The sequence below is a fragment of the Streptomyces sp. AMJ-169 genome (assembly GCF_055597585.1).
Genome location: NZ_JBVLTJ010000026.1, coordinates 1 through 56,526, shown reverse-complemented (window position 1 = coordinate 56,526; position 56,526 = coordinate 1). Strand labels below are relative to the sequence as shown.

General features: G+C 69.9%; 55 protein-coding genes and 1 pseudogene (1 of these 56 only partly in view). 30 read left to right on the top strand and 26 right to left on the bottom strand.

The features are described from left to right. On the bottom strand, window positions 1-628 hold the 5' end (the start) of the coding sequence (locus tag ACYUD3_RS37430) for a helix-turn-helix domain-containing protein (protein WP_470980627.1). 950 nt of this gene lie to the left of the window's left edge; only the first 628 of its 1,578 coding nucleotides appear in the window; the start codon lies at window positions 626-628; the stop codon falls past the left edge of the window. 240 nt (window positions 629-868) lie between these two features. On the opposite strand from ACYUD3_RS37430, the gene ACYUD3_RS37425 reads away from it, so the two are divergent. Genes ACYUD3_RS37425 through ACYUD3_RS37405 form a run of 5 tightly spaced genes read left to right on the top strand, consistent with a single transcriptional unit; the run spans window position 869 to window position 5,077 of the window. Further along, window positions 869-1,318: an ATP-binding protein gene (locus tag ACYUD3_RS37425; RefSeq protein ID WP_470980624.1), complete on the top strand. Its 450-nt coding sequence runs from the start codon at window positions 869-871 to the stop codon at window positions 1,316-1,318. After that, on the top strand, window positions 1,315-1,773 hold the full coding sequence (locus ACYUD3_RS37420) for a hypothetical protein (RefSeq protein WP_470980622.1): 459 nt from the start codon (window positions 1,315-1,317) through the stop codon (window positions 1,771-1,773). The genes ACYUD3_RS37425 and ACYUD3_RS37420 overlap by 4 nt, the downstream gene beginning before the upstream one ends. A gap of 30 nt (window positions 1,774-1,803) precedes the next feature. Continuing rightward, on the top strand, window positions 1,804-3,018 hold the full coding sequence (locus ACYUD3_RS37415) for a phosphotransferase (protein WP_470980619.1): 1,215 nt from the start codon (window positions 1,804-1,806) through the stop codon (window positions 3,016-3,018). Beyond that, a complete protein-coding gene (locus tag ACYUD3_RS37410; RefSeq protein ID WP_470980616.1) occupies window positions 3,015-3,950 on the top strand; it encodes a lactate/malate family dehydrogenase in 936 nt (311 codons plus the stop codon). The genes ACYUD3_RS37415 and ACYUD3_RS37410 overlap by 4 nt, the downstream gene beginning before the upstream one ends. Next, entirely contained in the window at window positions 3,947-5,077 is a 1,131-nt protein-coding gene (locus ACYUD3_RS37405; RefSeq protein ID WP_470980613.1) for a hypothetical protein, read from the top strand. The genes ACYUD3_RS37410 and ACYUD3_RS37405 overlap by 4 nt, the downstream gene beginning before the upstream one ends. A 140-nt stretch (window positions 5,078-5,217) precedes the next feature. On the opposite strand, the gene ACYUD3_RS37400 is transcribed toward ACYUD3_RS37405, so the two are convergent. The 3 genes from ACYUD3_RS37400 to ACYUD3_RS37390 all read right to left on the bottom strand — a co-directional run bounded on the left by ACYUD3_RS37400 (window position 5,218) and on the right by ACYUD3_RS37390 (window position 8,969). Continuing rightward, a complete protein-coding gene (locus ACYUD3_RS37400; protein ID WP_470980611.1) occupies window positions 5,218-6,693 on the bottom strand; it encodes a hypothetical protein in 1,476 nt (491 codons plus the stop codon). Next, window positions 6,690-8,609 (bottom strand): DEAD/DEAH box helicase family protein, encoded by a 1,920-nt coding sequence (locus ACYUD3_RS37395; RefSeq protein ID WP_470980608.1) that lies wholly within the window; start codon window positions 8,607-8,609, stop codon window positions 6,690-6,692. Before ACYUD3_RS37395 ends, ACYUD3_RS37400 begins: the two co-directional genes overlap by 4 nt. Before the next feature lie 192 nt (window positions 8,610-8,801). Next, the gene (locus ACYUD3_RS37390; RefSeq protein ID WP_470980605.1) at window positions 8,802-8,969 is read right to left on the bottom strand and encodes a hypothetical protein; all 168 of its coding nucleotides are present in this window, start codon (window positions 8,967-8,969) and stop codon (window positions 8,802-8,804) included. Between the two features lie 231 nt (window positions 8,970-9,200). Here ACYUD3_RS37390 and ACYUD3_RS37385 point away from each other — a divergent pair, with 231 nt between their 5' ends. Next, a complete protein-coding gene (locus ACYUD3_RS37385) occupies window positions 9,201-9,851 on the top strand; it encodes a YdcF family protein (RefSeq protein WP_470980602.1) in 651 nt (216 codons plus the stop codon). Window positions 9,852-9,921: 70 nt separating this feature from the next. On the opposite strand, the gene ACYUD3_RS37380 is transcribed toward ACYUD3_RS37385, so the two are convergent. Beyond that, on the bottom strand, window positions 9,922-10,257 hold the full coding sequence (locus ACYUD3_RS37380) for a hypothetical protein (RefSeq protein WP_470980599.1): 336 nt from the start codon (window positions 10,255-10,257) through the stop codon (window positions 9,922-9,924). Window positions 10,258-10,274: 17 nt separating this feature from the next. Next, on the bottom strand, window positions 10,275-11,072 hold the full coding sequence (locus tag ACYUD3_RS37375; protein WP_470980596.1) for a GntR family transcriptional regulator: 798 nt from the start codon (window positions 11,070-11,072) through the stop codon (window positions 10,275-10,277). A 254-nt stretch (window positions 11,073-11,326) separates the two neighbouring features. Between ACYUD3_RS37375 and ACYUD3_RS37370 the strand changes: the two genes are divergently transcribed. From ACYUD3_RS37370 to ACYUD3_RS37290, 17 genes and pseudogenes are all read left to right on the top strand, one after another. After that, window positions 11,327-11,704 (top strand): WhiB family transcriptional regulator, encoded by a 378-nt coding sequence (locus ACYUD3_RS37370; RefSeq protein WP_470980593.1) that lies wholly within the window; start codon window positions 11,327-11,329, stop codon window positions 11,702-11,704. Then, window positions 11,701-12,240, top strand: a complete 540-nt coding sequence (locus ACYUD3_RS37365) for a hypothetical protein (RefSeq protein WP_470980591.1) — start codon at window positions 11,701-11,703, stop codon at window positions 12,238-12,240. The genes ACYUD3_RS37370 and ACYUD3_RS37365 overlap by 4 nt, the downstream gene beginning before the upstream one ends. Continuing rightward, entirely contained in the window at window positions 12,240-12,470 is a 231-nt protein-coding gene (locus ACYUD3_RS37360) for a hypothetical protein (protein WP_470980588.1), read from the top strand. The genes ACYUD3_RS37365 and ACYUD3_RS37360 overlap by 1 nt, the downstream gene beginning before the upstream one ends. Then, the gene (locus tag ACYUD3_RS37355; protein ID WP_470980585.1) at window positions 12,467-12,646 is read left to right on the top strand and encodes a hypothetical protein; all 180 of its coding nucleotides are present in this window, start codon (window positions 12,467-12,469) and stop codon (window positions 12,644-12,646) included. Before ACYUD3_RS37360 ends, ACYUD3_RS37355 begins: the two co-directional genes overlap by 4 nt. Next, the gene (locus tag ACYUD3_RS37350) at window positions 12,643-14,214 is read left to right on the top strand and encodes a hypothetical protein (protein ID WP_470980582.1); all 1,572 of its coding nucleotides are present in this window, start codon (window positions 12,643-12,645) and stop codon (window positions 14,212-14,214) included. The genes ACYUD3_RS37355 and ACYUD3_RS37350 overlap by 4 nt, the downstream gene beginning before the upstream one ends. After that, entirely contained in the window at window positions 14,214-14,408 is a 195-nt protein-coding gene (locus ACYUD3_RS37345) for a hypothetical protein (protein WP_470980580.1), read from the top strand. The genes ACYUD3_RS37350 and ACYUD3_RS37345 overlap by 1 nt, the downstream gene beginning before the upstream one ends. Next, a complete protein-coding gene (locus tag ACYUD3_RS37340; RefSeq protein WP_470980578.1) occupies window positions 14,396-15,592 on the top strand; it encodes a hypothetical protein in 1,197 nt (398 codons plus the stop codon). Before ACYUD3_RS37345 ends, ACYUD3_RS37340 begins: the two co-directional genes overlap by 13 nt. A gap of 93 nt (window positions 15,593-15,685) precedes the next feature. Next, the gene (locus tag ACYUD3_RS37335; RefSeq protein ID WP_470980575.1) at window positions 15,686-17,989 is read left to right on the top strand and encodes a hypothetical protein; all 2,304 of its coding nucleotides are present in this window, start codon (window positions 15,686-15,688) and stop codon (window positions 17,987-17,989) included. 312 nt (window positions 17,990-18,301) lie between these two features. Next, window positions 18,302-18,649 (top strand): hypothetical protein, encoded by a 348-nt coding sequence (locus ACYUD3_RS37330; RefSeq protein ID WP_470980573.1) that lies wholly within the window; start codon window positions 18,302-18,304, stop codon window positions 18,647-18,649. A gap of 18 nt (window positions 18,650-18,667) precedes the next feature. Further along, window positions 18,668-18,886, top strand: coding sequence for a hypothetical protein (locus tag ACYUD3_RS37325; RefSeq protein ID WP_470980570.1), 219 nt, complete (start codon window positions 18,668-18,670; stop codon window positions 18,884-18,886). A gap of 103 nt (window positions 18,887-18,989) precedes the next feature. Then, window positions 18,990-20,123 carry a hypothetical protein gene (locus tag ACYUD3_RS37320; protein ID WP_470980567.1) on the top strand — a complete coding sequence of 378 codons (1,134 nt, stop codon included), beginning with the start codon at window positions 18,990-18,992 and terminating at the stop codon, window positions 20,121-20,123. 67 nt (window positions 20,124-20,190) lie between these two features. Further along, window positions 20,191-21,660, top strand: coding sequence for a site-specific integrase (locus tag ACYUD3_RS37315; protein ID WP_470980564.1), 1,470 nt, complete (start codon window positions 20,191-20,193; stop codon window positions 21,658-21,660). A gap of 59 nt (window positions 21,661-21,719) precedes the next feature. Continuing rightward, a complete protein-coding gene (locus ACYUD3_RS37310) occupies window positions 21,720-23,585 on the top strand; it encodes a hypothetical protein (protein ID WP_470980561.1) in 1,866 nt (621 codons plus the stop codon). Further along, window positions 23,582-25,684: a hypothetical protein gene (locus tag ACYUD3_RS37305; protein WP_470980558.1), complete on the top strand. Its 2,103-nt coding sequence runs from the start codon at window positions 23,582-23,584 to the stop codon at window positions 25,682-25,684. Before ACYUD3_RS37310 ends, ACYUD3_RS37305 begins: the two co-directional genes overlap by 4 nt. Continuing rightward, window positions 25,681-26,082, top strand: coding sequence for a hypothetical protein (locus tag ACYUD3_RS37300; protein ID WP_470980556.1), 402 nt, complete (start codon window positions 25,681-25,683; stop codon window positions 26,080-26,082). Before ACYUD3_RS37305 ends, ACYUD3_RS37300 begins: the two co-directional genes overlap by 4 nt. 238 nt (window positions 26,083-26,320) lie before the next feature. Beyond that, window positions 26,321-27,151 carry a DUF4231 domain-containing protein gene (locus ACYUD3_RS37295; protein ID WP_470980553.1) on the top strand — a complete coding sequence of 277 codons (831 nt, stop codon included), beginning with the start codon at window positions 26,321-26,323 and terminating at the stop codon, window positions 27,149-27,151. A gap of 153 nt (window positions 27,152-27,304) precedes the next feature. Beyond that, a pseudogene (locus ACYUD3_RS37290) lies at window positions 27,305-28,483 on the top strand (DUF2637 domain-containing protein); the annotation flags it as partial. A 104-nt stretch (window positions 28,484-28,587) separates the two neighbouring features. Here the strand turns inward: ACYUD3_RS37290 and lysS are convergent. The 4 genes from lysS to ACYUD3_RS37270 all read right to left on the bottom strand — a co-directional run bounded on the left by lysS (window position 28,588) and on the right by ACYUD3_RS37270 (window position 32,420). Next, window positions 28,588-30,351 carry a lysine--tRNA ligase gene (gene lysS / locus ACYUD3_RS37285; RefSeq protein ID WP_470980550.1) on the bottom strand — a complete coding sequence of 588 codons (1,764 nt, stop codon included), beginning with the start codon at window positions 30,349-30,351 and terminating at the stop codon, window positions 28,588-28,590. Window positions 30,352-30,500: 149 nt separating this feature from the next. Further along, window positions 30,501-31,076: a hypothetical protein gene (locus tag ACYUD3_RS37280; RefSeq protein WP_470980548.1), complete on the bottom strand. Its 576-nt coding sequence runs from the start codon at window positions 31,074-31,076 to the stop codon at window positions 30,501-30,503. Further along, the gene (locus tag ACYUD3_RS37275; protein ID WP_470980545.1) at window positions 31,073-31,792 is read right to left on the bottom strand and encodes a GNAT family N-acetyltransferase; all 720 of its coding nucleotides are present in this window, start codon (window positions 31,790-31,792) and stop codon (window positions 31,073-31,075) included. The genes ACYUD3_RS37280 and ACYUD3_RS37275 overlap by 4 nt, the downstream gene beginning before the upstream one ends. Before the next feature lie 118 nt (window positions 31,793-31,910). Next, window positions 31,911-32,420, bottom strand: coding sequence for a hypothetical protein (locus ACYUD3_RS37270; RefSeq protein WP_470980542.1), 510 nt, complete (start codon window positions 32,418-32,420; stop codon window positions 31,911-31,913). A gap of 152 nt (window positions 32,421-32,572) precedes the next feature. On the opposite strand from ACYUD3_RS37270, the gene argS reads away from it, so the two are divergent. From argS to ACYUD3_RS37250, 4 genes are all read left to right on the top strand, one after another. Continuing rightward, on the top strand, window positions 32,573-34,342 hold the full coding sequence (gene argS, locus ACYUD3_RS37265; protein ID WP_470980539.1) for an arginine--tRNA ligase: 1,770 nt from the start codon (window positions 32,573-32,575) through the stop codon (window positions 34,340-34,342). Window positions 34,343-34,445: 103 nt separating this feature from the next. Further along, window positions 34,446-36,260, top strand: a complete 1,815-nt coding sequence (locus ACYUD3_RS37260; protein WP_470980536.1) for an acyl-CoA dehydrogenase family protein — start codon at window positions 34,446-34,448, stop codon at window positions 36,258-36,260. Window positions 36,261-36,297: 37 nt separating this feature from the next. Beyond that, window positions 36,298-37,083, top strand: a complete 786-nt coding sequence (locus ACYUD3_RS37255; RefSeq protein ID WP_470980533.1) for a DUF4253 domain-containing protein — start codon at window positions 36,298-36,300, stop codon at window positions 37,081-37,083. A 92-nt stretch (window positions 37,084-37,175) separates the two neighbouring features. Further along, entirely contained in the window at window positions 37,176-37,448 is a 273-nt protein-coding gene (locus ACYUD3_RS37250; RefSeq protein ID WP_470980530.1) for a hypothetical protein, read from the top strand. Here the strand turns inward: ACYUD3_RS37250 and ACYUD3_RS37245 are convergent. From ACYUD3_RS37245 to ACYUD3_RS37215, 7 genes are all read right to left on the bottom strand, one after another. Further along, window positions 37,414-38,319, bottom strand: a complete 906-nt coding sequence (locus ACYUD3_RS37245) for an SAM-dependent methyltransferase (protein WP_470980527.1) — start codon at window positions 38,317-38,319, stop codon at window positions 37,414-37,416. The genes ACYUD3_RS37250 and ACYUD3_RS37245 overlap by 35 nt on opposite strands. A gap of 111 nt (window positions 38,320-38,430) precedes the next feature. Beyond that, the gene (hemB, locus tag ACYUD3_RS37240) at window positions 38,431-39,438 is read right to left on the bottom strand and encodes a porphobilinogen synthase (RefSeq protein WP_470980525.1); all 1,008 of its coding nucleotides are present in this window, start codon (window positions 39,436-39,438) and stop codon (window positions 38,431-38,433) included. A gap of 87 nt (window positions 39,439-39,525) precedes the next feature. Next, entirely contained in the window at window positions 39,526-41,211 is a 1,686-nt protein-coding gene (locus tag ACYUD3_RS37235; protein WP_470980522.1) for a bifunctional uroporphyrinogen-III C-methyltransferase/uroporphyrinogen-III synthase, read from the bottom strand. Then, window positions 41,208-42,161 (bottom strand): hydroxymethylbilane synthase, encoded by a 954-nt coding sequence (hemC, locus tag ACYUD3_RS37230; protein ID WP_470980519.1) that lies wholly within the window; start codon window positions 42,159-42,161, stop codon window positions 41,208-41,210. The genes ACYUD3_RS37235 and hemC overlap by 4 nt, the downstream gene beginning before the upstream one ends. Continuing rightward, window positions 42,158-43,831 (bottom strand): glutamyl-tRNA reductase, encoded by a 1,674-nt coding sequence (locus tag ACYUD3_RS37225; RefSeq protein ID WP_470980516.1) that lies wholly within the window; start codon window positions 43,829-43,831, stop codon window positions 42,158-42,160. The genes hemC and ACYUD3_RS37225 overlap by 4 nt, the downstream gene beginning before the upstream one ends. Then, window positions 43,828-44,589 carry a redox-sensing transcriptional repressor Rex gene (locus ACYUD3_RS37220; protein ID WP_470980513.1) on the bottom strand — a complete coding sequence of 254 codons (762 nt, stop codon included), beginning with the start codon at window positions 44,587-44,589 and terminating at the stop codon, window positions 43,828-43,830. Before ACYUD3_RS37220 ends, ACYUD3_RS37225 begins: the two co-directional genes overlap by 4 nt. A 235-nt stretch (window positions 44,590-44,824) precedes the next feature. Beyond that, complete coding sequence (locus ACYUD3_RS37215) at window positions 44,825-45,118, bottom strand: glutaredoxin family protein (RefSeq protein WP_470980510.1); 294 nt, start codon at window positions 45,116-45,118, stop codon at window positions 44,825-44,827. Window positions 45,119-45,202: 84 nt separating this feature from the next. Between ACYUD3_RS37215 and ACYUD3_RS37210 the strand changes: the two genes are divergently transcribed. From ACYUD3_RS37210 to ACYUD3_RS37200, 3 genes are all read left to right on the top strand, one after another. Next, window positions 45,203-46,156: an HAD family hydrolase gene (locus tag ACYUD3_RS37210; protein WP_470980507.1), complete on the top strand. Its 954-nt coding sequence runs from the start codon at window positions 45,203-45,205 to the stop codon at window positions 46,154-46,156. A gap of 309 nt (window positions 46,157-46,465) precedes the next feature. Beyond that, window positions 46,466-47,257 (top strand): ECF subfamily RNA polymerase sigma factor, BldN family, encoded by a 792-nt coding sequence (locus ACYUD3_RS37205; RefSeq protein ID WP_470980504.1) that lies wholly within the window; start codon window positions 46,466-46,468, stop codon window positions 47,255-47,257. 171 nt (window positions 47,258-47,428) lie between these two features. Then, window positions 47,429-48,619: a DUF5667 domain-containing protein gene (locus ACYUD3_RS37200; RefSeq protein WP_470980501.1), complete on the top strand. Its 1,191-nt coding sequence runs from the start codon at window positions 47,429-47,431 to the stop codon at window positions 48,617-48,619. 84 nt (window positions 48,620-48,703) lie between these two features. Here ACYUD3_RS37200 and ACYUD3_RS37195 read toward each other — a convergent pair whose 3' ends face one another. The 9 genes from ACYUD3_RS37195 to ACYUD3_RS37155 form a co-directional block, all read right to left on the bottom strand. Continuing rightward, entirely contained in the window at window positions 48,704-49,747 is a 1,044-nt protein-coding gene (locus ACYUD3_RS37195) for a lysophospholipid acyltransferase family protein (protein WP_470980498.1), read from the bottom strand. A 14-nt stretch (window positions 49,748-49,761) separates the two neighbouring features. Then, window positions 49,762-50,811, bottom strand: coding sequence for an NAD-dependent epimerase/dehydratase family protein (locus tag ACYUD3_RS37190; protein WP_470980495.1), 1,050 nt, complete (start codon window positions 50,809-50,811; stop codon window positions 49,762-49,764). Window positions 50,812-51,031: 220 nt separating this feature from the next. Further along, window positions 51,032-51,130 (bottom strand): 30S ribosomal protein bS22, encoded by a 99-nt coding sequence (locus ACYUD3_RS37185; RefSeq protein ID WP_003948845.1) that lies wholly within the window; start codon window positions 51,128-51,130, stop codon window positions 51,032-51,034. 157 nt (window positions 51,131-51,287) lie between these two features. Further along, window positions 51,288-51,497, bottom strand: a complete 210-nt coding sequence (locus tag ACYUD3_RS37180) for a helix-turn-helix domain-containing protein (protein ID WP_067299677.1) — start codon at window positions 51,495-51,497, stop codon at window positions 51,288-51,290. A 130-nt stretch (window positions 51,498-51,627) separates the two neighbouring features. Beyond that, window positions 51,628-52,458 (bottom strand): phosphatase, encoded by an 831-nt coding sequence (locus ACYUD3_RS37175; protein ID WP_470980491.1) that lies wholly within the window; start codon window positions 52,456-52,458, stop codon window positions 51,628-51,630. Between the two features lie 187 nt (window positions 52,459-52,645). After that, complete coding sequence (locus ACYUD3_RS37170; RefSeq protein ID WP_470980488.1) at window positions 52,646-53,809, bottom strand: acetoin utilization protein AcuC; 1,164 nt, start codon at window positions 53,807-53,809, stop codon at window positions 52,646-52,648. Further along, a complete protein-coding gene (locus ACYUD3_RS37165; RefSeq protein WP_470980485.1) occupies window positions 53,760-54,968 on the bottom strand; it encodes an MFS transporter in 1,209 nt (402 codons plus the stop codon). Before ACYUD3_RS37165 ends, ACYUD3_RS37170 begins: the two co-directional genes overlap by 50 nt. After that, window positions 54,965-55,708: a VC0807 family protein gene (locus ACYUD3_RS37160; RefSeq protein WP_470980482.1), complete on the bottom strand. Its 744-nt coding sequence runs from the start codon at window positions 55,706-55,708 to the stop codon at window positions 54,965-54,967. Before ACYUD3_RS37160 ends, ACYUD3_RS37165 begins: the two co-directional genes overlap by 4 nt. 84 nt (window positions 55,709-55,792) lie before the next feature. Continuing rightward, complete coding sequence (locus ACYUD3_RS37155; protein WP_470980479.1) at window positions 55,793-56,437, bottom strand: HAD family hydrolase; 645 nt, start codon at window positions 56,435-56,437, stop codon at window positions 55,793-55,795. Window positions 56,438-56,526: the final 89 nt, after the last annotated feature.

The window sequence follows — 56,526 nt, the reverse complement described above, 5'->3', positions numbered from 1 at the left end:
CGCGGTCGCGTTCGTCGGCGTCGGCGATGTCCAGCAGCGGGGCCGCGGCGGCCACGGTGAGCGCGGTGCTGATCTTCAGGAGCAGTTCGCGGCGGTCGAGCCCGGGGGTGGCCTGCTGTACCCACATGATCAGTGCCTGTGCCAGTTCCTCGAAGCGTACGTCGTGCAGCCGGTGGATCAGGGCGCCGGCCAGCTGCGGGGTGAGTAGGAGCGGTTCGGCGGCAAGGCCGTCCAGGAGGTCGGCTGCGGGGGCGGGGCTTGCTGGGGCCGGGGGTGGCGGGTGGCCGTGGTTGGGGAGGTCGGCGAGCAGGTCGGCCACGGAGCATTCGTAGAGCTGGGCGAGCCGGTCCAGGGTGTCGAGCGAAGGGGCGTGTCCGGTGCTGGCGGGCCAGAGTTCCCAGGTGGAGATGTTCTTGAAGGTCCTGGGGTCGTCCGGCCACCGCTGGTTCCACAGCTCGGCGACCTGGCGCTGGCTCAGGCCGCGGGCCAGCCGGGGCGCCACGCGGGCGTTGACCCGGTGGCGGTGCCGGACGGCGGCGTGCACCTCGGGCCAGGTCTTGCCTGCCGCCCGCAATTCGGTGGCGAACTGCACCTGTTCCTGCCTGCGGCTCCGGGGTCTTGCTGCCACCCAGCCCTCCTCTCGGCGTGTGTGGATCGCACCTTGTCCTGCACGGTAACGCGGCGCGGGGCGCGTCAACACGCGTGTGTTCTTTCCCGGTTGAACCGGGAGATCGCGGCCTCATGTTGGCGGCCGGACGGGATGGCCCTGAGTGCTGCGGCGGCGCGACAGTTGGGACTCCGCTTCACTAGCGAACTTGGTTCGCGGTGTCGCCCGTTCCTGCCACGTGCCTCGGGGTGATGCAGTGTCATGCGTCTGACTACCCATACCGATCCGGGCCTGACACAGGCCGATTCCTCCTCCGTCACCGTCCGGGTCCTGGAGATAAGCATCGCCGCGGACAAGGCGCTGGTCGCCGGGGTGCGGCACTCGGTGCGGGCGACGCTGGCGTCCTGGGGCGCGGGCGCCATCGCCGACGACATGGCGGTGGTGGCGTCCGAGCTGGCGTCCAACGCGCTCAAGCACGCCGGCGGCGAGGCCAGCGTGCGGCTGCGCCTGGTAGAGGGCCAGGCGCTGCTGGAGGTCGACGACGGCTCCCTGCGGCGGCCGGTAGCGCGCCGGGTCGGCGCGGCGGCCGAGGAGGGCCGCGGCCTGTTCCTGGTGCAGGCCCTGGCCGCCGAGTGGGGCTGGAGATATCGCGAGGGAGGCGGCAAGACGGTGTGGGCGTCGTTTCCGGCACCCGCAGGGTGTGCGGCATGACGGCGTCTGCCTGCGGCGACGGGCCGCTGGCCGCCGCCGATGCGCGGCCGGGGTTCTGGTGTGAGTGCCAGCTGACGTCCGCGGAGTCGGACAGCGCGGTGCTGGTCGGTTCCTTCGACGCCTATGCCGCTGGCGATGCGGTGCGCTGGATCCGCATCGCCGTGCGCATGTTGGTCTCCGTGGACGACGCTGCCGAGACCGAACCAGTCCACGAGTGGCTGCTGTTCGGTTCGAATCTCACCGCCGCCGCGCTGGAGCGCGGCGAGCCGTTCGCCATCGTGCTGCGGCACGAACGGTTACGACTGGTGTGGAGTGCGCGGCCCGTCGGCTTCCTGCCACTGGCCCACCGCACCGGCCGTGCGCTGCCGCCGTGCGCGCTGGAGTGGTCCCAGCCCGCCGCGCTGCGGGCGGCCCTGACGGCTTCGCGGAACACCCATCTGCCCGCACGCCGCTGATGCGGCCTGCCGAGTGCGAAGGAGTCATTCATGAGCACAGCCGCAGCACATACCTCCCCGGAGCCAGTGCCGTACGTGGCCGAGGTCTTCGCTTTCGCCCAGGACGAGATCCGCTCGGCCGCCGCCGAACTGTGGCCCGGCGCCCGCGTGGAGCTGTCCGCCCACATTCCGAGCGTCACCGGATACGTGCACCGCATCCGGGTCGGCGGCCGGGAGCTGTACGCCAAGCATTCCTTGCTGGGGATGTCGCTGGTGTCGATCCTGCGCGGGGTCGCTGGTGACTGGGCCGAGGTGCAGCGCGCCCAGGCCGTGTACATCCACCAGCCGGACGCGCTGCTGGAGCGGGAGGCCGCGCAGTTGCGGCTGCTGGCCGGGCTGGGGCGGCCCCGCGTGTGTGAGGTCGCGGGCCTTGCGCGCGGGGTCCTGTTCACTGTGCCGGTGCCCGGCCCGACGCTGGCAGCTGTGCTGTTACGGGACCCGGCGAGCACGAGTGAGCTGTTCGAGCGTGTCTTTGCCGATCTGCACCGGCTGCACCGCTCCCGCACCGCCCAGCGGCTGGCCCCGGCCGGGGCAATCTCCGAGCGGAGCGTGACGGCGACGTTCCAGCGGAAGTTCAACGGCATCAGCGGCCAGACCTACCTCAGCCGCCTGGGTGCCGAGCGGTGCGCCGAGGTCGACCGGGCCGAGGTGACCGCGCTGCTGCGGACGGTGGTCGCCCGGTTGCACCGCATGCGGCCGACCGCGCTCGCTCCGGGGCAGGCCGTGCTGACGTACGGCGATCTCAAGCCCGAGCATCTGGTGTTTCCCGACGGGCCCGAGGGGCGGCCGACTCTCATCGATCCGGGCCTGTTGCGAGCCAGGGCCTCGGTGGACGCCGCGAAGCTGACCAGCCGCACGGTGCTCCTCCTCGCCTCTGCCCGCCCCGCTGCCGAGGCCGTCGAGCAGATCGTGGAGGGGTTGGAGGCATTCGCCGAGCAGCAGATGCGGCCGATGGCGCCCAAAGCGGCCCGCTCCTGGCTGTGTGAGCTGCTGATCGTGTGGCTGATGGACACCGTCAACATCCTCACCACCTTCCTGTCGGCCCCGGCGACGCTGCCGCTGCCGCCGCGCGGGCGCCCGCTGGTGGAGCGGGCCGTGGTGGTGTGCACCCTGGCCGACCACATCAGCACTGCCCTGGGCGCCGGGATGGACGTGCACCGCGTGTGGGACGCCGCGCTGGGCGAGATCAAGGCGGTGGCCGGATGAACCGGACACCGGCCGTGGACACGGTGGGCATCGTCGGGGCGGGAGCGGTCGGCCAGGCCGTGGCCACCGCACTGTGCACGGCCGGCTTCGGCCGCCACCTGCTGATCGCCAGCCGCACCCCGGAACAGGCCGCCGCCCTGGCGGCGGACATCGACGACATGCGGCAGGCCACCGCCTCCCCCATGCACCCCCGCGCGGTTCGAATGGCCGACCTGGCCGACTGCCAGGCAGTGGTCATCGCCGTGCGTGCCTCCTTCACCAACACCCGAAGCGCCGACATCCGCATGGGTGGCGCGGCCTCGAACGCGCCCGCCATCGGCCGACTGGCCTCCGCGCTGCACGGCTATCCGGGCACGGTGCTGGTGGTGACCAACCCGGTCGACGTGATGTCCCGGCTGTTCGCCGAACTCTCCGACTGCGAGAGGGTGTTCGGCATCGGCTCGAACCTGGACAGCGCCCGCTACCGGGCCGCCCTCGCCCGCCAATTGCACGTTCCGCCCGCCGCAGTTGCTGGGCACGTGATCGCTGAGCACGGGGACGCCGCCGTGGTGTGCGCGTCGGCCACCACGGTCAACGGTCAGCGGGTCCCTCTCCCGCTGCAGCAGCTCCGGGACGAGCTCACCACGCGGGCCGGGCGGATCAGCGCGGGCATCGGCCGCACCCGTTCCGGGCCCGCCGGCGCCGTGCTCTCCGCCCTGCGCAAGACGCTCGCGGTGGACGACGGCATCGAGGAACTGTCCGCCCCGTATGGGAGCGGCTGGCTGGGAATTCCTTTGCGCTTCACCCGGGGCGAGCCCGTAGCGTGCCTGCCCTCCCTCGACGCGGCCGAGCAGCGGCAGTTCACTGCGGCCGACACCAAGCTCCGCACCGCCTATCAGGCCGTGCGGTCCCTGCCCGAACTGGGATCTCCCGACAGCGAAAGGGCTTCATGAACACCCTCACCGCGACCCGGCTTCATGCCGCGGACGTCAACATCACGATGGTCAGCAACACCCGAGCGGTCACCGACTACGCGCGCCGCTACTTCGGTTCGTGGTGGAACGCCTTCGAGGTACCGCCCGCCAGTGTGTGCGCCGCCCCGGTGGTCTTCGCCGATGTCGACGAAGACCAGTACGCCTCGCTCCAGTCCTTGGTGGAGACATGCCCGCACGAAAAGACCACCTACGCCAAGGCGGCCACACTCGTGGCCCGCGACGCCGAGGGCACGATCACCGCGGTCAGCCCCAGCCAGCAGCTGGCCTACCAGCACGAGCCTGCCACCGGCCGCCTGTCCGTGATCGGCACCGGGAGCGAACCCGTGGCGCTGGCCGCCGCACGGATCGCCCGGGATGCCCTGCGCGGCCTGCTGCTGCGGGACGGCTGGACACTGCTGCACGCCTCCGCCGTGACCCACAACTGCCGCACCGTGCTGACCTTCGGCGAAAAGGGCGCGGGCAAGACCACCACCGCACTCGCCCTGGCGAACCTGGGCTGGCAACTGCTGGCCAACGACCGGATCTTCGTCCGGCCGGACGAGGGCGGGCAGCTGCGTGTCCTGCCCTGGCCGTCGGCCGCCGCGATCGGCCTCGGGCTGCTGGACGCGCTGGGCTGGCACGACGTCGCCCGCAAGCGCCTTGAAGCCGGAGAGACCCTCCACCCCACCCAGCACCCGGACGTCACCGACGCGGTCCTGGCCGGGCGGCGCGAACCGCTGTGGGAGCCCGGCGGCAAGCGTGAACGCAAGGTGCAGGTCTACCCCGACCAGTTCGCCGACTGGTTCGGCCTCAAGCTGGCCACCGGCGGCCTCGCCCAGGCCGTGCTCTTCCCTCAGATCCGGCGGGACGCCGCCCCGGCCGTCGAAGGCTGCCGCCGCACCCTCGGGGACGCCGACTTCATGCACGGCGCGACCGAGGACCGCTACCCCGACATCCTCGATCTCGCCCCGGCCGGCGGCAGCGGCAGCAGCGACGCCCGCCAGAGCGTCGCCCACCACCTGGAGAAGCTGCCCCAGCACACCGTGGTCCTCGGCCACGGCCTGGCGGCCAACGCCGCCTTCCTCCACCAGTTGCTCAGCGACTGATCCCAGGCCCTGCCGGACGCCGACCGTAGGCGCCCGGCAGGGCGACGGTACGGTGGGGATGTACACAACCCCTTCTCCTCATCTGGCACGCGGCCAGGTTGAGACTGCTCTGCGGACTGGTACGGAGTGTTCGGGATGGCTCAGCTTCTCGGATGAGCCCGTTCCTCATTGACGATCATGGTGGCCAGCTCGTTCACCTGCTTCTGAAGTTCAATCAGCTTTTCGCGCAGATCGTCGTCAGCAACGGCTGCGAGATCGTTCGGATCGATCGCCTTGATGCTCTTAGCCGTGGTACTCAGAGCCTTCGAGAACTTGGTGCGCTGCTCGCGGAGTTGAACTTCTGGGTCGGCTTCGACCGCGAGTGTCGTGAAGGATTGAATGGTCCCGTACGCCTCGGCGACGGCTTCCGGGGTCGCATCGGGTCCGTTGACTACCTCAAGGAGTTTGGTGATTTCCTGCCTGGCGTCTTGGGGCAGCGCGAGGGTTTGACCGGCTGGCGTACGCACCTTGCCTTCTCCCGCAACATGACGAACATACTCGGCACGTTCAGCTTTCCGAGACTCAACCGCGGTTTCCTTGCGGAACACTGGGTCGTCGGCAATCGTGCGGGCGAGAACAGTGCGCAACTCACTGTCGTTTCGTGCGCGTTCCAGAAGCGCCGTGCGGGCGGCTTCCGCAGTGCTCTCGTCCGCAAGGATCGCAGCCTTCATGGCGCCTGGGCTCTTCGCCGCGTAGATCACCTTCCGGACGCTGATGCCCGCCTCGTGAGCCCCGGCCACCAGGGCGTCGGCACGCTCCGGGCTGACATCACCAGGGGCGAAGCACTCCGTCCAGGTCTTCGCAGTCGGGAGCGGTACATCCATACCAGGCTTGAGCTGGTCGAACGAGGGCAAAGCATGCTTCTCGACGCCCCTCTCCCACGCGCGGTGGTACCGCATGACACGACGGGTACTCCATCCGGTCCGGCGAGCGAACTCCGAGACGGAGACCTTCCGCCCCGGACCGCCTTCATTCGGATCGTGGTGATCGCTCTCATCGTGCCCGCCAGCCTTGCTCGGTTGTACGTTCCGTGCGACTTTGAGCGCCCACACCCATCCGCTGGACTTGCCGACCAAGCGGAGCTCAAAGGCATCGCGGTTGACGGGGTCGTTGAGATCGGCGTCAGGCTCTGCAACCGCTTCCGCTTCTTGGAGAGCTTCCGGGTCGTCGGAGGGATCACGCCACACCAGCTCCTGCTGGCTCTCTCCCGTGACTTCCTGTGCTTCCGGCTCGATCCAGACGTTCTCTTGCGATTCAGGGTGCTCGAAGTCCGATTCGGGACGCCCGATCAGGTCCGCGACGAGGCGCAGAGTCTCGGCATCGTCGGCGACCAGGCGCATCAGTTCATCGATGCTGTATCCCAGCCCTCTGGTCGGCTTTGCCGTGACGAACGACTCGAAAGACTTGTGTGTCACGTGCTCACCCCGGGGGGTGGTGAAGTTTCGCCAGGATCCTTCTTCGACTACCTGTCGCACCAGGCCGGGGACGGATTCCATGCCGTTCAGCGTGGACCGCATCGAGGAGCTGAGCGCGTTGACCAACACTGCGTTTCCGGTCGCGCTGTGAGGCTCGTTCACTTCGCTTGCTCCACCCTGATCGCGGCCTCAACCGTCACCAAGCGCTTCTGGAGTTGCTCAAGGGTGGCAGTCGTGACGTTGTTCTGGAGACTCTGGTTCAGCTCTCCGTTGATGTGCTGGTAGGGGCGATTGGTGAGCGCGGCCAGCCGACCCACCTTTCGATGGATCAGCTTGCGGAGCGTCTTTTTCTGGTCTCCGAGCGGCTCGCTGTCGTCGACGACTCGCTGAGGCGGCATCGATTGCGAATTGAACGCACCGGCAGAGCTGAGCAGGCTCGCCACCCACTCGCTTGTGACGGAGGCAGGCGCTGGGCCAGACATCTCCATGGTGCGCTGAGCATATGCCAGCTGTTCAGGGGTAAATTTCGAGCCGCTGGCAATGGTCGCGTGGTGTGTCGCGTCAGAGGATCCGACGATCTCGTATGCAGGGAACAGAGTGCCGGAGTCGCTTTCTCCGTCGCTGCTCTGGCCTTCCCGGATCTTCTTCTCTTGCTCAGCGAGTGCGGCGTCAACGGTCTTTTCGATGTCTTGCGCGTGGGCGAGGAGGATTCCGATGGAGGGGATGAATACCCGTGCTGTGGTGGGGTCGTCCTCACCACGCATGCGTACGAACCGCCCCACAACCTGGGTGAAGAACATCTTGGTTCTCACCCGGGAGGCGTAGACACCGACACCCAAACGCGGAATGTCGACACCCTCGGCTATCATCTGCACCGCCACGATCCAAGGAGCGGTCCCCTTCGAGAAATCCTTTATGATCTGCGAGGCATTCGGCTCGTCGGAGATAGCGACAGGAATGGGCACACCTGCGATGCGTCCGAGGATCTTCGCGTAGGCATTGGCTGCGAACTGATCGCTGGCCACTACCAGGCCGCCCGCGTCCAGGGTGTCGATGCGCATCTGCAGAAGGGCCCTGTGAGCCTCCTGGAGTACGGAGGGAATCCACTCCTCGTTGGGGTCAAGAGCCGCCTTCAGTGCCGGAGGCACTTCGTCCTTGTCGGCTTCGCTCAGGTCGACGGACGTCACAGCCAGCTGTCCCGAACGGCGCCACTTCGACTTCCCGTCCCAGGCAGGGAAAACGGCTGGCCGGACAACTCCCCCGTCAATGAGGGCCGTACCGTAGTCGTAGTTGAAGCCGGCGACGGCGCGGCGCTCTTCGTCGTAGGTGACGAACGGGATCGGCTTGCCGTCGGTGCGGAACGGCGTGCCCGAAAGGAGAAGGCGTCGAGCCGCCGGTTCGAAGGACTCCTTCAATGCCTCGCCCCACCGCAGGTCTTCGCCGTCGCCAGCATGATGGATCTCGTCGAAGATGACGAGAGTGCGCTTGCTACCAGTGAGTCTCTGCCACAGCAGCGGCGAGGAGGCAACACCCTGGTAGGTCGCCACGACACCGTCGAAGTCAGCGCCGACCGCACCGTTCCTGTTCTCGAAGACATGATCAAGCTTGATGCCCCTGCGGGCCCCCGCCTCCGCCCATTGGCGACGCAGGTGCTTGGTGGGGACGATGACCACGATCCTCGTGACGACGCTGCGGTCGATCAAGTCCTGAGCGATTGTGAGAGCAAGGGTGGTCTTTCCGGCCCCGGGGGTGGCAACAACGAGAAAGTTGCCGTTGTCACCGCCGTTTCGGGAGTGGTAGCGCTCGCGCGCATCGCGCTGCCAGTCACGAAGATCGGAGGAGTTCGTCATGGAGTTGGATCCCTTCTGCAAGTTGCATTGAGGGCAGAGCGCCTGCCCGTTCAGCACATCGGTTGGACCACCCTTGGACCACGGCGCCATATGGTCGCCGTGCCACCCAGGCTCAAGCTCTACTCCGCAGTTGACGCAGCATCCGCCGGCTGCAAGGAACAGTGCGACACGCTCCGCGCTGTTGAACGAGCGGCGGCGATCACGGGACTGGTCGGAGACTCCTGCCATGAGCGGCAGAGTATCGGTGGGCACTGACAATGAAGCGGTCCTTCACCGCCCTCGGACCTCCTGGGCAGCCTCGTGTGCGCGGCGGAGTTGGTCCGTGAGGTTCGTTGCAGTGGTGGCGGCCTCACCGATAACGCGGGCCACGCCAGTGGCATCGTCCCGGTCGCGGGACATCCGGTCCACCGCGGCGGAGGTCTACAGCAGGATCTGGGGCAGGTACTCAGCGAGTTCGCGGAGGTCGCGCAGGACGCGGGCCGCGCTGCGGGGGCTGTCGTACTTGGCCTTGCCGCTTTCAAGGTGCTGGGCGATCTCGCACAGGGTCTTCGCGGCGTCCCGTGACAGGGGGCTAGGGTCGTACGGCACCGGCTGATTCCTCCCGCTCACGGTGGCAGAGTCTTCAGTGTGCCGTCGCTGACCTGCCCATACAGCCGGATCGGCAAAGTTGCCGGGCAGGAGGCGGACGCGGCGCCCCACGTATCCTCCCCTTGGTACGGGCCTGCCGCCGATCACGAGGCTGCGGAACGATGCACCGTGCGCCGGGCACAGAGCGACCAGGGAGTGGCGGCCGTGGCAGACGGCGGAGGAGAGCAGCGCGTGATCACCGCCCAGGAGTGGCGGGATGCGGAGCTGATCTGGGACTACCACCAGATGCATCATGAACTGCGGCCGTGCTCGGCAGGGATCGGCCTGGGCAGTCACGATCTGGGGGTCGCCTCGCACACTGTGCACCTGTACCGGCAGGACCTGTTCCCGGTAATGGTGTTCACGGGCGGCAACAGCCCTACGACGAAGGCGCGCTTCCCGCGGGGTGAGGCCGTGCACTACCGCGAGCACGCACTCGGGCACGGCGTGCCCGAAGAGGCGGTGCTGGTGGAGCCGAAGGCAGCGAACACCGGGCACAATGCCGTCTGTTCCCGCCAGGTGTTGGCCGAGGCTGGGATCGTGCCGGAGTCCGTACTGGTGGTGTGCAAGCCGTACGAGGAGCGCCGCTCGTACGCGACGTTCAAGAAGGTGTGGCCCGAGGTGGACGTGGTGTGCGCCTCGGAGCCGGTGGGCCTCGCGGAGTACGCCGAGGGCATCGGGAACGCGAAGCTGGTCATCGACATGCTAGTGGGCGCTCTGCAGCGGGTGATGGTGTATCCCAAGCAAGGCTTCACGATCCCCCAGGACGTCCCGGAGGGCGTGGCCGCGGCATTCAAACGGCTGGCCGACGGCGGCTTCGACAGTCGCCTCTTGCCTCGCTGACCTGCCCAGACAAGCCGGTGCCCTATGAAGACGCGCTTCAGGGGACACTGGCGGTTGCGGTGGGCGGCTGTCAGCCAGCCAGGCCGAGGGCCTTCGCGCGGTCGCTGTCGCCGCGGGTGTCCGCCGATGTCATGCAGGCGACGCGGGCCTGCTCGGCGGCGAGCCCAGCAGCTGGGGCGTTTTCTCTCCTGGTACGGCCGTGCTGCAGGGCCTGGGGCATCAGGGGCGGCTGCTCGTCGCCGATCTGCACGATGATCGTGGCGCCCAGGACCAAGGCGGCGCTCGCCAGGCGGCCCTGGTGATGCCGACGACGGTGGGCCGTCTCGGCCACCTCGACGAACGGCACATCGCCGGGTGCGGTCAGTTCGGCCGCGTCGAGCGCGCGGGGTTTTCCTTCCCTGGTCATGGTTCCTGTCTTTCGGCCTAGTCCCGGGCGGAGTCGGGCATCTGGAAGCCGTAGCTCCAGATGAAGCGGCTGGCGGCATGGACGCCGAGGGCGTACTCGATCACAGTCTCGTCGGCGGTGTAGGTGATTCGTTTGAGGATCATGACCGGCTCGCCGGGCGGCAGCTCCAGCTGCTCTGTCTCGGCGGGGGTGGGCATGCGGGCGTGCAGTTCCTCGGTCATGTGGTCGGGTTCCAGGCCGAGTTCGTAGAACACTCGGAAGCCTCCGCCCTTCCCGGCCGGGCCCGGGGTGGGGTCGACCAGTCGGGTTCCTTCCACGTGGCTGGGCCTGTAGTAGCTGGTCAGCATGTGGGTGGGCTGACCCTTCTCCTTTACCAAGCGGGCGCGTGCGTAGACCTCCGAGCCCTCCGGAATACCTAAAGCGGCAGCGATCTCGCGGGTAGCTGGCACCCGGCTGACGGTCTGGGTCTGGTCGGTACGGCTGTATTCGCGGCCCGACGCGACCCGATCCGCGATGAACGCCACCTCGTCGCTGTCACGCCATTTCGCCTTGTCGTAGCGCTGGATCGCGAGCCGCTTGAGCGGCGGGCTGTCGCGGGCGTAGACACCACCGCCCTGCCTGCTGGTGACCAGTCCGGCGTTCTTCAGCCGGAGGATCGCCTGACGCACGGTCTCGCCTGTCACCTCGTACTTCGCCACCAACTCACGCGTGGTCGGGAGCTTTTCTCCCGGCTCGATGCCGCCGGATTCGATCTCTGCTCTGAGATCGTCGGCGATCCGCTGCGCTCCCCGCGGCCTCGGGTTCTTTGCCGTCATGGGCACAGAGTAGGACACCTTCACTAGGTAAGTCATCGCAACTTCACTAGTGAAATCTTGACAGAGGTACCGATCTCCACCTACGGTCGATCTCACCAACTTCACTAGTGAAGTCGGCGGGATGTTGGGACTGTCTTGCCCTGCGTCCGTAACTCTGCCTTGCCCGAAACGCGCAAAAGGACCCCTGATCTCCTTCGACCGATCTCAGGGGTCCTCGCGCGGAAAGCCCACCTGTTTCGAGGAGTGACTTCCGCATGCCCAAGCGTACGAGTGTGTCCGCTGCCGCGGTACGACTTGCGCCCCGCGCTTTAGGAGAACGGCGCGCTCTGCTGCCGTTCGGCGCCTCGCCCGTGAATGCCGAGGGCCAGCCGCAGGCCGCGTGCACGGGGCTGGACCCGCAGATCTTCTTCGCCCGCCCGTCCGAGCTGGACCAGCCGGCCAACAGGGGCGAGCGTGCGGCGCTGGCCGTGTGCGCCGTGTGCCCGGCCGCCGTCCGCGCGGTGTGCCTGGAGCGGGACCTGGCCCAGTCGGAACTCACCCGGATCAACGGGGTCTTCGGCGGGGTGCGCCAGGAGGAGCGGCGCCAGATGTTCCGGGCCCGCCGGGCCGCCGGGAACGGGGGTGCGGCGTGAACCCGCAGAACCCCGGACTTCCCCGGTCCTCGCGGGAATTGCCGCAGCCGGTGTTCCCGGAGCTGGCCGACTACATGTGGATGGCGTGGAACGGCCTGTCCGCCGCGTCCCCGGCCGCGCGCCGGGTGGAGGCTGCGGAAAGCGCCCGCGACCTGCTGTCCGAGGCCATCGTGCTGCCGCTGAAGGAGATGGATGCCGACTCGCTGGTGATGGCGATCCTGCAACTGCGGGCCGGTCTGGCCCAGCTGCTGGCCGCCACCATCCCGGCCGCCGTACCGCCGGCTCCGTCCACCGGCACCGCGCTGGACGACGCCAGCCTGGTCGCGCATCTGCTGGATCTGATCAGCGACGCCGCCCCTCTGGACGCCGATGTCGCCGTCCATGTCGGCCGCCCGCTGCCCGCCCCACTCATCGACACCCTCGCCCAGGCGATTCATGCGCCCGGGCTGCGGCCAAGCGGCGACTACCTGGAGGCCCGCGGCATCTGCGGCCTGTCCACCATCCACATCACCGCCCTGACGAGCGGGGGCGCGTGATGGCGTTCTTCGGACTCATCGGCAACGACCGCCGAATGGCGGCCACCACGTGCGCGGGCAAGGAGTCGGCAACCGAGAAGCGGCAGCACGAGGAAACCGAGAAGGTCGCGCGACGCCGCCAGAGCCACCACCGCAGCGTCGTCAAGGCCGACCACGACGGCTGGAAGCGGGCCGACAAGGAGCGCGAGCGGCAGGAAGCCCATGGAGGGCGCCGGGGGTGGTTCTCGTGACTCGTGTGCGCACCTGGCAGGCGACCATCGGCCGGGCCGAGCGGGCCCGGCAGGACACGACCGCAGCCCAGCAGGCCACCGCACGTATGAGGCAGGCCCTGAGCAGGTCGGATGCGGCCCATGCCGCCGACCGTCTGGCCACCACATGGACTCCGCAGGGAGAAGCACCCCGGTGATCGAGCACGACCGCGTACTGAACATCCCGGGCGCGCACCGCGCCCACCTCCTCATCGACACCCCTGTCACGGAGCCCACGGCCGCCGACGTCCTGGAGGCGGCACACGCCGAGGCGAGTGATCTGCTGGCCGGCGCCCGCCGGGAGGCGCAGACGCTGCGGCGGGAGGCGGCCACCGCCGCCGCCCAGGCCGAGGCCGACGCCGAGGGCGCCCAGCAGCGCCAACTCGTCGCCGACCTGCACGCCGAGCAGTCCCACCAGGCGGCCGAGAAGCGGATCGCTGCCGCCCGGACGGTCCTGGAACAGGCCCGCGAGGCGGCCGAGGAGCTCCTGGCCGACACCCGCACGACGGCCGCGCGGGTCCGGGAGGCCGGGCAGGAGGAGCTGCGCCGCATTGAGCAGGAAGCCGAGACGCTGCGGGGGCAGGCCGATGCCCGCGCCCGCCGCCGTGAGCAGGACGCCGAATCCTTTCGCCAGGCAACCGAGGCGGAAGCCGCCCGGCTACTGGAGGACGCCGGGCGCCGGGCCGAGTCCCTGGTGGACGACGCCCAACGGCAGGCCGAGGACACCGGCCGGAAGGCGGACGCGGCCCTGGCCCAGGCTCGCCGGGAGAAGGACGAGGCGGACGAACTGCTGGAGCACGCCCACGCCGAGGCCGAGCAGCGTCACGACCGCGGCGAGAAGCTGACGAAGAAGCTGCCGACGTTCGCCCTGTTCGCCGCGATCGGCCTGACCGCGTCGGGCGAATGGTCGCTGGCCGTACTGGTCGGCTTCCCGCTCCTGGTGGCACCGCTGCTGCCGATCGCGATCGACGTGTACGTGGTCGCCGCCTTCCGGCGCCACCGCGACACGTTCACCGCGATCAGCCTGATGGTGATCGCGAACGTGCTCGTCCACCTCGCCGAGGCCGGGCTGTTCGGCGTCACCGGCACCGGTGACGACGTCAAGCCCACCTGGTGGCTGGTCGCCCTCGTCGTCTCCATCGGACCGTTCGTGCTGTGGCGGGTTCACGCCCTGCGTGACCACCCCGCCACCGCTGCCGCACCGGCCACCTCCCCGGCGCCGCAGGAGCAGCCGGAGCCGGTAGCGGACGCTGCCGCGCCGTCCGCGCTGCCGCCCGGTACCGGCACCGGTAACCCGGGCGGTGAGCACACGGCTACCGGCACCGGTGAAGACCCGGCTACCGGCAGCGGTAACTCCGCACCGGATACCGGTAGCGCGAGCGGTAACGGTGCCGGGTCCGCAACCGGTAACACCGCCTCCGCTACCGGCGGTGCCCCGTCCGGCGCCTCCGGTGCGGCGGGCGGCAGCCGCCAGCGCCGTACCGGACGCCGTCCCTCTCGCCGAAGCGGTGACCGCGCATCGCGCGGTACCGGGCGCGAGGAGCTGCGGGATGCGGTGCGGACGCAGATCACCGCGCTGCTCGCCGACGGCCAGACGCCGTCGCCCACCGAGCTCGGCCGCGAATTCGGCACGGATGCCGAGTGGGTCCGCAACCAGATCCGTGCGGTGAAGAAGACCCTCCCGGACCAGCCGGCCACGGTCCCCGCCGCGGAAGAGGGCGCCTGATGTTCTTCCGACGGTCCCACCGCCCCGCCGTCCGGCTGGTCCTTCCCCACCGCCGCTCCCGCCACCCGCTGCCCCTGTTGCCCGAGAGCCAGCAGTCCAAGCCGCCGACTGGCGCCGAGCCGGACGCGGACGAGATCAAGGTGCGCGAGCGGCTGCTGGCCCTGCTCGGGGAGGCCGTGCGATGGCCCCGCTGAACAAGAACAGCGCCGACGAGCCGTGGTGGGCCGACAGGCACACCGCCGAGCGGGCCCCGGTGGGCTGCTGCTCCGGCTGCCCGGTGGCCTCCGGCTGCCCGCTGCGCTCACTGAGCGCGGTGCGGTGCGCGGTGACCGGCGACCAGCCGCCCCCGCCGCCGCCCGCCATCACCCCGGTCCTGGCCGAGGTCATCGGCCAGGACCCGGTGGTGGCCATGGCCGAGACGGTGAGCTGGGCGGACGTCACCGCTGCCGTCACCGAGCAGGCCCCCGACCAAAACAGCGACGGCAACGCCCCGGACTGGGGACGGCTGCAGCCGGTCCGCAACCTGCTGTCCATCGCGCTGGTCAGCTTCCTGCCCGTCGGCGGCACGACCGCCGCCCGCTGGGTCGCGGACAGCATCACCAGCGACGGCATCACCGCCCCCGTCCTCACCCCGCTCGGCTTCGTCCTCACCGGCACCGGCGCCGTCTTCCTCGGCCAGCTCGTCCCGGGTGTCCCCGGCCTCATCTGCGAACTGGCCTGGAAGGCGCTCGTGCTCACCGGCCAGGGCGTCGTGCGCCTCGTGCGCTCGCCTCGCGGCTGGGATCATCACCCGCCCCGCGCTGTGGGCCGCCGGAATCAGCGTCCTGACCGTCTCCTGGCGCGCTGCCACCCACTCCCTGACCGGAGCCCCCTGACCATGTTCGACAACTCCCCCGCCAACGCCGGGTTCGGCGCCCTGGTCTTCGGCGCCGTCGCCACCGTCGCGATCATCGCCGGGTTCAAGTACAAGCTGCTGCGCAACAAGAAGACGCTGTTCCTGGTCGGCTTCTTCATGCTGCTGATCACCGTGAACTCCGGCGGCTTCCTCGGCGAGATCGCCGGTGCCCTGCGCCACGGCATGAACGTCGCCGGGCAGCAGGCCGTGGACAAGACCGCCGGAGCAACGGTGACCGCCAACCCGCCCCGCACCACGGTCACCCCGGTCTCCGCCGGCGGCGCGGCCATCGGCCTGACCGGGATCACCTGGTACGTCATCAAGCTCATCGCGGCCCGCGGCAAGCCCAAAGACTGGAAGGAAATGGCCGGCGGCACGCTCGTGGCCGTCTGCTACGGCACCAGCCTCGGCTTCATGGGGTGGATCGTCAGCGCCACCACGCTGACCGGCAACAACATCGGCCTGTACGTCTTCGGCGGCTGACCCACGAAGACGCCCACGGTCCAGCAGCCGTAGGCCCGTGCCCCCCTTCTTCTCCCTCCTTCTTTCCTTCCGCGTATTTGGAGTACCCCGCCCATGATCAGCCGTGACGACGGTGGCTTTCTGCCCGAAGTCATCGTGTACGAAGGCGAGTTCGTCGACGACGAGCCACAGCCAGAAGCCGGACCGGCCCAAGCCACTGACCGCCGCCGTGCGGCCCAGCGCGTCGCCCACGCGGCGGCCACCGCCGCCCGCTTCGTGGTCGGCCACACCCTGCCCGGCATCCGCCACGCGTGGGCGCTGACCGTGCACTGGGCCGCACTGCGCTACATGACCGGCGACGAGATCCGCCGCCGCATCGTCAAGAAGCAGTTCGACCACTACACCGAGCGCCGTGAGGACGCCCGCACCGCGCGGGACACCACCCTCAAGCAGATGTCCAACCTGGTGGACAAGGCGGCTGAGGACGGCTTGTCCAGTCCGGAGAAGAACCGGCTGCGCGATCTGGGGGCCGAAGCCGACCGCCGCCGTAACGGCCTGGCCGTCCTCAACGCCATGTCGTTCACCGCAGCCCAGCCCACCGCGGAGCAGATCAGCCGGTGGCGAGCGACGCGCGGCGTCGTCCGGTTCACCTGCGTCGTGGTGCCCGCGCTCGGCGTCCTGGTCACCGCCACCGCCACGGCCCCCGTGTCCGCGCTGATCACCGGCCCGGCCCTGCTCGGCGGCGGCTGGTGGCTCGCACGCAACCCGATCCCGCTGACCACCCGGCCCATCCCCGCCGAGTTCCTCATCCCCGAACTCGACGCGCCCGCCGACTACCAGCTCGACGAGCCCCGCCCCGCCGCGAAGGACTCCGCCGCCGACGGCCAGGACGTGCCCGCCAACGCGGCGAACGAGACCACCGCCGCAGACGAGCAGGTCCCCAGTTCGCTCGCCGAGGCCCGCACGCCCGAACAGGCCGCCACCGTCCTGGCCGCCGCCATCCGCGCCGAGGGCCGTGACCTCACCGAGGTCGCCAAGGCCGTCGAAGAACCGTGGGGCTGGTCGTTCTACCTGCGGTTCGCGACCGGCAGCCCGGACGAGCTGAACAAGGACGACATCTACAAGGCCCTGATCACCCGGCTGCGGTTGCGCCGCAACGGTCTGCTGATCGAGGGCGACCCGGACGCCGGGGACAGCGCGTTCGTCCGCGCGCTGCTGCGCGACCCCTTCGCCCCGGACGTGGTCGGCCCGCTGCCGTACCGGCCGCCGCTGTCGAGGTCGATCGTGGACGCGGCCGACTTCGGCGTGGCCATGGACGGCACCCCGCTCGTCTTCTCCCTGGCCGGGCTGATGCTGCTCATGGTCGCCGACTCCGGCGGCGGCAAGTCCGGCGTGATGCTCGCGCTCGCCGAGGCCGTCACCGCCTGCCGGGACGCCGTGGCGTTCAACCTCGATCCGGTCGGCACCGGCGTCGGCGCGCTAGGCGAGGCGATCACGCTGTCGGCGTGCATGGACGACGAGCTGATCCAGGACGTCCTGGACTTCCTGCTGGCCCTGTGCTCGGCCCGCGCCCGCCAGCGCGCCCGCTACGGCTGGGGCAACAAGTGGCGCGTGAGCGAAGAGCACCCGGCCGTCGTGGTGTTCGTCGACGAGTGGCCTCAGCTGAGCGACGAGGCCAAGGCGAAGCTGGTGCGCGCCCTGCTGCTGGGCCGCAAGGAGGCCGTGTGGTTCGAGGCCGGCAGCCAGTTCGGCACCCGCGACCACCTCGGCCAGGCCATCGGCCCCAAGCTCTCCGCCCGCCTGCTGGGCGCCTGCCGCCGCGTGGACGTCACCGAACTCCTCGGCGGCGGCGCCATCGCCGAGGGCTACCGCGCCGACCTCCTCCAGGCCGCCACCCACACCCAGGTCAACGACGCCGGCCAGATCTACGCCCAGGGCCTGCCCGGCATGCCCAACCGGCCCATCCGCTATCAGGTCCGCGAGGTCACCGACGCCCAGGCCGCCCAGCTCGGCGCCGAACGCGCCGCCGCCGGGCTGCCCGACCTGTGCCACACCCTCACCGAGGCCGGACTGTGGCAGCAGTACCAGGACCTGCTCGCCCGTTGCCGCGCCGACAGCATGCTGCCGCCCGAGCCGCCCGCCATCCTGCTCACCCTGCGCGATGCCTTCCGCGTCGAGCAGGACCCCGACGCGCTGACCGTCGTCCAGCTTGCCGAGCACCTGATCGCGGACGACGCGGACCGGTGGAACCGGTGGGACGACCGCGCCGACCGGCTCGCCATGATCGGCCGCCACCTCCGCAAGGCCCTCACCGACGCCGACCTGGAGCTGCCCTCCACCCGGCTGCGTCACCTGCCCGGAGAGCCCACCGGCTATCTCCTGGCCGACGTCAAAGCGGCCCTGCGGGCGTTCTCATGACCTGCCCGCCGCCTGCCGCCCCGGCACACCACCGCAGGCCGACGGCAGGCCGCGGTACAGGACCTGACCTGCGACGACAGGTTCCGCAGGCCGATTCGCCCCGCCCCCACATCCGGCCGGTTTCAGCGGCCCCGGCCCCCGCCGTGACCACCCGGCTCACCGGCCCACCACCCCCGGCTCGACCAAGCCCCGTCCCTGCTGCGAGGAACCCGTGACCGACCATGCCTCCCCCGACACCGCCTACCAGACGTGGATGTCGCTCCAGCCCATCACCCGCCCCGGCGACGTGCCGATCCCACGCCCATCGCGTGGATGGAGAACCGCCGCTCCGATCACTCCCTGGCCCTCCTGCTCAGCCGCCACGACCCCCGCCGGCACGGCCCCACCGACGCCCTGGCCTGCCTCGCCCTGGGCGAGGCGATCCGCAACGAGCTGAGCCACTACCGCGGCTCGCACGTCCACGACGCCCGGCTCCGCGGCACCAGCTGGCAGCAGATCGCCGACGCCCTCGACACCGACATCCCCGCCGCCCAGCAACTCCTGCGCGACTGGGCCAACGGCCAGCACCGCCTCTACCAGGCCGAGCCGCTCAGCGGCCACCGCCTCGGCCTGACCGCCGCCGAGCACCAGGCCGTCCTGGACCTCATCCCCGACCACTGACCCCGGATGGAGAACACCGTGAACTCCCGTACTCCTGCCGCCTCTTCGGCCCCAGGCAGCGCCCAGCCGGTCGACGTCCGACTCATGGGCGATGACCGCGCCGTCCGCGCCCTGGTCGCTGCCCTCCAGCAGTCCGCCGCCTGCGGCCCGGCCACCTACAAACCCATGCGCGACAGCAACGGCACCCGCGCCTACCTGTCGGTCGTCGTCCCCGTCGGTCCCGCGCCAACCACGTGACCCACAGGCCGCCCACAGCCACCACCCAGGCCGCCCGGCGACCTTGACCGGGCCAGCCAAACACCCCAACCACGGCATTTGCCGCCCAACGGAAAGGTCCACCATGCCCGACAACACCACCGGACCCGTCGTCCGCTTCACCCCGATGACCGGCCGCGAACGCGCCTATGACTTCGCCCCGCTGCCCTGCCCACCGCTGCACGCGCCGCTGGCCGCCGCTCTCACGGCCCGCCTCGCACCGGGCACCGGCAGCATCCTCACGCTCGCCGCCGCGGACACCTACTTCGGCACCATCCGCCGCTTCCTGGCCTTCCTCAGCATGCAGGACCAGCCGCCGGCCGGCCTGGACGACGTGCGCCCCAGCCACCTGTACACCTACCGGGACGTCGAGGGGGCCACCCGCTCGGCGGCGGGCATCGGGCGTGAACTCGCACAGCTGTGCCGCCTGCTGCAGGACGCCCCCTACGGCTCGCTCCACTCCAGCGTCTGGGACATGATCAAGACTCCCGGGAAGATCACCGGACCGCAGCCGCCCCGCACCGCTGTGCAGCCGTACTCGCAGCGCGAGTACACCGCGCTGCTCCAGACGGCGCGCACCGACGCGGCCGAGACCATCGCTCGCCTCACCGTCGCCGAAGAGTTGCTGGCCGCCTTCCGCACCGCCCCGGACACGCTCAGCGAAGAGGAGCAGGACACGGCCCGGCTGCTGGACGTGATGGACCGCACCGGCCGCATCCTCCACGTCGAAGGCCGGCGCAAGCAGGACACCGCCCGGCTGCTCTTCCTCACCCTGGCCGACACGGCCCCGCTGTTCGTCCTGGCCCTGGCCCTCGGCCGACTGCGGGTCACCGAGACCGCCGACCTGCCCTCGCAGCACGCGGTGAACCACGGCGACGTCGTCTTCTACATCAACCACCGCAAGGCAGGCCCCGCGCCATGCCGGTGGGAGACCCGCGGCGAGGGCCACAACCCGCTGGTGAGCGCCGGTGACTTCTACCTCCTGCTGCACCGGCTCACCGAGCGCAGCCGCCGCTTCTCCGGCTCCCCGCAGCTGTGGAACCTGTGGACCGGCCGCAGCGCCAACCTCAGCGGCCACGCCCCGCTCTCCCGCCACGCCGCCTCGCCGCTGCTGAACACCTGGGCCCACCGGCACCACCTGACCGCCGACGACGGCAGCCCTCTCACCGTCCAGATGCCCCGCCTGCGAGCCACCGCCCGTGCCCAGGCTGGGAGCTGACCCGTCACGTGCCCACCTGCGGAGGTCGACCAGCTCCGTTCTTCCGATCAATCCCACGACAGGAACCATGAACGACCTTGCCTGGCGGGTCTTCTACACCCGCTACGAACTGCCCCGGCCTCGCACCGCCGACCCACTCATCGACACATTCGGCAACCTAGACGCCTGGCTGGACGAGCGCTCCGTCCCTGAAGGACAGCCCTATCTCATCTCGCCGACGGGCCACTACGACATCCAACTCAACTCCTTCTTCAGTACGGAGCTGGCCTCCGCGCCCTCGGACACGCTCAGGGCGTACGCGTCCGACCTGAAGTTGTGGCTGACGTTCTTGTGGGTCAGCCGTGGTCACAAGGACTGGCGCGGCGCCGACTCCGACGACCGTGCCGCGTACAAGCGGTGGCGGACCGTCGATCCGCTGGGCCCGCACGTCCAAGCAGTGACCTGGGACAGAGAGGTCGGCAGCGTCAACCAGTTCTACCGCTGGGCGCTGCGCAAGAAGTACGCCAGGCAGAACCCGATCATCCAGCGGGAGACCCGCGACCACCGCACCCGCGAATCGCGCTCGGTGCCCGCCGAGCTGTCGCACATCGGCCCCCGCAACCACCTGAAATGGCTCACGCCCACCATGTACCGGACCTGGCGCGATGTCGGCGTCCGCGGCTTCACTCTTCAGGGCCTGGGCGATCCGTCCTTCCGGGGCCGCTTCGCCTCCCGCAACGCGACCTACACCGACGTCATGATCCGCAGCGGGATGCGGTTGTGCGAGCAGACGTCGCTGTCGTTGTTCGAGCTGTCCCGTCCGGTCGCAGGCACGGCGAACACGCGCACCTGGCTGCCCGCTTCAATCGCGAAGTACGGCTCCGCCCGCACCATCTACTTCCTCAACAGCGACCTGGTCGCGGTGCATGAGTACATCGAGGAGGAGCGGGCGGAGGCCGTCGAGCTGGCCCGTGACCAAGGCGTCTACGAGCGCATCCGCAACCCGCTGATCATCACCGACCACCGCAGGCCATTCGTGAACGTCGGCGGCCAGCGGCTGAGCGTGGGCCAGCTCGGGCACGCCGAGCGCCGCCGCCTGCTGATCGACACCCCTGACGGCCTGGAGCCCGCCGCCCTGTGGCTGAACGAGCACGGTCTGCCCAGCGCCCGTTCCTGCTGGCAGTCCGTGTTCACCACGGCCAACGAGCGGTGCGCCAAGGCCGGCCTGAAGGTGTCCAGCCACGCCCATCAACTGCGCCACTCCTTCGCCGTCATCACCCTCGAACTGCTCATGCGAGGCCACATCGCCAGCCTCGGTTCGATGAACCCGGAGCAGCGCGGGGCTTACCAGAGGATCTTCGGCGACCCCGTGAACTGGCTGCGCATCCGGCTCGGCCACCGGTCCCGGACCACCACGGAGAAGTACCTGCACACTCTGCAGGAGCTGGAGTGGGAGACTCGCCAAGCGCTCGTCCCCGACGACTGGGACGCGGCCCACGTCCGCCCCGAAGAACTCGACGGCCTCGCCCCCAACGGCCTGGAGAGTGCTTCCGCATGACCGACGACACACGCGCCCGCTCCCGCCCGACCCGCGCCGGCCGAGGCCGCCCTTCGTCGATGCCCAGTGGGGCGTACGAGCCCGAGCCCGTCGCTGAAAAAGCGATCCGCACCCTCCTCGTGCCGTTCCACGGCGAGGACGGCCGCACCAAGACCTTCGACTTCCGCAAGCTGCCCCTGCCCGCGCTGAGCACGGAGTTCGCCGCTGCCTTCGCTGACCGTACCGGCGCCGCAGGCGAGATCCGGACCCTGAACAGCGCCAACCACTGCTTCACCATGGGCCGGCGCTTCCTGGTTTTTCTGGGAACGCTGAGGAATCCACCTCGCGAGCTGACCGAGCTCGCCCCTCGCCATCTGGAGCGTTATCGCTTTCACCGGTTGGAGAGCGTCACCGAGGTCGGTGCCGAACGTGAACTCATGGAGGTACGGGCCCTCCTGCGGCAGATGCAGGCAGACGCCCTCAGCCCAGAACTTCGGGACCACCTCATCCAGTACCGGCACGGCACCGGCCTGTGGAAGCGTCAACGGCGCGGCGGTGTCTCGGGCTACTCCGACCGCGAGTTCCGCGATCTGATGACCGCGGCTCGCAGCGACGTCGTCGCGATCCGGGACCGCATCGACGCCGCCGAGCGCCTTCTGAACGCCTATCGCGCCGATCCCGATGCCCTGAGCGCGGCGGAGCGCGAGCGTGGTGCTGCCCTCGATGCCATGGACCGCACGGGAATCGTCCCCCGGATCCGCCCCGATCCCGGCTCGGGAAACTGGGATCACGCGGCCGAGACCGAGCTGGCCGGCCAGCTGTTCCTGACGGTCGCGGACCTGTCCCCGCTCATCGTGCTGGCCGTCGGGCTCAGCGGCCGGAACGTCGAGACCATCAAGGAACTCGGCGCCGAGCACCTAGTCATGGACAGCCGCGCTGTCAGGGTGCACCTGACCAAACGCCGCCGCGACAAGCAGAACGTGCACTCAACGGCCGTCTGGGAGATCGGCGCCAACCTGAGCCGCCAGTTGCACACGCCGGGCGGGTTCTACATGCTCCTGCACCGTCTCACCGCACGTGGCCGGCGGTTCTCCGGTGACACCCGGGTGTGGAGCATCTGGCGTGGGGCCGGCGCCCGCTCCGGTTCCCTGTGGGAGAAAACAGCCGCCGCCCACGGACACCGCGACCCCTTCGCGGTCAGTCTGAAGGGTGGGTACGAACTGAAGGAGTGGGCCCGCCGTCACGGCCTGATGGCGGACGAGACCGACCCCGACACAGGGGAGCCGTTTCCGTTGCCCGTCAACGGCAACCGCATCAAGACCACAGTGGAGGTTCGCACCGTGAAGGCGGTCGGCGGACATCTGCCGTCGGCCTCGCGGACCAACACCATCGACGTCAGCTTCGAGCACTACCTGCGGGGCGACAAGACGGTCAAGGACTGGGCGGAGAAGGTGCTCGGTGCCGCTCTCAGCGACGCCGAGTCGAGCGCCCGAGCCTTCCATCTGCGCGTCCTCAACGGCGAGATGGAGAGGGCAGCCGCGCACAACCCGGAGACGGTGGCCACCGTGCTGGGCATGACCGCGGCCACGCTCAAGAGCGCCACGGCCGGCGAACTGGACACCCTCGCCAGCTCCTGCCTGGACATCGAGCATCACCCGGACACCGACGCGCAGTGCAACGTGTCGTTCCTGACCTGCCTCGGCTGCTCCAACGCCCTTGTAGCAGAACGGCACTTGCCCGCGCTCCTGGCGCTGCTCGACTTGCTGCAGGACGCGCTGCAGGAGTTGCCCGTGGACGCCTGGGTCGCCCGGCACGGCCGGACGTGGCTGACCATCACCCGCCTGGTCCTGCCCCGCTTCACCGACGGGCAAGTGGAGAAGGCCGCCCAGAACAAACCCTCCCTCCCGCCCCTCGACCTGCTCGACGGCCCCAAGGAACCCCAGTGACCACAGCCCTCGCGTACGTTCCCGAACCGCTCGTTCTTGACATCGATCCGCAGGCCCTCGTTCTGGCTCAACGTCCCCTCGTCTCCGGCACCGTGCTGCAGAAGACGAGCCGTTTCGCTGACGACGTGTGGAACCTGACGCCGGCTGTCCACAAGCGGCACCAGCGGGCCTGGAACATCCACTTCGAGAACGTCTCGGAGCTCTTCCGCCCCGTCGTAAAAGAGTTGGTGTACCGGTACCTGATCAACGACCTGCCACCTGGTGTCGCCCGGTCCTCCATCGAGACGACCGTCGGCCGCTTCTACTTCGTGAAGGAGTTCACCCACTGGATCGACCGCCGTGGCATCACGTCACTCTCGGACCTCACCGCCGAAGACTTCGAGCAGTGGGGCCAGCACGTCGACGCCCGGCACAAAAGCTCTGCTACCCGCACGAACAAGCGCTTCGCCGCCCGCGCGCTGTGGCTGTTCCGGTCCAAGCTGCCCAGCGGCGGGCTCGCCTTCGACCCCGAGGACGTCTGGCACCAGGGCTACCAGCCCGCCGCCGCCCGAGTCACCGGCGAGAACTCCACCGACCGCATCCCAGAGCAGGTGCTGTCTCCCCTCCTCATCTGGTCCCTGCGCTGGGTGGAGGACTTCGCCGACGACATCATCCGAGCCCAGCAGGAATGGAACGACCTGAAGAACCTCCCCGTGTTCGGGAGGCAATTGCCTCCCCCGCCGGGCACGCCACCGGCGTACGAACGCTTGGATGCTGTGCTCGACCGCTACCGCGCTGCCGGCCGCAAGTTGCCCCTCGGCTGGAAGACCAACGGCCCCTACAACGACCGGCCACCCGTCAATCACGCACACCTGGCCCGACAGGCACAGTGCTACCGGGGTACACCTGCCAAGGCTCCTTGCGCGGCGCTCGTCGACCAGGCGGTGGAGGAACTCGGCATAGACGACGGCACCTATCTGTGGACCGAAGTCCGTGGCCAACTCGACGAACGTCCGTGGCTGCGCGCGATCACTTTCGACGACGTCAAGGTGCATCTGCGCATGCTGCACGCCGCCTGCTACATCGTCATCGCCTACTTGTCCGGGATGCGCGACAGCGAGGTCAAGCACATGCGTCGCGGCTGCGTCACGGCCTGGCGTGACGACACCGGTCGCCCAGCCCGCCACTACGTGAAGAGCATGGCCTACAAGGGAGAGGACACCCCTGTCGGCGTTGAGGCCACCTGGGTGGTCGCACCTTCCGTCGCCCGTGCCGTCCAGGTCCTGGAGGCGACGCAACCTCCCGGACAGGAGTATCTCTTCGCCTCCGTCTGGCACGAGCGGGACACCGTCCGGCTGACAGGCCTGACCAACAAGGACATGCGGGACTTCATGCGCTGGGTCAACACCTACTGCACGGAGCACGACCGCCCCGACTCCATCCCTGCGGTCGACGGCAACCCGTGGAACATCAAGACCAGCCAGTTCCGGCGCACCCTGGCCTGGTTCATCGCCCGCCAAGAAGGCGGCACCATCGCCGGGGCGATCCAGTACCGGCACCACAGCGTCCAGATGTTTGAGGGGTACGCGGGCACCTCCGCCTCCGGCTTCCGCCAGGAGGTCGAGGCCGAACAGGCCATCGCCCGCGGCGAGAAGCTCGGCGACTTCATCCTCACCGGAGAGTTCCAGCGCCTCACCGGCCCTGCAGGGCGGGAAGCCGAGGAACGGCTCACCGATCTGGAACACCACGTGGAGTTCAACGGCAAGGTCATCCCCGACCGGAAGCGCCTGGAGCGCCACATGAAACGCAACGACCCCCACATCTACCCGGGCGAATTCGTCACCTGTGTCCACAACCCCGACCGCGCCCTGTGCCGCAAGAACGCCTCCGGCGGACCGACCCTCCCCGACTGCCAGCCACTGCAATGCCGCAACGTGGCCCTCACTCAGGCGAACATCGAAACCTTCCGCCGCTGGATCCGCCGACTCGACAACGCTTTGGAACGCGGTATCGAGCTCGCCCCCTACATTCGCAACCGCATGGAAAAGAAGCGCACGGAAGTCGCTCGATTCCTCTCCGCTTACAACGTTTCTGCCAACGCCCACCAGGACGCACAGTGATCCGCCACCACCCCACCGATAATGAAGTCCGCGAAGCCATGGACACTGTCCTCCGCGAGGCCAAGGAATCCGGGCGACACCCCCGGATCTCCGCAGTGGAGAGACTCCTCGACGTTTCTCATGCCACTTTCTACCGAAACTACTCCGAACTCATCGAGGAGTTCCGGGTACGCACGTCCAACCAACATGAAATGCAAACCAATACTACCAAGAGCAATCCCACCCCAGCGGATACCATCGCCCGACTCCGGCGCGAAAAGGAGGATGCCCGCCGGACAGTGGCCGTGTACGCCGAAACAATCAGACAGCTCGCCACCGAAAACGAGGAGCTACGCGTCAAGTTGCAGCGCCTGAAAGGCGTAACGGACCTCAGCAGCCGCCGCAACAACCGACCCTGACTCAAACAGATCAACGCGCTGATCAGGACCGATAAAACTCGCGGGCCCGCATCATAAATGGTGCAGGCCCGCGAGCGGTACAGTCACCGCACCGCCCTCACTCCAGCCTCTGAATCTCAAACATTGCGGACCATCCGCCACAAACTTGATGCTCCGACCCTCCACTTATGGGTGGTCCCGTTGCGCATGCGGCAGCACTCACTAGATCATCACCCCAGACAACAGCGAGGGGGATCCCGTGGCGCGTTTAACAGAGGCCGAAATTGCCGCACTGGAGCAGGCATATAGAGAGAAAAGCAGGGCGTTCGATCACATCGCGGAGAACCTAAAAGCCGAACGGTTCCGCAGGCGGATGTACTACTTGACCGCCTTCTGCTCGATGGCGTTGGCCGCCCTCCTTGGCTACACGGTAGTCGTGGGCCTCTGGGAAACGAAGCCCGAGTTCACCCGCTGGGCAGGACTCGTGATCGTTCTGATCCTCTTGGTCACGGCTGTCAATATGTTGACCAACAACCGGGGAAAGGTGGTTGACCTAACATCCGAAGCACGCCAGGCGCTCGCAGATAAGCAGAACGCCGCGGCCGATCTCCCGCTGTTCTCTGAAGCAGCTCTTCGGATCTACCGTGAGTCCACCCTGGAGTTGATGGACTCCTACCGCAGGCGGGCATCCAGGAATCGGCGCGTCAACAATGCCCTCCAGTCGCTCATCATCGCGGGGTCGATCATTGCGTCCACCTTGGTCGCTCTCGACAATGCGATCACTCCCCTGAATTTGGCGGCCACCATCCTGAGCGCAACCGTCGGCGTTTCCGCCGGGCTTTCCGGATACTTCAAATTCCGCGAGCGCGGCTTCAACCTGCAATCCACCGCAGACGAACTGGAGAAGCACTACACAGGCGTCCAATTCCACCTGGACGAATACGAGACAGTCGACTCGGCCCTCACCCCGGAAGAGGCGGAGAAGGAACGTCTCAGACGGTTCGCGCGCCTCGTGGAGAAGATCAAGGAAGAGCAGCGAAAGCGGGAACTCCAGCTGGAGCAGTCTCCCGAACAGCACAACCAGGCGTAGGAGCCCACGGTCCCGGCCTGCTCCCGTGCACGCTCGGTTACCTCCAGCCCCGGGTACTGGGTGCCCTGCCCTCACCGATCAGCCCTCCACCCGCCACCCCTTGGCCAGCCAGGAACATCGTCCTGCCTAGTGGACAAGTCCGTGATCGCATAAGCGGCGGCCTGGCCGGATCCGCTGGGGGTGGGGATGCACGCGGTGATCCCGGTCCTGTTCGTGGTGTCGGTGGAGGCCGCACGGCACGCCATCGGCCGCATGGCGGACATCACGGCGGACAAGCACATGGAGGGCGTCCGCCTGACCCGCTGGCTCCTCTCGCCGATCCCGACGTTCCTGCTGTGGCGCCGGATGAAGCTGTGGGAGCTGCGGTCCTACGAGCAGGTGATCAAGCTGGAACAGGACCGCTTGGTGTACCAGGCCCGCCTCCACTCCCGCTTCGGCAGGGCGTGGCGTCGTAAAGCCCCGGTGGAGTCCCTGATGCCGCTGCGCCTGGCGCGGTACGGCGTCCCGCTGGCGGAGACGGCGCCGGCGGGCTTGATGGCGGCGGGGATCGAGCCGGTGCTGATTCCGGCGGGGCCGGTGCTGGAGCAGGTGGAGCGGGCGGGGGCGTTGGAGCTGGAGGCACCGGAGAAGGAGGCTGTGGCTCCAGAGGGCGTGGCTGTGGGCGCTGCCGCAGCGGACCTCGCAGCTCCAGCAGACGTAGCTGCGGGCAATCGTGCCGCTGGGGCGGCACGGGTGGGCGCAGCGGCACCCTCCAGCGAGCAGCGCCAGACCACCCCCCAGCCCCCGCCGGAGCAGCAGCCGACCCCCCAGCCGCAACCAGAGCCGCAGCAGGCCCAACAGCACCTCCCGCAGCCCGAGCCCGACGAGAACAGCCCCTGGTTCAAGCCCCCGGCGCAGATCGAGTACCAGGGCGGCTACGACCCCGACTTCGACCCGGAGGAGGAGGCCGCGTACGCCGAATGGCAGGCCCAGCAACTCCGCCTCCAGACCCAGCTCCAGTTGCAGGCCCAGATGCAGGCGCAGGCACAGGCACAGCTCCCGCAGGAGTCCCCCTCCGAGGAGACCGGCAGCTTCCCCATCCCGGCCGGCCCCAACCGCGTGCGCGAGCTGGGTGAAGGCGGCGGCCCCCCGGAACCCCCGGCGCCGGACGAGGAGTCGTACTACGCGGTGTTCAAGCAGTCGATAAACGGCAGCTACCCCACCCCCCGTGAATTCACGGAGAACGTGGAAGCCGAGTTCAACCGCCCCTTGGCCCCGGACGAAGCCAAACGCATGGTCAACCGCTTCACGAACCGCTACAACGCGGAACTCGAAGAGGACCACATCGCGTAACTCGCGAACCCGAAAACGAAGAAGGGCCCCCGGAGTCACCCGACCCGGAGGGCCCTTCCTCATGAAGAAGCCGATTCAAGCAGCCGCCCTAAACGGCCGCGGCCTCACTCCCCCAGCAACACCCGAACCCGCTCCTGCCCCACAGCCAACAGCAGCGTAGGCAGCCGAGGCCCGGTGTCCCGCCCGACCAGCAAGTGATAGAGCAGCGCGAAGAACGCCCGCTGCGCACTCTTGATCTCGGCCGGCAGTTCCTTCGCGGTGGCGTCGGCGGAGAACCCGGCCTGCACCTTGGGCACCCCGTACACAAGATGGGTGAGCCCGTCCAGCGACCAGTGCGAGGAGAGCCCCTCCAGCAGCAGCTGGACACTCCGCGCCGAAGCCTCGTCGAGCGACTTCAGCAGCTCCAGGTCCGGCTCGGAGCGCACGACGGTCCGCTGGTCGGCGGGGACATGGGTGTTGATCCAGGCCTCGGCCTTGTCGTACCGGGGCCGCACCTCGTCGAGGGACGCCACCGGCCGGTCCGCCTCCAGCTCGGAGAGGATCCGCAGCGCCTGGTCCTGATGCCCGGCGGTGACATCGGCGACAGAAGCGAGCGTCCGGTAAGGCAACGCCCGCGCGGTGGCCGGAAGTTCCCCGGAAGCGGTCCCGACGGCACGGGCGTACGCGGCGACGTCCCCGGGAAGAGCGGACCCGTCGGCGACCTTCGCGGCGAGCTTGTCCCACTCGTCGTAAAGCCGCTGGATCTCCTGGTCGAAGGCGATCTTGAACGACTGGTTGGGCCGCCGCCGGGCGTAAAGCCACCGGAGAATCTGCGGCTCCATGATCTTCAAAGCGTCGCCGGGAGTGGGAACCCCGCCCTTGGAGGAAGACATCTTGGCCATACCGCTGATGCCGACAAAGGCGTACATGGGCCCAATAGGCTGCTTACCGCCGAAGATCCCGACGATCTGCCCGCCGACCTGGAAAGAGGACCCGGGAGAGGAATGGTCGACACCGGAGGGCTCGAAAACAACTCCCTCATAAGCCCACCGCATGGGCCAGTCGACCTTCCAGACCAGCTTCCCGCGATTGAACTCATTGAGCCGCACAGTCTCGGCGAACCCACAAGCGTCACACGTGTAGGACAACTCGGTGCTGGCGTCGTCGTACGCGTTGACGGTGGTCAGGTCCTTCTCGCAGTTCCCGCAGTAAGGCTTGTACGGGAAGTACCCGGCGGACCCGGTGGACCCGTCGTCCTCGCCGGCCGCCCCGGACCCCTCGGCGGCCTCCAGCTCGGCCTCGTCGAGCGGCTTCTGGGACTGCTTGGCGGTCTTCGGCTTGGTGCGGTACTGGGCGAGGACGGCGTCGATGTCGGCGCGGTGGCGCATCGCGTGCAGCACCTGCTCGCGGTACACCCCGGAGGTGTACTGCGCGGTCTGGCTGATCCCGTCGAACTCCACCCCCAGCTCCCCGAGCGAGGCGACCATGGCGGCCTTGAAGTGCTCGGCCCAGTTCGGGTACGCCGACCCGGCCGGCGCGGGTACGGAGGTCAGCGGCTTGCCGATGTGCTCGGCCCAGGTCTCGTCGACGCCGGGGACGCCGGCCGGGACCTTGCGGTAGCGGTCGTAGTCGTCCCAGGAGATGAGGTGGCGGACCGCACGGCCGCGCCGCCGGATCTCGTCGGCGACGAGGTGCGGGGTCATGACCTCGCGGAGGTTGCCCAGGTGGATGGGGCCGGAGGGGGAGAGCCCGGACGCGACGATCACAACCGGAGCGGTAGCGACTGATGTCTGCGCACCGGGGGCCCGACGCTCCGACTCCTCGATGACCTCGTCCGCGAAACGGGAGACCCAGTCGGTGGTCTCGGTGCTCTGAGCCACGATCGGCACGTCCTTTGGTGTTCTGGGATTCCTCTGGGAATCGACTACCGGCCGGTACGGTCGCACGGCTGGCCGTCCCATTGTCCCAGGACGCACCCACACCACGAAAACGGGTATCGGCGCCCCCCAGGGGGGACGCCGATGAAGATGCGAACGGCTCAGCCGAAGTTCACCGGGGCGATGTACTGGTCGTACGTCCGGTCATTGGTCGCCGTGAAGTCGGCCCGCGTCACGATGGCGCAGCGCACCCCGTCGACCCCGCAGGTGACGCCGTCCGCGATCTGCGGCTTCAGGTTGAGCGTGGTCAGGAACGACCCGCCCTCCTGATACGGAATGGTCACCCCCGGGGTCCCGGTCCCCGTGTCGGTGATCCGCCGCGCGGACCCGTCGGTGGACTGCCGCCCGCCGAGGCAGGGCCCGGGAAGCGTGGTGTACGTCTCGGGGTGGCCGACGACGACGCCTTCGGGTACGACGCAGAAGGCGAGGAAGATGCCCTGGGCGCGGTTGTATCCGGTGCCGGCGACGTCCACGGTCCCGCCTTCCGCGGGCAGCGAGGTGCTGGCGGCGCCGAGCTTGAGATGGAAGGTCTGCTCACCGACGGTGACCGTGCGCTGCGCCGAGCCGAAGGTGTAGGGGGCGGCCGAGGAGGTGGCGGCGGTGCCGAGAGCGACGGCGAGGGCCGCGCCGGCGACGAGGGCCGCGCGGAACTTCTTGGTGGGGGGTTTCATGGTCATATCCCACTGTGTGACTGATCAGTAGGCAATGGAGTGTGTGCCCTTTCACGCAGCACGGCCGGGATCTTCACAGCGCCGCGCACGCCGGGGGGTTCACGCCCCCCCCACACCCCGAACCACTGCATGGCCCCGTACTCCTCGAACCGCTCCACTTCGACAAACCCCAGCCGAGCGGCGAGCCGCACGGAACTGAGATTGGCGACCTGCGTACAAAGCACGACACCCTCCCCCGGAACCACCCCGGAGAACCACTCCAGCACGGCACCACAGGCTTCCCACGCATACCCGAGCCCCCAGAACTCCGGCAGGAACAGATACCCGAGCTCGGCGACGGGGGCGGCCTGGTTCGGAGGAGCTGGGGGAGCCGGAGAAGCTGGGGGAGCCGGATGCGCCGGAGGAGACAGGGAGGCCGGAGCAGCAGAGGGCGACGAGGGAAGCCGCCCCGGCCGCCCCGGTTCCCGCCGGTCGAGCGTGACCATCCCGGCCATCACCCCACCGGCCTCGACGACGAACACCCCGGCCCGCCGCCCCGGCACAGCAGGCACCTCCCGCTCAAGCTCGTCCCGCGGCCGGGCCCCGCCGAGATAGGCCCGCACCTCATCGGACGCGAACAACTCGACGAACGCACCCCGGTCCCGCCCTTCGGAACCCCGCAGCACAAGCCGCTCGGTGAGGATCGGGGAGGGAGGCCAAGGGACGGCGCCGAGGGAGGTCATGCAAACACCCTAGGCAGTCGGAGCGAACCCAACTACGGCGCGGCAGCGCCGTCTAAGGGGCGCGGGGAACTGCGCGACAAGCCACGACGGCGCCGCAGCCGGACAACTACATGCCACCTCAGCCAAAGTTGACCTTGATGTACTGGTCGTACGCCCGATCGCCCGACTTCGTCGACTTACTCACGATCGCGCACCGCACAGTCCCCCCGCACACAGCACCCCCACCGACCCCGGCCCTGACCGCGAGATCCGCGGCGAACGCCCCGTCATCGGACTCGGTGACGGCCCCGGCCCCGCCGAGACAGGGAGCCGGCTGCCGCGTATAGGTGGACGTGTCCCCGACAGTCACCCCCTCAGGAATCGCGCACAACGAGACGGTGACGGCCTGAGCGGGGTTGTACCCGCTCCCGGAGACATGCACGGTCCCGCTCCCCCCGACGACATCGAGCCCGGAGGCGACCATGCGCAGCCGGAACGTCTTCCCCTCGACGGAGACGACCCGAGCGGCGGCCCCCACGGGAACAGCGGTGGCCGTCCCGGCGGTGGCGAGCGCAAGAACAGCGGCCCCAAAGGCGACAAGCCCGGCCCGCACCCGAGGAGCCTTACGAGAAACGGAGGTAAGAGTCATGCCCCATGCCTAGGGCCAGAACGGGCCCCCGCCAAGGGAAGACCTCCACCCCCGGCCCATCCCCCCAGCTCACCCACGCCAGGAAACCCCTTTACCACCCATGGGATACTTGCCGCGTATACCCATCCCACGAGGAGAACGGCTCCCACCCCATGACCTCGGTCACGTCCCTCAGCGACTCCGTCCAGCAGCACCTCGCGTCCGCCCTCTCGGCCACCCTGCCGGAGGCAGCCGGCGCGGACCCGCTGCTGCGACGTAGCGACCGGGCGGACTACCAGGCGAACGGCATCCTGGCGCTCGCGAAGAAGGCGAAGGCGAACCCGCGCGAGCTGGCGACGCAGGTCGTGGCGCGCGTGAGCGCCCCCGCCCTGATCCAGGACATCGAGGTCTCGGGCCCGGGCTTCCTGAACATCACGATCGCCGACAGCGCGATCACGCGGAACCTCGCGGCGCGCGCGGCGGACGACACCGGCCGCCTCGGCGTCCCGTACGCCCCCGCGCCGGGCACGACGGTCGTCGACTACGCCCAGCCGAACGTGGCGAAGGAGATGCACGTCGGCCACCTGCGCTCGGCGGTGATCGGCGACGCGGTCGTGCAGATCCTGGAGTTCACCGGCGAGAGCGTCGTCCGCAGGCACCACATCGGTGACTGGGGTACCCAATTCGGTATGCTCATCCAGTACTTGGAGGAGCACCCGACCGAACTGGACCACAAGGACGCCGAGATCACCGGCGACGAGGCGATGTCCAACCTGGACCGGCTCTACAAGGCCGCGCGCAAACTCTTCGACTCCGACGAGGAGTTCAAGGTCCGGGCCCGGCGCAGGGTGGTCGAGCTCCAGGCCGGTGAGCCGAAGACGCTCGCGATGTGGCAGAAGTTCGTCGACGAGTCGAAGATCTACTTCTTCTCGGTCTTCGAGAAGCTGGACATGGAGGTCCGCGACCCCGACATCGTCGGCGAGTCCGGCTACAACGACATGCTGGCCGAGACGTGCGCGCTCCTTGAGGAGTCCGGCGTGGCGGTCCGCTCGGAGGGCGCGCTCTGTGTGTTCTTCGACGACATCAAGGGCCCGGAGGGCAACCCGGTCCCGCTGATCGTCCAGAAGTCCGACGGCGGCTACGGCTACGCGGCGACCGACCTGTCGGCGATCAGGGACCGCGTCTTCCACCTGAAGGCGGACACGCTGCTGTACGTGGTGGACGCCCGCCAGGCGCTGCACTTCCGGATGGTCTTCGAGACGGCCCGCCGCGCGGGCTGGCTGAACGATGAAGTCACCGCCGTGCAGCTGGCGTTCGGCACGATCCTCGGCAAGGACGGCAAGCCGTTCAAGACGCGGGCGGGCGAGACGGTGAAGCTCCAGGACCTGCTGGACGAGGCGGTGGACCGGGCGACGGCGGTCGTGCGGGAGAAGGCCGGCAAGGTGGGCCTGACCGAGGCGGAGATCGTCGAGAACGGCCGTCATGTGGGCATCGGCGCGGTGAAGTACGCCGACCTGTCGACGTCGGCGGTGCGGGACTACAAGTTCGACCTGGACCAGATGGTCTCGCTGAACGGCGACACGTCGGTGTACCTCCAGTACGCGTACGCCCGTGTCCAGTCGATCCTGCGCAAGGCGGAGGGTACGGTCCCGGCGGCCCACCCGGAGCTGGAACTGGCCCCGGCGGAGCGGGCGTTGGGTCTGCACCTGGACCAGTTCGGTGAGACGGTGCTGGAGGTGGCGGCGGGCTACGAGCCGCACAAACTCGCCGCGTACCTCTACCAGTTGGCGTCTTTGCTGACGTCGTTCTACGACCAGTGCCCGGTGTTGAAGGCGGAGACGGACGCGCAGAAGGAGAACCGCCTCTTCCTGGTCGACCTGACGGCCCGCACTCTGCACCGGGGCATGGGCCTGCTGGGCATCAGGACGCCCGAGAAGCTCTGATCGCACAACTAGGGCGATCCATAAGGGGGTTCACGCGAGGCGTGGACCCCCTTCCCGCTGCCGGCGAGAACCCCGGGGCAGAAATCCCCCGCAAGATCGTGACTTGAGCACGCCCCCGGCAGATATGCAGGACATGTCGATCACTTCACCATGTCTCCCCCTGCCCGACCTCCTCTTCGCGGACGGCCCAACTGGCCCCGCCCTGCACGCACATCACCGCCGTACGATCACCGCCGGCCTGTTCCGCCACCACCCCGAGGCGACCACCGAGGAGCGCTGGCGCCAGGCGTACGCCCGCCTCCGCTACCTCCAGTCCGAACTCCCCTGCTCCACCGAGGAGTTGGTGAACGACCCCCGACAGCTCGCCGCCCTGCACGAGTGGACGTCGGTGGTCGACGGCGGTACGACCTCCCTCGCCTCGATCCACTACAACCTCTTCCTGGGCAGCCTCCTCGCGGACACGGAGTCGGCCCCCCGCGACCTGACCCCGTACACGTCCCTGGCCCGCGTCGGCACCTTCCTGTGCACGGAGTCGGACCACGGCAACGACGCGGCGGCCCTGGAGACGACGGCCCGCTACGACCTGGACACCGACGAGTTCGTCCTGGACACCCCGCACGCGGGCGCGACGAAGTACATGCCGAACACCAGCCCAACTGGCGGGCCCAAGACGGCGGTTGTGGCGGCGCGGCTGCTGGTGGAGGACCGCGACGAGGGCGTGTTCCTCTTCCTGACCCCGCTGACGGACGAGCACGGCCCGCTGCCCGGCGTGAAGATCGAGCCGCTGCCCCCGCGCATCGGCAGCCCGGTCGACCACTGCGTGACCGCTTTCACGGACGTACGCCTCCCCCGCACGGCCCTGCTCCAGGGCGCGCACGGGCGGCTGGAGAAGGACGGCAGTGTCACCAGCCCGCTCGGCAGCCCGAGGAAGCGTTTCCTCGGCAGCATCGGCCGGGTCACCGTCGGCAAGCTCTGCATGAGCGCGAGCACCCTGGGCGGCGCGCGGGCGGCGCTCGCGACCGCCGTGCGGTACGCGGGGTCCCGCATGGTCTCCGGGCCGGCCGGCGGCGACCGCAGGGTGCCGATCAGCGCGTACCGCTCGCACCACGGACGCCTGCTGGAGCACACGGCGACCGCGTACGCGATGACGTTCCTGCACCGGTCCGTCATGGACCGCTGGACGGCCTGCGCCCCGGCCGAACGCGCGGCGGCGGAACGCCTGGTGGCCGTGGCCAAGGGCTGGATCACCTGGCGGGCGAGGGACATCGCCGTCGAGTGCCGCGAACGCTGCGGCGCGCGCGGCCTGTTCCCGGCGAACGGGCTCGCGGAGTACGCGGGGAACATCGACGGCGCGATCACGGCCGAGGGCGACAACCTCGCCGTGTGGTCGAAGGCGGGCGCGGAGATGATCTTCGGGCACGATCCGGCGCCGGCGCCGGTCCGGGCGACCGGCGACGAGGACGCCATGGCCGTAACGTTCCTGCGGGCGGCCCTCTCCGCCGCCGAACGCCACTGGCACCTGTCCGCGCGGGCGGCACTGCGCAGCGCGACGGGAACGCGGACGGGCAGCGCGGAAAGTGGGACGTTCACCCGCTGGAACAACGCCTCGACCCCCGCCCTGGAGCTGGTCGAGACCTACGCCCTCGGCCAGGCGTCCGACGCGTTCGCCCGCGCCTGCGCCCGCGCCGAGGACGAGCCCCTCCTCACCGACCTGCACCGCCTCTTCCTGCTGCGCCATCTGCGGCCGTACGAGGGCATGTTGCTGGCGGCGGGCGCCCTGGCCGCCGACCAGGTGCGGGCGTTCCCGCACGCCCGTGCGGCGCTCACCGCGCGGCTCGCCGGTGAACTTCCGCGCCTCACCGAGGCGTTCGGCGTACCGGAAGAACACCTGGCGTCGTTGCCGATGCTGGCAGGCTGAAACGCCGTTGTCAGTGGCAGCGCCTACAGTCACTGGCATGGCGACTCTCCCGAACCCCCTCCCGAAGCTCGCGACCGACCCCAGTGGCCGCTCCCTCGGCCTGCGACTGCCGCCCGGCAGGCTGATCGACGCGACCGAGGGCGGCGGCGGCCCGGTGCTGTGGCACGCGGAGAAGCCGGCCGCGTCCGGCACGTGGTCGGCCCTCGGCTCCCCCGCCGCGCGGGCCGGCCTCCTCCCCGTCCTCGTCGACGCCGGCGACCCCCAAGGCGGCCCGGAGAGCTGGGAGTTCGTCCCCGGCGAGGCGAGCTACCCCGGGGACCACGACGCGGAGGACATCCTGGAGGAGTACTGGGAGGAGGACGCGGCCGACGACGAGGAGTGGCCGGGCCCGGCCCCGGCGCTCCCCCTCGCCGCCGACCCCGACAGCCGGGCCGCCGAGGTCGCCGACTCCCTCGCGGAGGACCCGGGTCCGCCGTACACCAAGCTCCACCTCGCGCTCGTCCCGGCGGCCCGGCGCAGCGCCGACCTGCCCGCCGCGCTCGGCTGGTGCGGCGCCGCCAACTACGAGGACGACGCGGCCCGCCTGAGCGCCGTCCTGCGCTCCTGGGAGGACCGCTTCGGCATACGCCTCGTCGCCCTGTCCTACGACCGCCTGACGGTCTCCGTCGCCGCTCCGCCCACCACCCCCGAGGAGGCCGGGGGAATCGCCCTGGAACACCTCGGCTTCTGCCCGTACGCGGTCCTGCGCACGGACGGCGACACGCTGGAGGGATACGCCAAGACCCTGGTGGGGGCGCGGAGTTGGCACTTCTGGTGGGACTGACCCCCGGGCCCCGCGCCTCCGCGCCGCCCGATCGGGCGGTTTACCGGCCCTGAGCCGACCGGAGCGGGAGCCCCCCGGGTACCCCTGAAGGCATGACCTTCCCAGCCCGGACCCTGGCGGTCGTGGCGATCGCCCTCGCGGCGCTCGCGGCGGCCGTCGCGTACGGCGACGACCTGTTCTCGGACGCGAGTTCACGCTGCTCGGCGCGCGAGAACTCCTCGTGGACGTCGTCGTCGGTCGTCCAGGACGGCCGTACCTCCCACTACGAGATCCGCACGTCCACCTGCGCCGACCGGGTCCAGGTGGACGTCAGGACCGGCGGGGACGGGATCACCTCTTGGTTCCCGTGGCTCCGTACACATTGATGTCGTCGTCCGTCACGTCGTTGATGTCCCGGTAGCGGATGCGCCCGATGCCGTCCAGCGCCGCGAACTCCTCCGGTCCGATCGCGGGCGGCGCGGGGGCGGGGCCGGGGTGCCAGTGGTGGACGGGCACGACGCCGGGCGGGGTGTCGAGGACGAGCCCGGGGGTGTCGTCGAAGAACCGCCGCACCTCCCGCGCCGACCGGAACACGAACGTGAACCCCCGCTCGGTGTAGGCCCGTTGAACCGCCCTGGTGGGAACCGGATGGAGTTCGTCGGTGAGATGGCTGAGCACGAGCCGGCTCCCCGAGGGCAGCCCGGCCATCAGTTCCCGTACGACCGGGTAGGCCCGCTCGTCGGTGACGAAGTGCAGGATCGCGACCAGGCACAGCGCGACCGGCTCGGTGAAGTCCAGTGTCCGCGCGGCCCGTTCGAGGATCTGGGCGGGGTCGTCGAGGTCGGCGTCGATGTAATCGGTGCGCCCGGCGGGGCCGGAGGTCAGCAGGGCGCGGGCGTGGGCGAGGACGACCGGGTCGTTGTCGACGTACACCACCCGCGCCTCGGGGATCGTCCGCTGGGCGATCTGGTGCACGTTCTCGGCGGTCGGTAACCCCGTCCCGACGTCCAGGAATTGGCGCACCCCGTCCTCTCGCGCGAGCCGGGTGACGGCGCGGCGCAGGAAGTCGCGGTTGTGCCGGACGTCCAGGTACCCCCGGGGGTTGGCGGCGAGCCCGGCGGCGGCCGCCTCCCGGTCGACGGGGTAATGGTCCTTGCCACCGAGGAAGACGTCGTAGACGCGCGCCGGGTGCGCCTTGGCCGAGTCGATCCGCTTGCGCAGCTCAGCGGGGTCGAGGTCGAGCGCGTCACCGGACATGGGGCCTCCGTGCGGATAGGTGAGACACAGTCAACTACCTACACGCGAAGCCCGGTTGCCGCACTCAGCGCCCGCCCGCCGACCGGCTACTGCCAGCCACCCGCCGACCGCCTACTGCCGCTGCCAGCCATCCAGCTTCTGCGCCGCCTCGACCGCCCAGTACGTCAGGATGCTGCGCGCCCCCGCCCGCCGGATCCCGGTCAGCGTCTCGAAGATCGCCCGCTCCCGGTCGAGCCACCCCTTCTCGGCGGCGGCCTCGACCATCGAGTACTCGCCGGAGATCTGATAGGCGACGACGGGAAGGTCCACGGCGTCGGCGACCCGCGCCAGGACGTCGAGGTAAGGACCGGCCGGCTTGACCATGACCATGTCGGCGCCCTCCTCCACGTCCAGCGCCAACTCCCGCAGGGACTCACGCCAGTTGGCGGGGTCCTGCTGATAGGTCTTGCGGTCGCCCCGCAGCGAGGAGCCGACGGCCTCGCGGAACGGACCGTAGAAGGCGGAGGAGTACTTGGCGGTGTAGGCGAGGATCGCGACGTCCTCCCGCCCGATCTGGTCGAGGGCGTCGCGGACGACGCCGATCTGCCCGTCCATCATCCCGCTGGGCCCCACGACGTGCGCGCCCGCGTCGGCCTGGACCTGCGCCATCTCGGCGTACCGCTCCAGGGTGGCGTCGTTGTCGACGCGCCCCTGGTCGTCGAGGACCCCGCAGTGCCCGTGGTCGGTCGTCTCGTCGAGGCAGAGGTCGGACATGACGAGCAGGTCGTCGCCGACCTCGGCGCGCACGTCCCGCAGGGCGACCTGGAGGATCCCGTCGGGGTCGGTGCCGGCCGTCCCGAGGTTGTCCTTCTTGTCCTCCTCGGGCACCCCGAAGAGCATGATCCCGGAGACTCCGGCGGCGGCGGCCTCGGCGGCGGCCTTCTTCAGGCTGTCCCGGGTGTGCTGCACGACCCCGGGCATCGCCTTGATCGGAACGGGCTCGCTGACCCCTTCACGCACGAAGGCGGGCAGGATGAAGTCGGCCGGATGCAGCCGCGTCTCGGCGACCATCCGCCGCATCACAGGAGAGGTACGCAGCCGCCGGGGCCGAGCGCCGGGAAAAGAACCGTACTGAGCCATACGCCCACGCTACGCCTGCGGAAGGGGTCCCTTTGCCGACGGGGTGTCGACCCTGAAGGCCGGCCGGGACCCCCGTCCCGAAACTGCTCAGGTGGCCCGGCGCCTGCGCCCTCCGGGCCTGCGTTCGCTGGGCCGCGTCACCGCGTCCCCCGCGTCCAGTGCCGCCGTCCGCCTCCGTATCCCGAAGTCGGCCAGCGCCTCCGCCAGCGCCTGGACCGACGGCTCCGGAGCCATCACGTCCACCCGCAGGCCGTGTTCCTCGGCCGTCTTCGCGGTGGCCGGGCCGATGCAGGCGATGACCGTCACGTTGTGCGGCTTGCCGGCGATGCCGACCAGGTTGCGGACGGTGGACGACGACGTGAAGAGCACCGCGTCGAACCCGCCCCCCTTGATCGCCTCCCGCGTCTCGGCCGGCGGCGGCGAGGCGCGCACGGTCCGGTAGGCCGTGACGTCGTCCACCTCCCAGCCGAGGTCGATGAGCCCGGCGACCAGCGTCTCCGTGGCGATGTCGGCGCGCGGCAGGAACACCCGGTCGATCGGGTCGAAGACGGGGTCGTAGGGCGGCCAGTCCTCCAGCAGCCCGGCCGCGCTCTGCTCCCCGCTCGGCACCAGGTCGGGCTTCACGCCGAACGCGACCAGCGCCTTGGCGGTCTGCTCGCCGACCGCCGCGACCTTGATCCCGGCGAACGCGCGCGCGTCGAGCCCGTACTCCTCGAACTTCTCCCGCACCGCCTTCACCGCGTTGACCGAGGTGAACGCGATCCACTCGTAGCGCCCGGTCACCAGCCCCTTGACGGCCCGCTCCATCTGCTGCGGGGTGCGGGGCGGCTCGACGGCGATGGTCGGGACCTCGTGCGGCACGGCCCCGTAGGAGCGCAGCTGCTCGGACAGCGACGCCGCCTGCTCCTTCGTCCGCGGGACGAGGACCCTCCAGCCGAACAGGGGCTTCGACTCGAACCAGGCCAGCTGGTCGCGCTGCGCCGGCGCCGACCGGTCGCCGACGACCGCTATCACCGGCCGCGAGCCCTCCGGCGAGGGCAGCACCTTGGCCTGCTTCAGCGTCTGCGCGATGGTCCCGAGGGTCGCGGACCAGGTCCGCTGCCGGGTCGTCGTACCGGCGACCGTCACGGTCAGCGGGGTGTCCGGCTTGCGTCCGGCGGAGACCAGCTCGCCGGCGGCGGAGGCCACCGCGTCGAGCGTCGTGGAGACGACGACCGTCCCGTCGGAGGCGCCCACCTCCGTCCAGCACCGGTCGGACGCGGACCGCGCGTCCACAAACCGGACGTCCGCCCCTTGCGCGTCCCGCAGCGGCACCCCCGCGTACGCGGGCACCCCAACTGCCGTCGCAACACCAGGAACCACCTCGAAAGGCACCCCGGCGGAGGCGCAGGCGAGCATTTCGGCGGCGGCGTACGTATCAAGGCCCGGGTCCCCGGACACCGCCCGCACCACCCGCCTGCCGCCCCGCGCGGCCTCCATGACAAGATGTGCCGCATCCCGCACCGCGGGGAGTGCCACGGTCGTTGACGAGGCGTCAACAACAGTGGGCTGAGGGAAAGAAGTGCCTGGAGGGGGGTCTGTGGGCACCACGGAGACACCTGAACGGGCGTGCGTCCGTACGACGTCGAGCACCTCGTGCTCGGCGACGAGGACGTCCGCGCCCGCCAGTGCTTCGACAGCGCGCAAGGTCAGCAGCCCCGGATCACCGGGCCCCGCTCCCAGGAAGGTGACGTGACCGTGTTCCAGGCCGGCGGAAAGGTTGGTGGGGCTCACTGTGCTCGCTCCCCCATCAGACCGGCCGCGCCCTGGGCAAGCATCTCGGCTGCGAGTGTGCGACCGAGCGTCATCGCCCCGTCGTGCGTCTCGGGCACGGGACCGGTGGTGGACAGCTGCACCGTACGGGTGCCGTCGGCCGTACCGACGACCGCCCGCAGGCGCATTTCCTTGACAATCTGCCCGTCGGCCAGCAGGTCGGCCAGCGCGCCCACAGGGGCGGAGCAGCCGGCCTCCAGGGCGGCGAGCAGGGAACGCTCGGCGGTCACGGCGGCCCGCGTGAACGGGTCGTCGAGCTCTCCGAGCGCGGCGATGAGGTCCGCGTGGTCCGCGGCACACTCGATCGCCAGGGCCCCCTGGCCGGGGGCGGGCAAAACGATGTCGGGCGCCAGGACGTCCGTGACCTCCGCCGCGCGGCCGATCCGGTTGAGCCCGGCGGCGGCCAGCACGACCGCGTCCAGCTTCCCGTCGCGCACGAACTTGATCCGGGTGTCGACGTTCCCGCGCACCGGTACGACCGCGAGGTCGAGGCCGTGCGCCCGCGCGTACGCGTTCAGCTGGGCCGTCCGGCGCGGCGAACCGGTCCCGATCCGCGCCCCGCGCGGCAGTTCGGCAAGCCGCAGCGCGTCCCGCGCGACCAGCACGTCCCGGGGGTCCTCCCGTACGGGTACGGCGGCCAGCGCCAGCCGGTCGGGCTGCGCCGTCGGCAGGTCCTTGAGCGAGTGAACCGCGAAGTCGACCTCGCCGCCCAGCAGCGCCTCCCGCAGCGCGGTGACGAAGACGCCGGTGCCGCCGATCTGGGCGAGCTGTTCGCGGGAGGTGTCGCCGTAGGTCGTGATCTCGACGAGTTCGACCGGCCGGCCGGTGAGCTGCCGTACCTGCTGCGCGATCTGCCCGGACTGGGCGAGGGCGAGTCTGCTGCGCCGGGTGCCGAGTCTCAGTGGTCTCATGCGCCGGGCCCCTTCTCGTCGGAGGGAGCGGCCGGCGCGGCTTGGGACACCGCCGCGACCGTCTCCTGGTCGAGGTCGAACAGGGTCCGCAGCGCGTCCGCGTACCCGGCGCCGCCGGGCTCGGCCGCGAGCTGCTTGACCCGTACGGTCGGCGCGTGCAGGAGCTTGTCGACGACCCGGCGGACGGTCTGCGTGATCTCCGCGCGGTGCTTGTCGTCGAGCCCGGGCAGCCGGGCTTCCAGGCGGGCGATCTCGCCGGCGACGACGTCGGCGGCCATGGTCCGCAGCGCGACGACGGTCGGCGTGATGTGCGCGGCCCGCTGGGCGGCGGAGAAAGCGTTCACCTCGTCGGCGACGATCCGCCGCACCTGGTCGACGTCCGCCGCCATCGGCGCGTCCGCGCTGGCCTCGGCGAGCGACTCGATGTCGACGAGCCGCACCCCGGCCACCCGGTGCGCCGCCGCGTCGATGTCCCGGGGCATCGCGAGGTCGAGCAGGCACAGCACCGGCTCGCAGGACTCGATCGCCTCCGGCTTACGGCGCTCGGGGATCCGTACGCCCGCCTGCGCGGTCGCCGCGAGGGCCGCGATGACCTCGGCCTCCTTCTCGAAGCGCCGGTCGACGGCCCCGCTGGTGCCCTTGTCGACCCAGGCCGCGTGCTGCTCCAGCGTCGCCGCGTCCATCCCGGCGACCGCGGCGTCCCCTGCGACGGAGAACCCCTGCCGCACGGCCCCGAGGTCCAGCGGACACCCCTCGTCACTCCCGATCGAGGTGACGGGCAGCGGCCGTACGGCGTCGGCGGCGGCCGGGGTGAGGACGGCGGCGGCGCCGGTGCGGCCCTCCACCGCGCGCGCGATGTCCGCGGCGCTCAGCACGAGCCCGGTCGCCCCGGTGCAGGAGACGGCCAGGTCGGCACGTGCCAGCTCGCCCGGCACCGATTCCATCGGGACCGCGCGGGCCGTCACGTCCGCGTCACCGTCGTTCAGTATTTCGGCCAAGCGTTCGGCGCGGTCGAACGTCCTGTTGGCGACGACGATCTCCGCGACCCCGGCGCGCGCGAGGGTCGCCGCCGCCAGCGACGACATCGAGCCGGCGCCGATGACCAGCGCTTTCTTGCCGCGCGCCCAGCCGGCGACGTCGGTGCCGCGCGCCAGCTGCTCCAGGCCGAAGGTGACGAGGGACTGCCCGGCCCGGTCGATGCCGGTCTCGGAGTGCGCCCGTTTCCCGACCCGGAGGGCCTGCTGGAACAGGTCGTTCATGAGCCGGCCCGCGGAGTGCAGCTCCTGCGCCTTGGCGAGGGTGTCCTTGAGCTGGCCGAGGATCTGGCCCTCGCCGACGACCATGGAGTCCAGGCCGCAGGCCACGGAGAACATGTGGTGGACGGCGCGGTCCTCGTAGTGCACGTACAGGTGAGGGGTCAGCTCGTCGAGGCCGACGCCGCTGTGCCGGGCGAGCAGCGTGGACAGCTCGGCGACCCCGGCGTGGAACTTGTCGACGTCGGCGTACAGCTCGATGCGGTTGCAGGTCGACAGGAGGGCGGCCTCGGCGGCGGGCTCGGCGGCGACGGTGTCCTGGAGCAGCTTGAGCTGCGCGTCCCCGGAGAGGGAGGCGCGTTCCAGGACGCTGACGGGAGCGCTGCGGTGGCTGAGGCCGACGACGAGGAGACTCATGCCGGCATCACGGCGGGTACGTCCCCGTCGGGTCCCTGCTCGTCGCCGTGCGCGGGCGGGTGGACGGCCGCCGGCGCGGACCCGGCCGCCGTCTCCTCGCCCGCCTTGCGCTGCTCGTGGAAGGCGAGGATCTGGAGTTCGATCGAGAGGTCGACCTTGCGGACGTCGACGCCGTCGGGGACGGCGAGGACGGTCGGCGCGAAGTTCAGGATGGAGGTGACCCCGGCGGCCACGAGCCGGTCGCAGACCTGCTGGGCGACGCCGGGCGGGGTGGTGATGACGCCGATGGAGACGCCGTCGTCCTGGATGATCCGCTCCAGGCTGTCGCTGTGCTGAACGGTGATCCCGGCGACCTGGCGGCCGGTCATCGCGGGATCGGCGTCGATGAGGGCGGCGACCCGGAAGCCGCGGGAGGCGAACCCGCCGTAGTTCGCGAGGGCGGCGCCGAGGTTTCCGATGCCGACGATGACGACCGGCCAGTCCTGGGTGAGCCCGAGCTCGCGGGAGATCTGGTAGACGAGATACTCGACGTCGTAGCCGACACCGCGCGTTCCGTACGAACCCAGGTAGGAGAAGTCCTTGCGCAGCTTGGCGGAGTTGACTCCCGCCGCCGCCGCCAGCTCCTCGGAGGAGACCGTGGGCACCGAGCGCTCCGACAGCGCGGTCAGGGCTCGGAGGTACAGCGGAAGCCTGGCGACGGTGGCCTCGGGAATCCCTCGGCTGCGGGTCGCCGGTCGGTGAGTTCGGCCAGTTGCCACGGTGCTCCTGCGGGTAGAGCGGGGCTGTGGGCGGCTTCGCGTCCCCGGACCGCCCCGTCGACAGCAGGCTATGTCTTTGTGAACGCGTGCACAAAGATGGTGTCCGATTTGCCCGGCCAACGTGACCGGGGTCACGCGTTTCACTCCTGGGGGCAAAACCGCTCACGCTCCTCGCGAATCCCGCCCCCGAGACCAACTCGCCATCGATCCTAAGCGACTTTCCGACCGCTTTGGACTAGTCGGTCAGTGCTTTGCGCAACCTCTCCTCGTTCACACGCCAGAAGGTGTGCTGCGCCCCGTCCACCAGGACGACCGGGATCTGTTCCCAGTACCGGTCGTGGAGCGCGGGGTCCTGGGTGATGTCCTTCTTCTCCCAGGAGACGCCCAGGTCCGCGCAGACCTTCCCCACGATCCGCTCGGCGTCCTCGCAGAGATGGCAGTCGGGCTTGGCGATGAGGGTGACGTGATGATCGGCTGGTTCGACTGGTCCGGCGGGTTCGGCTGGTTTGCGGCGGAAGAGGGGACTCATGGCAGCCATTGTGTCGCGCAGAGTTCACGCCCTCCGAACCTCTCCGATCCGAACTCCCCGAACAAACTGGCTATGCTCACGTCCATGGCCGCTCTCGGATGGCTCACCCCCCGCAGGCGCCCCGCGACGGCGCGGAGCGTGCTCGCCGGCGAGGCCGCGGCGGAGGCCGCACGCAAATCCTCCAAAGAGGACGAAGCCCTTGAGGCTCCGCAGCAGAAGAACACGAAGGACACAAAAGGCACGGAACCGGAGTTCCCGGTCCCCGGCGACGACAAGGCCGCCGCGTTCTTCGACCTCGACAACACCGTGATGCAGGGCGCCGCCCTCTTCCACTTCGGCCGCGGCCTGTACAAGCGCAAGTTCTTCGAGACCCGCGACCTGGCCCGCTTCGCCTGGCAGCAGGCGTGGTTCCGGCTGGCCGGCGTCGAGGACCCCGAGCACATGCAGGAGGCCCGCGACTCCGCGCTGTCGATCGTCAAGGGCCACCGCGTCGCCGAACTCCAGTCGATCGGCGAGGAGATCTACGACGAGTACATGGCCGAGCGGATCTGGCCGGGCACGAGAGCCCTCGCCCAGGCCCACCTGGACGCCGGTCAGAAGGTGTGGCTGGTCACCGCGGCCCCGGTGGAGATCGCCCGCGTGATCGCCCGCCGCCTCGGCCTGACCGGCGCGCTCGGCACCGTCGCGGAGTCCGTGGACGGCGTCTACACCGGCAAGTTGGTGGGCGAGCCGCTGCACGGCCCGGCGAAGGCGGAGGCGGTCAAGGCGCTGGCGGCGGCGGAGGGCCTGGACCTGTCGCGCTGCGCCGCGTACAGCGACAGCCACAACGACATCCCGATGCTCTCGCTCGTCGGCCACCCCTACGCGATCAACCCGGACACCAAACTGCGCAAGCACGCCCGCAAGTTGGACTGGCGTCTGCGTGATTATCGGACGGGACGCAAAGCGGCGAAGGTCGGCATCCCGGCCGCGGCGGGCGTCGGCGCGGTGGCCGGCGGTACGGCCGCGGCGATCGCGTTGAGCCGCCGCAGGCGGTAGTTGAGGTTTACGGCGCGATCACCCGCGTATCCAGCGCGAGGCCCCGTCCGGCCAGCGCACACGTACTTCAACACGCCCTGTCCCCCGTCAAGAACTGATCACTTCCGGTCAACAAGTGCTCAGCAACGGGAACTTGATCTGCCCTCAACCGATGACAAACTCAACGTATTCGAAGTTTTGAGCAACTCGGCGTAGCAGCACCTTCACGAAGCGTTATTCTCCTCAGACGCATTCCGGTACCCCTCCACCCCTACGACGGGTGAACGGTCCCGCACTGCACGTGATGAAAGCTCTGCCTCTGGGAGTCCCGTGTACCCATACGTCGGGGTTGACGCCTCGGGCCTGGCTACGCTGCGCGATTCGATCGCAACGCTGAAGGAAACCCTGCGTGGCTGTGTCCCGACCGCGTACGGCGTCCCCGCCTTCGCCACCGCCACCGCCCTCCCCGTCGGCCCGTGCTACGCACTCGCCGACGGCGGCGCCGCCGTCGGCAGACGCGGTCGTACGACCGCCGCCGCACCCCCGGCGCCCCGTCGCCCCGCCGCGGACAGCGACAGCGCCCGCATGATGGACCTGGTCGAACGCGCCCAGTCCGGCGAGGCCGAGGCCTTCGGCCGGCTGTACGACCAGTACAGCGACACCGTCTACCGGTACATCTACTACCGGGTGGGCGGGAAGGCCACCGCCGAGGACCTCACCAGTGAGACGTTCCTGCGGGCGCTCAGGAGGATCGGCACCTTCACCTGGCAGGGCCGCGACTTCGGCGCCTGGCTGGTGACGATCGCCCGCAACCTGGTCGCCGACCACTTCAAGTCGAGCCGCTTCCGGCTGGAGGTGACCACCGGCGAGATGCTCGACGCCAACGAGGTCGAGCGCTCCCCGGAGGACTCGGTCCTGGAGTCGCTGTCGAACGCCGCCCTCCTGGACGCCGTGCGCCGGCTCAACCCCCAGCAGCAGGAGTGCGTGACGCTCCGCTTCCTCCAAGGACTCTCCGTCGCCGAGACGGCCAGGGTGATGGGGAAGAACGAGGGCGCGATCAAGACCCTCCAGTACCGCGCGGTCCGGACCCTGGCCCGGCTGCTCCCGGAAGACGCGCGCTGAGCGCGACCACCAACTCACCGTCAGTGAAAGTCAGTTGCCTTCCCGATCCGATCATCCGCAGTCCGTAACCCATGTGCCGCGCCATTCGTTGAGCGGGATACAGGCTCCCTGTGTGTGCAACCCTCAGGACCCCAAGGGAGTCGACCGTCATGACGAGAGGAGGTGCCGCCCGTGATCGCGAACGTATCGGCGCACCGGCGGGCGAACGCCTTCGCCCAGGCCCTGGAGGAGTCCGGCCTGGGCCCGGCGGCCGAGGAGGCCGAAGGAGCGACCCCGGCGCCGGCCGGCGCGGACCGTACCGAACAGGGCAGGCTGCTGTCCCTGACGGCGGGTCTCGCGCGGCTGCCGAAACCGGAGTTCGACCCGGAGGTCAAGGTCGTCCAGCGGGCGCAGCTGGTCGCCGCCATGGAAGCCCTGATGCAGGGGGGCGAGGCCCCGTCCGTCCCCGAGCAGCGCGGCGCCCGGGCGGCGAAACACCGGGCGCTGGGAAAACTCCGGCCGAGGAGCCGCCTCGCCAAGGGGCTCACCGCCGGCGGACTGAGTGTGGGGGTGGCGGCCGGCGCGTTCGGCGGAGTCGCCGCCGCCAGCTCGGACGCGCTGCCCGGTGACTCCCTGTACGGCCTGAAGCGCGGCATCGAGGACTTCAAGCTCAACTACCTGTCGGAGAACGAGACCGAGCGCGGCCAGGCGTACCTGGACCAGGCCTCCACCCGGCTCAGCGAGGCCCGCCGCCTCCTGGAGCGCGGCCGGGGCGGGCACATGGACCATGAGTCGCTGGGCGAGATCCGCCGCACGCTGGCGGGCATGACCGAGGACGCGACGGAGGGCCACCGCCTGCTGCACGAGGCGTACGAGCGCGACCCCGACTCCCTCGGCCCGATCCAAGCCCTCTCCGCCTTCTCCCGCTCCCACCGCGAGGCGTGGGGCGCGATGCGCGGCGCCCTCCCGGTCCAGCTCGGCGACATGGGCCAGCAGGTCACCCAGGTCTTCGACGCCATAGACGAAGAGGTCGCCCCGCTGCGCTCGCTCCTGCCCCAGCCCCCCGCACCGGGCCAGAGCAGGAGCCACGGCCAGGAGACCCGCCCGGGTACGACGGCCCCGGCCCACAGCACCCCGGCGACCCCGGGCCACCCGTCGGCGGGCGCCCAGGAGAGCACCCACCCCCAGGCCCACCCCTCGACGGCGTCCCCCGCCGACGGCCTCCTGGGCGGCAACACCGGCGGCCTCCTCGACCCGCCGGCCGCGCCCGTCCCGCCCCTGCCCCCGACCCCGGTGACCCCGACCCCGCCGGACGTCACGATCCCGCCGCTCCTCCCCGGCCTTCTGCCGGGCCTAGGGATCGACAGCGAGGACGCGAACTAGCGTCACGGGTACGAGAGTCGAGGGCGCCCCCTGTCGCAGGGGGCGCCCTCGTCGTCGTAGCGAACCTCTTTGGAAGAAACCCCTTTAGAAGAACACCGACCGGCGCTGCACCAGCAGCTTGTACAGCGTGTGCTGGATCTGTTCCCGTACCTGGTCGGTCAGGTTGAACATCAGCATCGGATCGTCCGCGGCCTCCGGCGGATACCCGTCCGTCGGGATCGGCTCCCCGAACTGGATGGTCCACTTCGTCGGCAGCGGGACGGCGCCCAGCGGGCCGAGCCAGGGGAACGTCGGTGTGATCGGGAAGTACGGGAAGCCCAGGACTCTCGCCAGGGTCTTCGCGTTGCCGATCATCGGATAGATCTCCTCCGCGCCGACGACCGAGCACGGCACGATCGGCGCCCCCTGCCGCAGCGCCGTGGAGACGAACCCGCCCCGCCCGAACCGCTGGAGCTTGTACCGCTCCCCGAACGGCTTGCCGAGCCCCTTGAACCCCTCCGGCATGACCCCCACCAACTCCCCCTGGGCGAGCAGCCGTTCGGCGTCCTCGGCGCAGGCGAGGGTGTGCCCGAGCTTGCGGGCCAGCTCGTTGACGACGGGCAGGCCGAAGACCAGGTCGGCGGCGAGCAGCCGCAGATGCCGGTCGGCCGGGTGGTGGTCGTGGACGGCGACCTGCATCATCAGCCCGTCCAGCGGAAGCGTCCCGGAGTGATTGGCGACGACCAGGGCGCCGCCTTCCGAGGGGATGTTCTCGATGCCCTTGACCTCGACCCGGAAGTACTTCTCGTACACCGGCCGCAGCAGCGACATCAGGACCTGGTCGGTCAGCTCCTCGTCGAAGCCGAAGTCGTCGACCTCGTAGTCCCCGGTGAGCCGGCGGCGCAGGAAGGAGAGGCCGCCCGCGATGCGCCGCTCCAGGGAATCAGGTGTCACAGGGACATCATCGGGCCGCGCGGGGGCGACGGGCAGCGGCTCGGGCTGCGTGATCTCGCGCACCTCGCGGGCCGTACCCCCCGGCTCGCCGGCGCCGCGCCTGCGTCCCGGCAGCCCCCGCCGCCGGGCCGGCCGCGCGGCGGCCCCCGCCCGGGTCCGGTCGTCGTCGAACGGAATGACCTTGGCGTCCGCCATCGTTGCTGCGCTCCTCAGTTGGCGCTCGGCGTCGGGTTGAGCGGGGGCAGGGCCGCGAGCCGGTCCACGGCGTCCGCGACCCGCTCCGGGGGCAGCAGCCCGGGGCCCTGGCTGCGGGCGAAGTCCGCGAAGGTCTCGGCGGTGGTGTACCTCGGCGTGAACCCGAGCGTCTCGCGCGTCTGGGCCGTCGACACCACCCGCCCGTGGGTCAGCAGCCGGATCTGCTCCGGCGAGAAGTCGGTCATCCCGAGCGTCCGCACCAGCGAGCCCGCCCAGGTGACGGCCGGCAGCAGCAGCGGGACCGTCGGCCGCCCGAGCCGCCGCGAGCACTGCGAGAGCAGCAGCACCCCGTCACCCGCGACATTGAACGTCCCGCTGGCCGGCGCCCCGCGCCCGGGGTCGTGCGAGGCGAGCCGCAGCACCTCGACGACGTCGTCCTCGTGCACGAACTGAAGCCGCGGGTCGTAGCCGAAGACGGTCGGCAGCACCGGCAGCGCGAAGTAGGAGGCGAGCGGCGTCTCGGCGCCGGGCCCGAGGATGTTGGCGAACCGCAGCACGCACACGGCGACATCGGGCCGCCGCCGCGCGAACCCGCGCACATACCCCTCGACCTCGACGGTGTCCTTCGCGAACCCGCCACTGGGCAGCGACTTGGCGGAGGTCGTCTCGGTGAAGACGGCCGGATCACGCGAGGCCGAACCGTACACATTGGTACTGGACTTCACGACCAGCCGCTTGACGGAAGGCGACTTCTGACACGCCCCCAGAAGCTGCATGGTCCCGATGACGTTGGTCTCCTTGACCGTCGCCCGGCTCCCGCTGCCCAGCGCGGTCGCGGTCACATCCATGTGGACGACCGTGTCGGCGCCGCTCTCGGCCAGCACCCGCGCGATCGTGGGCTGCCGTATGTCCGCGAGGACGAAGTCGGCGCCGCCCAGATGGTGTCCGGGCCTGACGGCGTCGACGCCGATCACCCGGTCGACCTGCGGATCGCGCAGGATCCTGCGCACGAACCGGCCCCCCAGCCTGCGGGCCACTCCGGTCACGAGCACGACCTTCCCCAAGATCAGCGCCTTCCTTCCAGGACCTGCCACCGCCGACGTGGAAGCCAACTTAGCGGTTCGGTGTTGCGCTGTGATGACCCCAATATGGGCATGACCATTTATGGGTGATCTAAAAGAGGCCAATAGGCGCCCGTGGATATGCGTGTGGCCTCTCACCGGTTGCCGGTGAGAGGCCACAACACGCCTGCGCGGCGAACGCCGTAGAAATAAGCTCCGTGGCTTACTTCTTGTTACGACGCTGAACGCGCGTGCGCTTGAGCAGCTTGCGGTGCTTCTTCTTGGCCATCCGCTTGCGCCGCTTCTTGATAACAGAGCCCACGACTACCCTCGCTCACTTCTCATCACTCGGTGCTGGGCGCCATGGGCCCATACGACCTACGAGGGGCTAGCCTAACCCGCTCGGGCGGTGAGGTTGTAATCGAGGGGTGCCGGGGAGACCGGTAGTGCCCTGTGCCGTTGATCCCCCCGGCCGGTCGTCAGGCGGTTTCCACCCCCACGTAGCTCTCGCGGAGGTACTCGTGCACCGCTTGTTCGGGGACGCGGAAGGACCGCCCCACCCTGATCGCGGGCAGATGACCGCTGTGCACCAAGCGGTACACGGTCATCTTCGACACTCGCATCACCGCGGCGACCTCCGCCACGGTAAGGAACACAACCTCGTTGAGAGGCCTCTCGCCAGCTGCCATGACAACACCTGTGCCTTCCGCACTCGACGGCCACCGGCTTCCCCTTCCGGTGACTCTTCGTCGTTGCGTGCTCACTCCCCAATGTAGGGGCGGGTGATGCGAGTGGGGAAGAGGTGCACCCATCGCAGGCCTACTGTGACAGACACGCTCGATTGAGTACGTAGCGGGTCAGCGGCCGGTAGTAATCAGACCGCACAGCGTCATCAACCGGAACGACGACGGACACGGTCCCCTCGGCCTGCCCCACGAAGAGCGCGGGGTCATCCGTATCGGCCAGACCAATGGCCTCAAACCCCAGCTGACCTGCCCCGCAGACCCATCCGTGGTCCCCGATGACGAGCTCCGGCAGCGGTCCGCCGGCCGCCGCGGCGGCGTCCAGGGCGAGCCGAACCGGGAGCGGGGAGTGGGTGTGCGCGCCGGTCGCACAACCGGTGCGTTCGACGCCCGTTTCGAAAACCATGCCGACCCCCCGTACGTACGCGAGGTGGTGCGTACGTAGACCGAACCGGGTCGTTATGTCGACAGAGCGACCCTGCGCCGGGGTGAGAACATCACACCCCACTGACGACAAAGTGTCCACAATCCCCTCGTAGAACCCGCTGAGCCGCCCTGGATGCCCCGTTCCCACCAACACCGGACCACCACGGAGAGCTACTTCCCGCAGCCGCGCGGCGAAAGCGTCGAGGGCGGCGATGGTCTTGAGCGGATCAATCACATCTTGCCCGGAAACCCACCCCACATCGTCCGAAACCCCACACTCCCGAGCCATCAGCCCCACCAACTCCGGAACGTCCCAGTCCCCTTGAGGATCGATCCCGAGCAGAACGCGGGGGTCACGGGCGGCGAAGAGCCGGTAGTGACGGAGACTCCGCTCCCGGGTGGTGGAGACGGGTCCGGCGAGGTGGGTGCGGAGGAGGTGGGCGAGGAGGGGGTGGGGTTCAATCTTGTCGGTCGTAGGCACGAGGAGATGCTGGCGGGACAGAGGGCTGCTTGTCCGGCTTTTTGGGTTCGCGGAGCCCGCCCGGCCTAAAACCCAGGGTCCGCCGGCTTTTTAGGGGCGCGGGGCCGCATCGATTCGCGGCTCCGCCGCGTGGGCGCAAAACCACCCACGGCGGGAAGCCGCCCAACTACCGCTCCACGCACCCCCCTTAAGCCAATAGCCCCCGCAACGGAAAAACGGCCCGCCGCGCAGCGAGAATCGCCTGATCCACCCGATCCGCGGGGTCATACCCCCCCTCCCACTCCCGCCACCCCACCGGCCACCGCCCATCAGTCATCCGCACCGGCGCCAACTGCCGCGTACGCGCGAACACTTCCTGCCGCCACCGATCAGGAATCACCGCCGAAGGATCGACTTCCCGCCCCGCCGCCACCCCCACCAAATGCGCCCACGACCGCGGCACCACATCCACGACCGCGTACCCACCCCCACCGAGCGCGACCCACTTCCCCCCGGCATGGGCGTGCGCCAACTCATGGCAGGCCACCTGCACCGCCCGCTGCGCATCCAGCGAAACCGCCAGATGCGCGAGCGGATCCTCGAAATGCGTATCGGCGCCATGCTGACTGACGAGCACATCGGGCCGGAAATCGGCGACCAGCTCGGGCACCACGGCATGGAACGCCCGCACCCACCCCGCGTCCCCGGTCCCGGCGGGCAAGGCCACATTCACAGCGGACCCCTCGACCCCGGTCTCCTCAGGCCACCCGGTCTGCGGAAACAGCGTCCGGGGATGCTCGTGCAAGGAGATCGTCAGCACCCGCGGATCGTCCCAGAACGCGGCCTGGACCCCGTCCCCGTGATGCACGTCGACATCGACGTACGCGACCCGCTCCGCCCCCAGCTCCAGCAGCCGCGCGATGGCGACGGCGGCGTCGTTGTAGATGCAGAACCCGGCGGCGGCCCCCGGCATCGCGTGATGCAGCCCGCCCGCGAAGTTCACCGCGTGCAGCACGTCCCCCCGCCACACCGCCTCCGCCGCCCCCACCGACAGCCCGGCGATCAGCGCACTGACCTCATGCATCCCCCGGAACGCCGGATCGTCGACCGTCCCGAGCCCGTACGACCCGTCAGCCGCCGCCGGATCGGCCGACGCCGCCTTCACCGCCTCGATGTAGTCCTCGCGGTGCACAAGGCGCAGAGTCGATTCTCCAGCCGGCTTCGCCGTGACGACATCCACCTCCCGGTCCAGGCCGAGAGCCCCCACCAACTCCCGGGTCAGCTCCAGGCGTACCGGGTCCATCGGATGCTCGGGCCCGAAGTCATAGCCCGTCACTCCCTCGTCCCACATCAGCTGTGCGCGACCGCTCATGCCCGCCACCGTATCTTTCCTCCGTGGCCGAGAACGAGCGGGCGTACACCACGGTCACGAGCACCAGCCCCATCGGCACCAGCATCGCCCCCCGATAACTCCACGCGTCCCCCAAAGCCCCCACCAGCGGCGAACCCACCAAGAACCCCACGTAGTTGAAGATATTGAGCCGCGCGACGGCGGCGTCGGAGGCCCCGGGAAAGAGCCGCCCGGCGGCGGCGAAGGTCTGCGGTACGAGCACACACAGCCCGACCCCGACCAGCGTGAACCCGAGCATCCCCACCCAGGCCCCCGGCGCGAGCGCCACCACGGCGAACCCCCCGGCCGCGACCAGCGCCCCCACCCGCACGACGACCGCCGCCCCCAACCGCCGTACCCCGTAGTCCCCGACGGCCCGTCCGATGAGCGTCGTCACCATATAGACGTTGTACGGCACGGTCGCCAGCTGCTCGGAACTGCCCAGCACGTCCTGGAGGTACTTGGCACTCCAGTTGGAGACGGTCGAGTCCCCGATGTAGGCGAACGCCATGACCAGGCAGAGCGGCAGCAGCAGCTTGAAGTGGGGCGCGGAACCAGGGGAGTTGACGGCGGCCGGCTCGGGCGCCCCGTCGACGTACCACCGGCTGCCGATCAGCACGGCGGGCAACAGCACGGCGGCGACCGGGAGATACAGCACCCACAGCGCCAACTCCCAGTGCGCGCCCGCCCAGGCGAGCGACGCCCCGACGATCCCCCCGAGACTGAAGGCCGCGTGGAAGCTGAGCATGATGCTCCGCCCGTACGCCCGCTGGAGACTCACCCCGAGCATGTTCATCGAGGCGTCCAGCGCCCCCACCGCCAGCCCGAACACGGCGAGCGAGACGCCGAGTTGAACCTCCCGGTCCCCGGCCCCGACCCCGACGAGCGCGAGCAGTACGACGGGTTGGGCCCACCGCAGCAGCACACTCGCCGGCACCCGCCGTACGACCCGCTCGGCGCTCAGGCTCCCGGCACCGGCCAGGACCGGCACGGCGGCCAGATAGGCGGGCAGCAGCCCGTCGGACACGCCGTACCGGTCCTGGATCGCGGGGATACGCGTCACGAGGAGCGCGAACGCGGCCCCCTGGGCGAAGAAGCCGAACGCCAACGCCGCCCGGCCCCGCCGGAGCACTTCTGTCATGGCCGCGAGCGTAGGCCTCCGTCGTACCCGTGGGTAGATCCAGCCAAAGATGAGTTTCCTTCAGCTTCCCGGCGGGCCTCCTCGCCGAGGATGCGGAACATGGGCTTCCCCGCCAGCCGCCGCCCGAGGACGATCCCGGTACCGATCGCGCAGGCGAGCAGCACCGACCCGAGCCACACCATCACCCCGACCGGCAGCAGGTACACCCCGATCACCCGCACCACGCACTCCAGGACCAGCGGCACCCCGATGAGCACCGAGAACAGCCGCTCCCGCCGCCGGAACTCGACGGCCGCGGCCGACTCCCCCCGCGCCAGCCGCCCCCAGGCAGCCTCCTTCGCCGCGTCCCCCTGCACGAGGAACGGCTTGATCCCCTCCGTCATCATCGGCCGCCCGACGAACACCGAGACCAGAATCCCGATGCCTACGACGCTGCTGACGGCACCGTCCTTCACCAGCATCAGCCGCGGGTCCCCGGAGACGAAGCTGAGCGCGAGCCCGGTGAGGTTCACCACGAGGATGAGCAGCGGCAGCCCCTTGAGCACCCGCTCCTTCGCGAGCCCCCACCCGGTCCGCACGGCCGGCACCACGCTGCTCCACGCCAGCGCGGCGAACGTACTGGTCCCGAACGCCTCCTTGGCCAGGTAGTAGACCCCCAGCGGCACCGCCACATCCACGATGAGCGGGGCGAAGGGGTTCCTCTTCGACTGCTTCCGCTGTCCCTGCCGGTTCGTCGTCATGCCCTCAGAGTGGCCGCTGGAGGGGGTCCGGCAGTAGAAACGACCGTCAGGACCTCCGCGTGACAAATGTCAGAGCGGCCCGGTTCAGCTGAGCAGCGCGGGCAGTTCGTACATCCGCGAGAACGGCCGGGTGGCCCCGGCGAGCTTCCCGGCCGGCGTCATCGCGGTGAACCCGTACACGTCCATCCCGGCGGCGACGGCGGCCTGGACCCCGAGGGGACTGTCCTCGACGACGGCGCAGCGCCCCGGCGCGACCCCCATCCGCTCGGCCGCGTGCAGGAACAGATCCGGCGCCGGCTTCCCTCTCCCCACATCCTCCGAGCTGAAGATCCACTCTTCCTCGAACCACTGGTCGAGCCCGGTCGTCAGATGCCCCACCCGGATCCGCTCATGACTCCCCGAGGACGCCACGCAGTACGGCATCCCGTCCGCGACGAGCTTGCCCAGCACGTCCTCGATCCCGGAGACGGGCGCCAGCTCCCGCTCGAACGCCGCGAACACCCGCCGGTGGAAGACCTCGTCGAAGTCGTCGGGCAGCTTCTCCCCCGTCCGCTCCTCGACGAGGTCATGCACCCGGTGCAGCGCGGACCCCATATAGTCCCGGACCGAGTCCTCGTACGAGGTCGGGTACCCCAGCTCGGTCAGATACCCGGCGAGCAGCCGGTTGGAAATCGGCTCGCTGTCCACCAGGACACCGTCGTTGTCGAAGATCACGAGGTCATAGCGCATGGCTGAACCTTAAAGGGACTGGAACGCAGAAAACCCCCGCATCGCGAGGATGCGGGGGTTTTCCATAAAATTTGTTCGGCGGCGTCCTA

What these genes read in the sequence shown, in the direction of transcription:
- ACYUD3_RS37425 (WP_470980624.1), top strand. Translation starts at nt 869, where the DNA reads ATGCGTCTGACTACCCATACCGATCCGGGCCTGACACAGGCCGATTCC.
- ACYUD3_RS37420 (WP_470980622.1), top strand. Translation starts at nt 1,315, where the DNA reads ATGACGGCGTCTGCCTGCGGCGACGGGCCGCTGGCCGCCGCCGATGCG.
- ACYUD3_RS37415 (WP_470980619.1), top strand. Translation starts at nt 1,804, where the DNA reads ATGAGCACAGCCGCAGCACATACCTCCCCGGAGCCAGTGCCGTACGTG.
- ACYUD3_RS37410 (WP_470980616.1), top strand. Translation starts at nt 3,015, where the DNA reads ATGAACCGGACACCGGCCGTGGACACGGTGGGCATCGTCGGGGCGGGA.
- ACYUD3_RS37405 (WP_470980613.1), top strand. Translation starts at nt 3,947, where the DNA reads ATGAACACCCTCACCGCGACCCGGCTTCATGCCGCGGACGTCAACATC.
- ACYUD3_RS37395 (WP_470980608.1), bottom strand. Translation starts at nt 8,609, where the DNA reads ATGGCAGGAGTCTCCGACCAGTCCCGTGATCGCCGCCGCTCGTTCAAC.
- ACYUD3_RS37380 (WP_470980599.1), bottom strand. Translation starts at nt 10,257, where the DNA reads ATGACCAGGGAAGGAAAACCCCGCGCGCTCGACGCGGCCGAACTGACC.
- ACYUD3_RS37375 (WP_470980596.1), bottom strand. Translation starts at nt 11,072, where the DNA reads ATGACGGCAAAGAACCCGAGGCCGCGGGGAGCGCAGCGGATCGCCGAC.
- ACYUD3_RS37370 (WP_470980593.1), top strand. Translation starts at nt 11,327, where the DNA reads ATGCCCAAGCGTACGAGTGTGTCCGCTGCCGCGGTACGACTTGCGCCC.
- ACYUD3_RS37360 (WP_470980588.1), top strand. Translation starts at nt 12,240, where the DNA reads ATGGCGTTCTTCGGACTCATCGGCAACGACCGCCGAATGGCGGCCACC.
- ACYUD3_RS37345 (WP_470980580.1), top strand. Translation starts at nt 14,214, where the DNA reads ATGTTCTTCCGACGGTCCCACCGCCCCGCCGTCCGGCTGGTCCTTCCC.
- ACYUD3_RS37340 (WP_470980578.1), top strand. Translation starts at nt 14,396, where the DNA reads ATGGCCCCGCTGAACAAGAACAGCGCCGACGAGCCGTGGTGGGCCGAC.
- ACYUD3_RS37335 (WP_470980575.1), top strand. Translation starts at nt 15,686, where the DNA reads ATGATCAGCCGTGACGACGGTGGCTTTCTGCCCGAAGTCATCGTGTAC.
- ACYUD3_RS37330 (WP_470980573.1), top strand. Translation starts at nt 18,302, where the DNA reads ATGGAGAACCGCCGCTCCGATCACTCCCTGGCCCTCCTGCTCAGCCGC.
- ACYUD3_RS37320 (WP_470980567.1), top strand. Translation starts at nt 18,990, where the DNA reads ATGCCCGACAACACCACCGGACCCGTCGTCCGCTTCACCCCGATGACC.
- ACYUD3_RS37315 (WP_470980564.1), top strand. Translation starts at nt 20,191, where the DNA reads ATGAACGACCTTGCCTGGCGGGTCTTCTACACCCGCTACGAACTGCCC.
- ACYUD3_RS37310 (WP_470980561.1), top strand. Translation starts at nt 21,720, where the DNA reads ATGCCCAGTGGGGCGTACGAGCCCGAGCCCGTCGCTGAAAAAGCGATC.
- ACYUD3_RS37280 (WP_470980548.1), bottom strand. Translation starts at nt 31,076, where the DNA reads ATGACCATGAAACCCCCCACCAAGAAGTTCCGCGCGGCCCTCGTCGCC.
- ACYUD3_RS37275 (WP_470980545.1), bottom strand. Translation starts at nt 31,792, where the DNA reads ATGACCTCCCTCGGCGCCGTCCCTTGGCCTCCCTCCCCGATCCTCACC.
- ACYUD3_RS37270 (WP_470980542.1), bottom strand. Translation starts at nt 32,420, where the DNA reads ATGACTCTTACCTCCGTTTCTCGTAAGGCTCCTCGGGTGCGGGCCGGG.
- argS (WP_470980539.1), top strand. Translation starts at nt 32,573, where the DNA reads ATGACCTCGGTCACGTCCCTCAGCGACTCCGTCCAGCAGCACCTCGCG.
- ACYUD3_RS37255 (WP_470980533.1), top strand. Translation starts at nt 36,298, where the DNA reads ATGGCGACTCTCCCGAACCCCCTCCCGAAGCTCGCGACCGACCCCAGT.
- ACYUD3_RS37250 (WP_470980530.1), top strand. Translation starts at nt 37,176, where the DNA reads ATGACCTTCCCAGCCCGGACCCTGGCGGTCGTGGCGATCGCCCTCGCG.
- ACYUD3_RS37245 (WP_470980527.1), bottom strand. Translation starts at nt 38,319, where the DNA reads ATGTCCGGTGACGCGCTCGACCTCGACCCCGCTGAGCTGCGCAAGCGG.
- hemB (WP_470980525.1), bottom strand. Translation starts at nt 39,438, where the DNA reads ATGGCTCAGTACGGTTCTTTTCCCGGCGCTCGGCCCCGGCGGCTGCGT.
- hemC (WP_470980519.1), bottom strand. Translation starts at nt 42,161, where the DNA reads ATGAGACCACTGAGACTCGGCACCCGGCGCAGCAGACTCGCCCTCGCC.
- ACYUD3_RS37225 (WP_470980516.1), bottom strand. Translation starts at nt 43,831, where the DNA reads ATGAGTCTCCTCGTCGTCGGCCTCAGCCACCGCAGCGCTCCCGTCAGC.
- ACYUD3_RS37215 (WP_470980510.1), bottom strand. Translation starts at nt 45,118, where the DNA reads ATGAGTCCCCTCTTCCGCCGCAAACCAGCCGAACCCGCCGGACCAGTC.
- ACYUD3_RS37210 (WP_470980507.1), top strand. Translation starts at nt 45,203, where the DNA reads ATGGCCGCTCTCGGATGGCTCACCCCCCGCAGGCGCCCCGCGACGGCG.
- ACYUD3_RS37195 (WP_470980498.1), bottom strand. Translation starts at nt 49,747, where the DNA reads ATGGCGGACGCCAAGGTCATTCCGTTCGACGACGACCGGACCCGGGCG.
- ACYUD3_RS37180 (WP_067299677.1), bottom strand. Translation starts at nt 51,497, where the DNA reads ATGGCAGCTGGCGAGAGGCCTCTCAACGAGGTTGTGTTCCTTACCGTG.
- ACYUD3_RS37170 (WP_470980488.1), bottom strand. Translation starts at nt 53,809, where the DNA reads ATGAGCGGTCGCGCACAGCTGATGTGGGACGAGGGAGTGACGGGCTAT.
- ACYUD3_RS37165 (WP_470980485.1), bottom strand. Translation starts at nt 54,968, where the DNA reads ATGACAGAAGTGCTCCGGCGGGGCCGGGCGGCGTTGGCGTTCGGCTTC.
- ACYUD3_RS37160 (WP_470980482.1), bottom strand. Translation starts at nt 55,708, where the DNA reads ATGACGACGAACCGGCAGGGACAGCGGAAGCAGTCGAAGAGGAACCCC.
- ACYUD3_RS37155 (WP_470980479.1), bottom strand. Translation starts at nt 56,437, where the DNA reads ATGCGCTATGACCTCGTGATCTTCGACAACGACGGTGTCCTGGTGGAC.